At 38.2% G+C, this 57,671-nt stretch carries 59 protein-coding genes (2 of these 59 cut by a window edge); 23 read left to right on the plus strand and 36 right to left on the minus strand.

The features are described 5' to 3' along the window. From EO121_RS00295 to EO121_RS00345, 11 genes are all read left to right on the plus strand, one after another. On the plus strand, positions 1 to 685 hold the 3' portion of the coding sequence (locus EO121_RS00295) for a hypothetical protein (RefSeq protein WP_127068553.1). 173 nt of this gene lie to the left of the window's left edge; the window shows 685 of its 858 coding nt (coding positions 174–858); the start codon falls outside the window, past its left edge; the stop codon is at positions 683 to 685. Position 686: 1 nt separating this feature from the next. After that, on the plus strand, positions 687 to 1,997 hold the full coding sequence (gene miaB, locus EO121_RS00300; protein ID WP_127165213.1) for a tRNA (N6-isopentenyl adenosine(37)-C2)-methylthiotransferase MiaB: 1,311 nt from the start codon (positions 687 to 689) through the stop codon (positions 1,995 to 1,997). A gap of 14 nt (positions 1,998 to 2,011) precedes the next feature. Beyond that, the gene (mutS, locus tag EO121_RS00305; RefSeq protein WP_127165214.1) at positions 2,012 to 4,612 is read left to right on the plus strand and encodes a DNA mismatch repair protein MutS; all 2,601 of its coding nucleotides are present in this window, start codon (positions 2,012 to 2,014) and stop codon (positions 4,610 to 4,612) included. Continuing rightward, the gene (mutL, locus tag EO121_RS00310; protein ID WP_127165215.1) at positions 4,612 to 6,669 is read left to right on the plus strand and encodes a DNA mismatch repair endonuclease MutL; all 2,058 of its coding nucleotides are present in this window, start codon (positions 4,612 to 4,614) and stop codon (positions 6,667 to 6,669) included. The genes mutS and mutL overlap by 1 nt, the downstream gene beginning before the upstream one ends. A 1-nt stretch (position 6,670) precedes the next feature. Further along, positions 6,671 to 7,450 carry a class I SAM-dependent methyltransferase gene (locus EO121_RS00315; RefSeq protein WP_127165216.1) on the plus strand — a complete coding sequence of 260 codons (780 nt, stop codon included), beginning with the start codon at positions 6,671 to 6,673 and terminating at the stop codon, positions 7,448 to 7,450. 1 nt (position 7,451) lies between these two features. After that, on the plus strand, positions 7,452 to 8,393 hold the full coding sequence (gene miaA / locus EO121_RS00320) for a tRNA (adenosine(37)-N6)-dimethylallyltransferase MiaA (protein WP_127165217.1): 942 nt from the start codon (positions 7,452 to 7,454) through the stop codon (positions 8,391 to 8,393). Positions 8,394 to 8,531: 138 nt separating this feature from the next. Next, positions 8,532 to 9,773: a methionine gamma-lyase family protein gene (locus EO121_RS00325; RefSeq protein ID WP_127165219.1), complete on the plus strand. Its 1,242-nt coding sequence runs from the start codon at positions 8,532 to 8,534 to the stop codon at positions 9,771 to 9,773. A gap of 201 nt (positions 9,774 to 9,974) precedes the next feature. Next, the gene (gene mnmA, locus EO121_RS00330) at positions 9,975 to 11,036 is read left to right on the plus strand and encodes a tRNA 2-thiouridine(34) synthase MnmA (protein ID WP_009352791.1); all 1,062 of its coding nucleotides are present in this window, start codon (positions 9,975 to 9,977) and stop codon (positions 11,034 to 11,036) included. Between the two features lie 11 nt (positions 11,037 to 11,047). Next, entirely contained in the window at positions 11,048 to 12,847 is a 1,800-nt protein-coding gene (gene lepA / locus EO121_RS00335; RefSeq protein WP_009352790.1) for a translation elongation factor 4, read from the plus strand. Continuing rightward, a complete protein-coding gene (gene hemW, locus EO121_RS00340) occupies positions 12,847 to 14,007 on the plus strand; it encodes a radical SAM family heme chaperone HemW (protein ID WP_164725809.1) in 1,161 nt (386 codons plus the stop codon). Before lepA ends, hemW begins: the two co-directional genes overlap by 1 nt. A 40-nt stretch (positions 14,008 to 14,047) precedes the next feature. After that, on the plus strand, positions 14,048 to 14,638 hold the full coding sequence (locus EO121_RS00345; RefSeq protein ID WP_127165221.1) for a nitrite reductase: 591 nt from the start codon (positions 14,048 to 14,050) through the stop codon (positions 14,636 to 14,638). A 197-nt stretch (positions 14,639 to 14,835) separates the two neighbouring features. Here the strand turns inward: EO121_RS00345 and EO121_RS00350 are convergent, their stop codons facing one another. Continuing rightward, the gene (locus tag EO121_RS00350; RefSeq protein ID WP_127165223.1) at positions 14,836 to 15,198 is read right to left on the minus strand and encodes a hypothetical protein; all 363 of its coding nucleotides are present in this window, start codon (positions 15,196 to 15,198) and stop codon (positions 14,836 to 14,838) included. Between the two features lie 583 nt (positions 15,199 to 15,781). Here EO121_RS00350 and hrcA point away from each other — a divergent pair. The 10 genes from hrcA to EO121_RS00400 all read left to right on the plus strand — a co-directional run bounded on the left by hrcA (position 15,782) and on the right by EO121_RS00400 (position 26,537). Continuing rightward, positions 15,782 to 16,795 carry a heat-inducible transcriptional repressor HrcA gene (gene hrcA / locus EO121_RS00355; RefSeq protein ID WP_127165225.1) on the plus strand — a complete coding sequence of 338 codons (1,014 nt, stop codon included), beginning with the start codon at positions 15,782 to 15,784 and terminating at the stop codon, positions 16,793 to 16,795. Between the two features lie 11 nt (positions 16,796 to 16,806). Then, positions 16,807 to 17,310 carry a nucleotide exchange factor GrpE gene (grpE, locus tag EO121_RS00360; protein ID WP_127165227.1) on the plus strand — a complete coding sequence of 168 codons (504 nt, stop codon included), beginning with the start codon at positions 16,807 to 16,809 and terminating at the stop codon, positions 17,308 to 17,310. A 50-nt stretch (positions 17,311 to 17,360) separates the two neighbouring features. Further along, entirely contained in the window at positions 17,361 to 19,187 is a 1,827-nt protein-coding gene (dnaK, locus tag EO121_RS00365) for a molecular chaperone DnaK (RefSeq protein ID WP_127165229.1), read from the plus strand. A gap of 18 nt (positions 19,188 to 19,205) precedes the next feature. Continuing rightward, positions 19,206 to 20,393, plus strand: coding sequence for a molecular chaperone DnaJ (dnaJ, locus tag EO121_RS00370; RefSeq protein ID WP_127165231.1), 1,188 nt, complete (start codon positions 19,206 to 19,208; stop codon positions 20,391 to 20,393). A 24-nt stretch (positions 20,394 to 20,417) separates the two neighbouring features. Then, the gene (locus tag EO121_RS00375; protein WP_127165233.1) at positions 20,418 to 21,299 is read left to right on the plus strand and encodes a 50S ribosomal protein L11 methyltransferase; all 882 of its coding nucleotides are present in this window, start codon (positions 20,418 to 20,420) and stop codon (positions 21,297 to 21,299) included. A 12-nt stretch (positions 21,300 to 21,311) separates the two neighbouring features. Further along, on the plus strand, positions 21,312 to 22,052 hold the full coding sequence (locus EO121_RS00380; RefSeq protein ID WP_127165235.1) for a 16S rRNA (uracil(1498)-N(3))-methyltransferase: 741 nt from the start codon (positions 21,312 to 21,314) through the stop codon (positions 22,050 to 22,052). Between the two features lie 7 nt (positions 22,053 to 22,059). Continuing rightward, on the plus strand, positions 22,060 to 23,361 hold the full coding sequence (gene mtaB, locus EO121_RS00385) for a tRNA (N(6)-L-threonylcarbamoyladenosine(37)-C(2))-methylthiotransferase MtaB (RefSeq protein WP_127165236.1): 1,302 nt from the start codon (positions 22,060 to 22,062) through the stop codon (positions 23,359 to 23,361). Positions 23,362 to 23,531: 170 nt separating this feature from the next. Continuing rightward, positions 23,532 to 23,882, plus strand: a complete 351-nt coding sequence (locus EO121_RS00390) for a histidine triad nucleotide-binding protein (RefSeq protein ID WP_127135322.1) — start codon at positions 23,532 to 23,534, stop codon at positions 23,880 to 23,882. 14 nt (positions 23,883 to 23,896) lie between these two features. Next, entirely contained in the window at positions 23,897 to 25,408 is a 1,512-nt protein-coding gene (pepD, locus tag EO121_RS00395; RefSeq protein ID WP_127165238.1) for a beta-Ala-His dipeptidase, read from the plus strand. 133 nt (positions 25,409 to 25,541) lie between these two features. After that, positions 25,542 to 26,537, plus strand: a complete 996-nt coding sequence (locus tag EO121_RS00400; RefSeq protein WP_127162394.1) for a site-specific integrase — start codon at positions 25,542 to 25,544, stop codon at positions 26,535 to 26,537. 237 nt (positions 26,538 to 26,774) lie between these two features. Here the strand turns inward: EO121_RS00400 and EO121_RS00405 are convergent, their stop codons facing one another. Then, positions 26,775 to 27,092 (minus strand): LysM peptidoglycan-binding domain-containing protein, encoded by a 318-nt coding sequence (locus EO121_RS00405; protein ID WP_127165240.1) that lies wholly within the window; start codon positions 27,090 to 27,092, stop codon positions 26,775 to 26,777. 197 nt (positions 27,093 to 27,289) lie between these two features. Between EO121_RS00405 and lexA the strand changes: the two genes are divergently transcribed. Continuing rightward, entirely contained in the window at positions 27,290 to 27,970 is a 681-nt protein-coding gene (gene lexA, locus EO121_RS00410) for a transcriptional repressor LexA (protein WP_062402761.1), read from the plus strand. Positions 27,971 to 28,035: 65 nt separating this feature from the next. Here lexA and dapA read toward each other — a convergent pair whose 3' ends face one another. The 25 genes from dapA to cobU all read right to left on the minus strand — a co-directional run bounded on the left by dapA (position 28,036) and on the right by cobU (position 48,789). After that, on the minus strand, positions 28,036 to 28,920 hold the full coding sequence (dapA, locus tag EO121_RS00415) for a 4-hydroxy-tetrahydrodipicolinate synthase (protein WP_127165242.1): 885 nt from the start codon (positions 28,918 to 28,920) through the stop codon (positions 28,036 to 28,038). Positions 28,921 to 28,944: 24 nt separating this feature from the next. Continuing rightward, on the minus strand, positions 28,945 to 29,976 hold the full coding sequence (locus tag EO121_RS00420) for an aspartate-semialdehyde dehydrogenase (protein ID WP_127060812.1): 1,032 nt from the start codon (positions 29,974 to 29,976) through the stop codon (positions 28,945 to 28,947). Between the two features lie 91 nt (positions 29,977 to 30,067). After that, on the minus strand, positions 30,068 to 30,862 hold the full coding sequence (dapB, locus tag EO121_RS00425; protein ID WP_127165244.1) for a 4-hydroxy-tetrahydrodipicolinate reductase: 795 nt from the start codon (positions 30,860 to 30,862) through the stop codon (positions 30,068 to 30,070). Positions 30,863 to 30,870: 8 nt separating this feature from the next. After that, on the minus strand, positions 30,871 to 32,547 hold the full coding sequence (gene recN / locus EO121_RS00430) for a DNA repair protein RecN (RefSeq protein WP_127165246.1): 1,677 nt from the start codon (positions 32,545 to 32,547) through the stop codon (positions 30,871 to 30,873). 1 nt (position 32,548) lies between these two features. Beyond that, a complete protein-coding gene (gene argR / locus EO121_RS00435) occupies positions 32,549 to 33,004 on the minus strand; it encodes an arginine repressor (RefSeq protein ID WP_127160129.1) in 456 nt (151 codons plus the stop codon). After that, a complete protein-coding gene (locus EO121_RS00440; protein WP_127165248.1) occupies positions 33,004 to 33,579 on the minus strand; it encodes a class I SAM-dependent methyltransferase in 576 nt (191 codons plus the stop codon). Before EO121_RS00440 ends, argR begins: the two co-directional genes overlap by 1 nt. Further along, positions 33,576 to 34,454 (minus strand): NAD(+)/NADH kinase, encoded by an 879-nt coding sequence (locus EO121_RS00445; RefSeq protein ID WP_127165250.1) that lies wholly within the window; start codon positions 34,452 to 34,454, stop codon positions 33,576 to 33,578. The genes EO121_RS00440 and EO121_RS00445 overlap by 4 nt, the downstream gene beginning before the upstream one ends. Positions 34,455 to 34,462: 8 nt before the next feature. Continuing rightward, positions 34,463 to 35,266, minus strand: a complete 804-nt coding sequence (locus EO121_RS00450; RefSeq protein WP_127165252.1) for a TlyA family RNA methyltransferase — start codon at positions 35,264 to 35,266, stop codon at positions 34,463 to 34,465. A 9-nt stretch (positions 35,267 to 35,275) separates the two neighbouring features. Then, on the minus strand, positions 35,276 to 36,154 hold the full coding sequence (locus tag EO121_RS00455) for a polyprenyl synthetase family protein (RefSeq protein ID WP_127165253.1): 879 nt from the start codon (positions 36,152 to 36,154) through the stop codon (positions 35,276 to 35,278). Between the two features lie 83 nt (positions 36,155 to 36,237). Beyond that, positions 36,238 to 36,447 (minus strand): exodeoxyribonuclease VII small subunit, encoded by a 210-nt coding sequence (xseB, locus tag EO121_RS00460; protein WP_062402788.1) that lies wholly within the window; start codon positions 36,445 to 36,447, stop codon positions 36,238 to 36,240. Beyond that, a complete protein-coding gene (xseA, locus tag EO121_RS00465; RefSeq protein WP_127165255.1) occupies positions 36,440 to 37,645 on the minus strand; it encodes an exodeoxyribonuclease VII large subunit in 1,206 nt (401 codons plus the stop codon). Before xseA ends, xseB begins: the two co-directional genes overlap by 8 nt. Before the next feature lies 1 nt (position 37,646). Continuing rightward, on the minus strand, positions 37,647 to 38,639 hold the full coding sequence (locus EO121_RS00470; protein WP_127165257.1) for a metallohydrolase: 993 nt from the start codon (positions 38,637 to 38,639) through the stop codon (positions 37,647 to 37,649). 1 nt (position 38,640) lies between these two features. Next, positions 38,641 to 39,039 carry a transcription antitermination factor NusB gene (gene nusB / locus EO121_RS00475; protein ID WP_127165259.1) on the minus strand — a complete coding sequence of 133 codons (399 nt, stop codon included), beginning with the start codon at positions 39,037 to 39,039 and terminating at the stop codon, positions 38,641 to 38,643. Continuing rightward, positions 39,026 to 39,406, minus strand: a complete 381-nt coding sequence (locus EO121_RS00480; protein WP_127165260.1) for an Asp23/Gls24 family envelope stress response protein — start codon at positions 39,404 to 39,406, stop codon at positions 39,026 to 39,028. Before EO121_RS00480 ends, nusB begins: the two co-directional genes overlap by 14 nt. A gap of 9 nt (positions 39,407 to 39,415) precedes the next feature. Continuing rightward, positions 39,416 to 39,778, minus strand: coding sequence for an Asp23/Gls24 family envelope stress response protein (locus tag EO121_RS00485; protein WP_127165262.1), 363 nt, complete (start codon positions 39,776 to 39,778; stop codon positions 39,416 to 39,418). Positions 39,779 to 39,874: 96 nt separating this feature from the next. Beyond that, positions 39,875 to 40,432 (minus strand): elongation factor P, encoded by a 558-nt coding sequence (gene efp, locus EO121_RS00490; protein WP_126939116.1) that lies wholly within the window; start codon positions 40,430 to 40,432, stop codon positions 39,875 to 39,877. Positions 40,433 to 40,446: 14 nt separating this feature from the next. Continuing rightward, positions 40,447 to 41,517 (minus strand): Xaa-Pro peptidase family protein, encoded by a 1,071-nt coding sequence (locus EO121_RS00495; RefSeq protein ID WP_127165264.1) that lies wholly within the window; start codon positions 41,515 to 41,517, stop codon positions 40,447 to 40,449. Between the two features lie 74 nt (positions 41,518 to 41,591). Further along, positions 41,592 to 42,317, minus strand: a complete 726-nt coding sequence (locus EO121_RS00500; protein WP_127165266.1) for a pseudouridine synthase — start codon at positions 42,315 to 42,317, stop codon at positions 41,592 to 41,594. After that, positions 42,307 to 42,951 (minus strand): histidine phosphatase family protein, encoded by a 645-nt coding sequence (locus tag EO121_RS00505; RefSeq protein WP_127165268.1) that lies wholly within the window; start codon positions 42,949 to 42,951, stop codon positions 42,307 to 42,309. Before EO121_RS00505 ends, EO121_RS00500 begins: the two co-directional genes overlap by 11 nt. 8 nt (positions 42,952 to 42,959) lie before the next feature. Continuing rightward, positions 42,960 to 44,057: a threonine-phosphate decarboxylase CobD gene (gene cobD / locus EO121_RS00510; RefSeq protein ID WP_164725810.1), complete on the minus strand. Its 1,098-nt coding sequence runs from the start codon at positions 44,055 to 44,057 to the stop codon at positions 42,960 to 42,962. An 11-nt stretch (positions 44,058 to 44,068) separates the two neighbouring features. Next, positions 44,069 to 44,947, minus strand: a complete 879-nt coding sequence (locus EO121_RS00515) for a GHMP kinase (RefSeq protein WP_127165272.1) — start codon at positions 44,945 to 44,947, stop codon at positions 44,069 to 44,071. Positions 44,948 to 44,966: 19 nt separating this feature from the next. Next, complete coding sequence (gene cobS, locus EO121_RS00520; RefSeq protein ID WP_127165274.1) at positions 44,967 to 45,704, minus strand: adenosylcobinamide-GDP ribazoletransferase; 738 nt, start codon at positions 45,702 to 45,704, stop codon at positions 44,967 to 44,969. Between the two features lie 7 nt (positions 45,705 to 45,711). Then, positions 45,712 to 46,689, minus strand: a complete 978-nt coding sequence (gene cbiB / locus EO121_RS00525) for an adenosylcobinamide-phosphate synthase CbiB (RefSeq protein WP_127165275.1) — start codon at positions 46,687 to 46,689, stop codon at positions 45,712 to 45,714. Further along, positions 46,689 to 48,209: a cobyric acid synthase gene (locus EO121_RS00530; RefSeq protein ID WP_127165277.1), complete on the minus strand. Its 1,521-nt coding sequence runs from the start codon at positions 48,207 to 48,209 to the stop codon at positions 46,689 to 46,691. Before EO121_RS00530 ends, cbiB begins: the two co-directional genes overlap by 1 nt. Next, positions 48,202 to 48,789, minus strand: coding sequence for a bifunctional adenosylcobinamide kinase/adenosylcobinamide-phosphate guanylyltransferase (gene cobU / locus EO121_RS00535; RefSeq protein ID WP_127165279.1), 588 nt, complete (start codon positions 48,787 to 48,789; stop codon positions 48,202 to 48,204). Before cobU ends, EO121_RS00530 begins: the two co-directional genes overlap by 8 nt. Before the next feature lie 71 nt (positions 48,790 to 48,860). Between cobU and EO121_RS00540 the strand changes: the two genes are divergently transcribed. Continuing rightward, entirely contained in the window at positions 48,861 to 49,211 is a 351-nt protein-coding gene (locus EO121_RS00540; protein ID WP_127165281.1) for a hypothetical protein, read from the plus strand. 114 nt (positions 49,212 to 49,325) lie between these two features. On the opposite strand, the gene EO121_RS00545 is transcribed toward EO121_RS00540, so the two are convergent. From EO121_RS00545 to EO121_RS00585, 9 genes are all read right to left on the minus strand, one after another. Further along, complete coding sequence (locus EO121_RS00545; RefSeq protein ID WP_009353784.1) at positions 49,326 to 49,829, minus strand: cob(I)yrinic acid a,c-diamide adenosyltransferase; 504 nt, start codon at positions 49,827 to 49,829, stop codon at positions 49,326 to 49,328. 64 nt (positions 49,830 to 49,893) lie between these two features. Beyond that, positions 49,894 to 50,757, minus strand: coding sequence for a zinc metalloprotease HtpX (htpX, locus tag EO121_RS00550; protein WP_127165283.1), 864 nt, complete (start codon positions 50,755 to 50,757; stop codon positions 49,894 to 49,896). Positions 50,758 to 50,837: 80 nt separating this feature from the next. After that, entirely contained in the window at positions 50,838 to 51,767 is a 930-nt protein-coding gene (gene thrB / locus EO121_RS00555; RefSeq protein WP_127165284.1) for a homoserine kinase, read from the minus strand. A gap of 10 nt (positions 51,768 to 51,777) precedes the next feature. Next, positions 51,778 to 53,070 carry a homoserine dehydrogenase gene (locus EO121_RS00560; protein ID WP_127165286.1) on the minus strand — a complete coding sequence of 431 codons (1,293 nt, stop codon included), beginning with the start codon at positions 53,068 to 53,070 and terminating at the stop codon, positions 51,778 to 51,780. Between the two features lie 18 nt (positions 53,071 to 53,088). Next, entirely contained in the window at positions 53,089 to 53,541 is a 453-nt protein-coding gene (locus EO121_RS00565; protein ID WP_062402832.1) for an ACT domain-containing protein, read from the minus strand. 2 nt (positions 53,542 to 53,543) lie between these two features. Further along, a complete protein-coding gene (locus tag EO121_RS00570; protein ID WP_127165288.1) occupies positions 53,544 to 54,542 on the minus strand; it encodes a lysylphosphatidylglycerol synthase transmembrane domain-containing protein in 999 nt (332 codons plus the stop codon). Continuing rightward, entirely contained in the window at positions 54,539 to 55,405 is an 867-nt protein-coding gene (locus EO121_RS00575; protein WP_127165289.1) for a ChbG/HpnK family deacetylase, read from the minus strand. Before EO121_RS00575 ends, EO121_RS00570 begins: the two co-directional genes overlap by 4 nt. A gap of 59 nt (positions 55,406 to 55,464) precedes the next feature. Next, entirely contained in the window at positions 55,465 to 56,271 is an 807-nt protein-coding gene (locus EO121_RS00580) for an RNA methyltransferase (RefSeq protein ID WP_127165291.1), read from the minus strand. A 12-nt stretch (positions 56,272 to 56,283) separates the two neighbouring features. After that, a protein-coding gene (locus EO121_RS00585) for an ABC transporter ATP-binding protein (RefSeq protein ID WP_127165293.1) crosses the window boundary here: on the minus strand, positions 56,284 to 57,671 show its 3' portion. 346 nt of this gene lie beyond the right edge of the window; 1,388 of the gene's 1,734 nt are visible here — the last part of the coding sequence; the start codon falls outside the window, past its right edge; its stop codon occupies positions 56,284 to 56,286.

The following is a 57,671-nucleotide window of genomic DNA, read 5'->3' on the forward strand; positions in this document are numbered from 1 at the left end:
TCGTCGTGCTATCTTTCAAGATAAAAAACAGGTGGAAAGTGTGCGAAAAGCACTGGATGAGATTCAACCAGAACGCCTTATGATATTGGGCACATCGGAAAATATGATTGGAAAAATTACGAAGGCCTTGGGAATCCCTGGCCCGTCCTATTATATTCATATTGAAGATGTAGCTAGCCCGAAGGATATTGAAAAAGCACAACATGCCAGATTGAAAGAGGGAAAACATATTATTCCCGTTCCATCCGTGGAGTTAAAACCTCACTTTAAAGGCTTTTTAATTGATCCTATTAAATCATTCTGGCGCAGAACTAGATTGTCTACGAAGCAAGATGAAGGATGGGAAAAATCTGTAATTCGCCCAGCTTTCAGCTATTATGGCAAACTAGTTTTTGAAGATGCAGTGATTCAAGCGCTTATCAAGAATAGCATTGAAAAATCCCCAGGTGTGACAGATGTGCGAAGTATGGATATCAAAAAGAGCAAGGAAGTCACCAATGGGTTAATCTTACAAATTGACGTTACGGTTATGCTCGGATTCGTTGTCAAGGAAATCATGGATACCTTGCAAAAAACGATACGTCAAGAAATCGAATATATTACAGGCATGTCCATCGAGCGACTTGCTATTAAGGTAGGTGGCACCATTGAGCCATCAAAAGTAAAATACAAGCATAAGGAGTAATATGAAGTCATACTATATTTATACATACGGTTGTCAAATGAATGAAAGTGATTCTGAACGATTAGCTCATCAATTAGAGTCTGTTGGATATGTACCTACAGAAGATGTAGATTCTTCGGATTTGATTATTTTAAATACTTGTTGCGTTCGTGAAACGGCGGAAAATAAAATTTATGGTCGCATTGGCGAGTTAAAACATTTGAAAGAAAAGAATAAAAACTTAATCATTGCGATTACGGGCTGTATGGCACAGAAGAACCAAGCAGATATGTTTAAACGAGCTCCTCATATTGATATCGTATTAGGCACGCATAATATCCAACATATCAATGAAATGGTAAAAGAAGTGCAACGTACAAAAAAACGTCAAGTCAATGTAGAAATGGATAACACTGTATTACCAGAACTGGCGGCGAAACCAAATGGTACTTTCTTTGCGTGGGTACCAATTATGAATGGTTGTAATAAGTTTTGTACCTACTGTATCGTACCCCATGTGCGGGGCCGTGAAATTAGCCGTCCTGTAGAATCCATTGTGAAGGATGTGCGTGAACTAGGTGAAAAGGGCTTTAAAGAAATCACTTTGTTGGGACAAAATGTAAACTCCTATGGTTTGGATTTTAAAGATGGTACAGACTTTGGTACTTTAGTAGATGCCTTAGATGGTATTCCAGGTATCGAGCGTATTCGTTATATGACAAGCCATCCCCAAGATATGACGAAAAGCATGGTAGATGCCTTAGGTCGTTCTTCTAATATTGTGACACAATTGCATTTACCAGTGCAGTCTGGATCTGACAATATTTTGAAACGCATGAATCGTCATTATTCTGTGGAACAATATAAAGAGTTGTTGCAATATTGCCGTGAAAAAATTGATGGAGTTACTATCACAACAGATATTATTGTTGGATTCCCTGGAGAAACCGAGGAAGATTTCCAACAAACATTGCAATTATTGAAAGATGTACGGTATGACATGGCGTTTACTTTCATCTATTCCAAACGCTCCGGCACACCAGCGGCGGAATTTGAAGAGCAAGTGCCAGAGGAAGTGAAACGTGTTCGTTTACAAGCCTTGATGGACGTGCAAAATGAGATTTCCTTGGAGCTTAACCAAGCCATGGAAGGAAAAGTGTACGATATCATTGTAGAAGGACCAAGCCGTACTGATGAAAACATGTGGTTTGGACGTACGTCGGGTAATAAAATGGTCCTATTCCCTAAACAAGAGTCTCTAAAAATCGGGGATACTATCGATGTGCGCATCGATAAAGGACAAACTTGGGTATTATACGGCACGGTACTATAGAAAGGAGTTAGCAGATGGGCAAGAAACAAACGCCTATGATGGAGCAGTATTTTAGTATTAAAGCTCGCTATGAAAAGGAACTATTATTTTTTCGGTTAGGTGACTTTTATGAGCTTTTTTACGACGATGCTATCACCGCATCACGAGAATTGAATATAACCTTAACAGGTCGCAATGCTGGTGAAGAAGATAAAGCTCCTATGTGTGGCGTTCCCTTCCATTCTGCGGAATCCTATATTGAAAAACTCATCAGTAAAGGCTACAAGGTAGCCATTTGTGAACAAGTGGAAGATCCTAAAGAAGCAAAAGGCATTGTAAAACGTGATGTCATCCGTGTCATCACACCAGGTACAGTACTCAGTGAAAATGGTACGAAAGATGGAGAAAATAACTTTTTAGCCTTGACCTATGAAACAGGGGGGCAGCGCATTGTGTTGTTCACAGATATCACTACTGGTGAAGTGATTTGGGAACGCATGGATTGCGGTAGTGAAAGTTCTTTATTTGATGCTTTCACCATGTACCAACCAAAAGAGCTTATCCTAGCTGGTAGTAGTGAATTACCTCCTAGTATCCAAGAATTTTTAACACGTCAAATGTCAGGCATAGCCTTGTCTCCGTTCACGCCTGCAGAAACTATGGATAGTATTCGTCTAAAAGGTCGTGAACATTTTTCTGATGCTGGCTTGCTAGAAGAAGATGTATTAGAAGCCTTAGGTTATGTCATTCTCTATTTACAAGATATTATTAAAACAGATACGTCTCACATTAATTATGTGCACCAACTATCTGTTGGAGACCGCATGATATTGGACACATCTTGTTTGCGCCATTTGGAGATTACAAGAAATGTTCGAGATGGATCTAAAAAAGGTACGCTCCTAGATGTACTAGATAAAACATTAACCCCTATGGGGGCTCGCATGTTGAAACAGTGGATTGAACATCCTTTAATGGATATCCATCGCATCGTGCGCCGTCAAATGGGCATAGGTGAATCTATTGATAATCCGACCATGCGCAGTCAACTGCGTTCTTTACTGACTTCTGTCTATGATTTTGAACGCATTCTAAGCCGTGTAGAAACGGGGAGTGTGTCTCCTAGAGATTTTGCCTCCTTACGAGAATCTTTGCGGGTCTTACCGATGATTCAAGAGGTAATACAACATTGTACCTCTAATATTCTTCAAGACTGTCACAGTATCATTCATACTCATGATGACCTATGTGACCTCTTAACACGTGCTATCGTGGATCAGCCGTCGTTGGCGTTGAAAGATGGTCATGTCATCCGTGATGGATACAGTGCAGAATTAGATGAATTACGTTCTTTGGCTACCAATAGTCAAGAGTGGTTACATCGCTTAGAAGAAGAGGCGAAACAAGCTACAGGAATTCGTCTAAAAACAGGATACAATAAAGTATTCGGATACTATTTTGAAGTATCCCAAGGGCAAGTGGGTCTCGTACCAGATTATTTCATTCGTAAGCAAACCTTAACCAATGCAGAGCGCTATATTACGCCAGAGCTCAAAGAATTTGAAATAAAAATGCTCAATGCAAAAGAGCAGATTCAAAAGTTGGAATATTCTTTGTATCAAGACTTGCGCCTTAAGGCAAAAGAAAATATTAAAGAAATCCAAGAGACAGCTCGTGGCATTGCCCAATTAGACGTGATTTTGAGTTTAGGGGAAGTAGCTTTCACCAACAAATATGTATGTCCTACTATCGTGACCAATGGAGCCATTTCCATCAAGGATGGTCGCCATCCAGTGATTGAAACCTTGCTGAAACAAGAATTATTCATTCCTAATGATGTGGTGTTGAACCATTCCGAAGAAGAATTTATCCTCATCACAGGTCCTAACATGGCAGGTAAATCGACATACATGCGTCAAGTGGCTTTGCTCATGATTATGGCGCAGATTGGCTCATTTATTCCTGCAAGAGAAGCTACCATTGCTCCTGTAGATAGAATTTTTACACGAGTCGGTGCCAGTGATGATATTTCCACAGGCCAAAGTACTTTCATGGTGGAAATGAAAGAAGTATCCTATATCTTAGAACACGCAACGTACAACAGTCTAGTCATCCTCGATGAAATCGGACGTGGTACTTCTACCTTTGATGGCCTTAGCATTGCTCGTGCCGTAGTGGAGCACATTTGTGAAACCATCCACTGTAAAAGTTTGTTTGCCACGCATTACCACGAGTTGATTGAACTGGAAGACCAATATAGTAAACTGAAAAACTATACGGTAGCCGTTAAAGATAAAGGCAATGATGTGCTATTTTTGCGCCGCATTGTAAAAGGCGGGGCAGACCGCAGTTATGGTATCCATGTGGCTAAATTGGCAGGTCTTCCTAAGGCTGTCCTAGATCGAGCTAACACAATTCTATCTCATTTGGAGGATGGAAAAGTAGTATCGGAAGCAGCGCCTAAGAAAAAAGAAAAACAAAGTGTTACAGGCCCTCTATTCGGGAGTGGTGATTTATTTACACAACCTGTTCTGGATCAGTTATTAAAGCTAGACATAATGAGTATGACACCCATAGAGGCCATCAGTGAATTATATCGTTTACAGGAAGAGGCGAAACAAGGAGGTGGCAAGTAATGCCAACCATTCATGTCCTAGATGAAACGACTATTAATCAGATAGCAGCTGGCGAAGTGGTAGAACGCCCTGCCTCTGTTATCAAAGAGTTAGTAGAAAATGCTATCGATGCAGGGGCTACTTCCATTGAAGTAGAAATTGCAGAAGGTGGCATTGAATATATGCGTATCACCGACAATGGGTGCGGTATGTCAGAAGTAGATGCACGGTTAGCCGTATTGCGTCATGCTACTAGTAAAATTCGCAGTGCTGACGATTTGTATGATATCGCCTCATTAGGGTTCCGTGGGGAAGCTATTGCTAGCATCGCCTCCGTTTCCAAGTTTACCTTGCGTACACGACAAGAAACAGATGATATGGGTACACAGATTTACATAGAAGGTGGTCATATGGTGGACTGTGATCCATGTGGTACATCGGTGGGTACTTCCATTGAGGTGAAAGATTTATTTTATAACACCCCTGCTCGTAGAAAGTTTTTAAAATCTACACGAACAGAGGCGAATAAAATCCAAGATATGATTGGTAAATTGTCTCTTAGCCATAACCATATAGCCTTTAAATGCATCGTGGATAATCGTGTAACCATCATGACACCAGGAAATGGAAATATGGTGGATACCATCGCTGCTTTATACGGATTTAAAGTCAGTGAAGACGTATTTCCCATTGCTTATGAGGCGGAAGGTATTTATGTGGAAGGTGTGGTCAGCAAACCAACGGTACTAAAAAGTAGTCGTCAATGGCAGACGACCATCGTAAACCAACGTGTCATTTCCGACAAAGCTATCTATAAGGCTATCGATACGGCATACCATGCCCTATTACCGAAAGGTGGCTATCCCTTGGTAGTGTTACAAATCGTAGTACCTCCAGGGACCATAGATATCAATGTACATCCACGAAAAAGCGAAGTGAAATTCTCTGATGATAAGCCGGTTTTTAAAGCAGTGTATAATAGTATTTTACAAGCTTTAGAACATCCGACTCATCACACGACTAGTCAGCAAGAAGAAACTATTGCTACAGCTATCGACTACGATAAAGTATTCACTGGACGTTCCCAAGGATTTACAGTGATGCGTGAAAAAACAGAGGCTCTCGTGGATACGATTCGTCAAAAGGGATATACAGCGCCACAGCGCACAGTGTATGAGCAAGGTAACTTTAACGAAACCCTAGATGTGAATGAAAACTTTGTCCCTAAAAGTTACACTCAGGAAGACAAAGATCGATTCAGAGCAATCCGTGAATCGCGGCCTAATTTAGTGCCAAGTTCTGTAGAACCTTATATGAATCAGCTTGGAAATGAATCCATATCTGTAGATCTAAATGCAGCACAAGGAGTAGCAGGTGATTCCATACCTGGAGGTCTAACTACAGCACAAGGAGTAGCAGGTGATTCTCACAGTGGGGGAGCTATTGGGATAGATGATTCCCATGATACACATCATAGTAATTCATACAATACTAGTAATACAGCAACTAATCATGGACTACTTCCTATGGGACAAGTGGCCTCCTGCTATATTTTGGCGAAAAAAGGTGATGATTTATACATTATCGACCAACATGCAGCGCATGAACGTGTGCGCTATGACAAACTATGCAAATCATCCGAGTCCATTCCTATGCAGGAATTATTGATGCCTATACACATGGATGTTAGCGAGGAAGAATTAACATTGGCGGAAGAACAGCGTGACACTTTGTTAGATTTAGGATTCCAAGTAGACCAAGGGGGCCCCACTTCCTTACGTATTGATGGTCATCCTGTGGATATTATTGAAAGTAAAGTTCCAGAGATTTTACAATACGTATTTTCCTATATGCATGATCATCAAAGTCCAAGTGCGGCGCAATTACGTCATGAAATGTTAGCCTATGCCTCCTGTCGTGGAGCTATTAAAGCAGGACATAATCTAAACTTGGTACAAATTGATGCTTTACTACAAGACCTGTTCAGCACGGAAAAGCCCTATGTGTGCCCTCATGGACGACCTACGATCATTAAATTTACACCAGACGAATTAGGAAAATTATTTTTACGGAGTTAATATGTATCTCATTAGCACAAGTTCAAAGACAAATGCATATCTCATTGAACAGGCTAAGGAGCTAAGTCGACTCCTGCAAATGCCATATGTGCCACGAAAGCATCATTCTGTAGAAGAATTATTAGATGCACATCATTGTGCGGGTGCCTTAGTAGTGACCAAGGAAGGTCCTTCTTTTGTAACAAAAGAGGGAATACCTCATCAATTTCATCTGTCTATGGCACATTTGCGCTTGTTAGAAATCGACCGTGGACATACAGACCATCTTCTGCGAGCTATCGGCTATGAAACGGTCACATCTGTTTTAGATTGTACTGCCGGCTTAGGCTCCGATAGTGCTATTATCAGCTATGGTTGTCCACAGTTAACACGTCATACGGCTATTGAAGGACATCCTATCTTAGGATATATTACAAATTACGGATTTCGACACTTTCAACATAAAAATCCAAGTGTAACAGAGGCGTTGCGCCGTATTCAATTGGTCATTTGTAATTATCAGGATTTTTTAAACCAGACAGAACCTAATCAGTATGACGTTATCTATTTGGACCCTATGTTTGAAAATCCTGTTTATGAAAGTCCTCAGTTTCTGCAGTGGCGTGGTCATTTACTAGAATCTAAAATAAGTTCAAACATTGTAGAACTCGGCTTGGAGAAATCGAAACGTTTGGTTATTAAAGAGCGCAAAGGCAGTCGTCTATTCAAAGACATTCCACCCATAGAAATGGTGGGTGGTAAATATAGTTCCATTGCCTATGGTATCTATGAAAGGAGGTAAGATGAACCAGTTAATTACTATTTTGGGGCCTACCGCAGTAGGCAAAACAGCCCTTACCTTGCGGATGGCGGAAACCTTACAATCTCCTGTATTATCTGGAGATGCTTACCAAATCTATAAAGGGTTGACCATTGGCACTGCCAAGCCTACCCTTGAAGAATTGGACAGAGTGCCTCACTATTTTATTGATACCCATGAGCCTAATGACTCGTATAGTGTGGCAGAGTTCAATGCGCAAGCTAACACTGTTATAGAGGCCGTTAACAAAAACGGTAAGATTCCCATCTTATCTGGTGGTACAGGGCTTTATGTACAATCCTTGCTAGAGGGATATGACTTTTTAGATGTACCTCGCAATGAAAGTTTGCGCCTTGAGTTAGATAATATCTTTGACACCTCTGGATTAGAAGGTTTGCAAGCCTATGCCAATGAATTGGCTGAAAAAGAAGGTCTCACATTACCATTTCAAGATAAACATCGCCTATACCGTGCGATTGAGTGCGTACTAGCTGGTGAGGGATATGCCTTATTAACGCCATCAAAAGAAGGATTAGTCTTTCATGGTCCTGTCATCGGCTTAGAACGGTCCAGAGAAGAACTATACGAACGGATTAACCTTCGAGTAGAGTATATGATTCGAGATGGCTTATTTGAGGAAGTAGAACAGCTGTTAGAAGCTGGCGTACAACCAGATTCACAGGCTTTCAAAGGCATTGGATATAAAGAGATTATTCCTTACTTTCACAGGGAATATTCAAAAGAACGAGCTATTGAATTAGTACAACAACATACGCGACAATTTGCAAAGCGACAAATTACGTGGTATAAACGAATGCCGTATATTCAGTGGATTCATATTACACCGAATCGTAGTGAAGAAAGTATTTATGAGGAAGCTATGGAACTAGTTCAAGCTAGTTTAAAGATAAAACTAAATGACTAGAATAAACTAGCAATGATTGATTGACCATATATTTCCGTTATATAGTTTAGAAAAATTTCAAATATAACATAGATATGTATAGTTAACGTATGAGGCGTATATATCAAAACTAGTTTGCTATACATAGAAAGGAATAGAATGACTGTAGAAGAAATCCGTCAACAGGCTATGGAGTTAGCTGAAAAAGAGTTCAAAAAATTTGAGCCTGTGGCGTTATATAATACAAAAAAAGTACTGGAAGCATTTAAAGAATGCCAGCTTTCAGATTATCATTTTAATGGCACTAGTGGCTATGGTTATAATGATGTGGGTCGTGAGAAATTAGACGAAGTGTTCGCTCACGTGTTTAAAGGAGAGCGTGCCATCGTGCGTCCTCATTTCGTGTCCGGTACTCATGCATTAGCCACAACCTTGCAAGCCATCTTGGGCAATGGATCGAAAGGGAAAGAGTTTGTCTATGCCGTAGGACAACCATACGATACGATGCAATCCGTCATCGGTGCCTCACGTCATGTGCCAGGATCGTTAACAGAGCAAGGTTTCATCTATAAAGAAGTTCCTTTGGTGAATAACACCTACGATTTAGAGGGCATTCGCCAATCTATTACAAAAGATACTCGCGTGGTGGTGATCCAACGTTCTAGAGGGTATAGTACGCGAGAACCTTTATCTGTAGAAGACATTGGTACCATTGTGAAAGCTGTAAAAGAAGTAAATCCTGAAACCATAACCTTTGTGGATAATTGTTATGGTGAATTTACAGAAACTAGAGACCCTTTAGAAGTAGGGGCAGATATTATGGCAGGCTCTCTTATTAAAAATGCTGGAGGCGGTATTGCTCCTACCGGTGGTTACGTGGTAGGTCGAGATGACCTAGTGGAACAAGTAGGCTATCAGTTAACGGCTCCAGGATTGGGTGATCATATGGGATCCTACGCACCGGGATATCGTCTATTCTTCCAAGGATTATTCTTAGCACCTCATGTGGTATTACAAGCCTTGAAAGGAGCTGTCTATACAGCAGCGGTGGGAACCTTATTGGGATATGAAGTATTCCCAAAAGTCGATGCACCACGCTTTGACTTAATCCAAGCTATCAATCTACATGGACCAGAAGAAATGGAATACTTCTGCCGTGGCATGCAAGCCTATAGCCCTGTAGATGCCCATGTTCACCCCATCCCAGGAGATATGCCTGGATATGAAGATAAAATCATCATGGCAGGTGGAACTTTCGTACAGGGATCTTCCATCGAACTAAGCGCAGATGGACCAGTACGACCACCGTATACTATCTTTATGCAAGGCGGGCTTGTGTTTGAACACTCCATGCTAGGAATCTTGGGAGCTGCGGAAGAGATATTAAAACATAGAGATTAAATCTTTAAACCACTTACTTAGGTAGGTGGTTTTTTATTATGAGAAATGGATAATTAAGCCAATTATGGGTTTAAAATATTGTCATTATTACATAAAATACGATATAATATATTGATATGTATAAGTATAATTTTTTGTTCAATTATACATCTTCAGACTTTCAATCTGTTTTGATGTATCAATTTGATGGTAGGAGATAATATGGACAAAGTATATGCAGTAGCTATGAGCGGTGGCGTAGATAGTTCTTTAACCGCTTCAATGTTATTAGAACAAGGGTATAAGGTATTTGGTATTACCTTGCGTTTGTGGGTAAGTGACACGGAGGAAGACGAAATTCCCCAAGCTGTGGTGGATGCGAAGAAGATGTGCGATTTTCTTGGCATTGAACATCATGTGGTAGATGCGAAAGATATTTTCAAAGATAATGTAGTAGATTACTTTATCACGGAATATTCCAATGGTCGTACACCGAATCCATGCGTGTTCTGTAATCGCAATATTAAATTCGATTTGTTATTACAACGTGCCTTATCCTTAGGGGCTACACACATGGTGACAGGTCATTATGCGCAGGTTATGTATAACGAGGCAGCACAGCGGTATGAATTACATAAAGGTGACGATCCAACGAAGGATCAAAGTTATGTATTGTACACATTAACTCAAGATATTTTAAAACATTTAGTCTTTCCTTTGGGGAATCAACCAAAAACGAAAACTCGCGAAATGGCTCATGAAAAAGAATTGCCTGTATGGGATAAACCAGATAGCTTAGATATCTGTTTCTTGCCGAATCACAATTACCAAGGGTTTATCGAAAAAACATCGAAATCGAAACCTAAATCAGGGCGTATTGTCCATGAAAATGGTGAGGTGTTAGGCACGCATAATGGATTATACAATTATACAATTGGACAACGTAAGGGCTTGGGCATTGCCTATGCATATCCTCTCTATGTTGTGAAATTAGATGGCGAAACGAATGAGGTTATCGTAGGTCCTAATGAAAGTTTATTCTCTCGCACGATGTTGTGTAACAACTATAACTTCCTAGACGGAGTTGTACCCACATCATTACAAGCAGAAGGTAAAATTCGGTATGCCGCGAAACCATCACCATGTACTGTTACTTTCACAGAGGACGGTACTATGAAAGTTGAATTTACGGAACCACAACGCGCCATTACACCGGGTCAATCCGTCGTATTCTACGAAGGAAGTCGAGTTCTTGGTGGTGGTGTAATAGATATTGTTTGTTAGAAAGGGAAGTCATGAGTACATCACATATTCGTAATTTTTGTATCATTGCTCATATTGACCATGGTAAGTCCACGCTAGCGGATCGTTTAATCGAAGAAACTGGGTCTTTGACGAAACGAGAAATGCAAGCCCAAGTCTTAGACTCTATGGACCTAGAACGGGAACGGGGCATTACGATTAAAGCTCAATCCGTTCGTTTATTGCACACTGCAATAGATGGACAAGAATACACATTAAATTTAATCGACACACCAGGTCATGTGGACTTCAGCTATGAAGTATCCCGTTCCTTGGCAGCTTGCGAAGGAGCCTTGTTGGTGGTTGATGCTGCACAAGGTGTAGAGGCGCAAACTTTGGCCAATGTCTATTTAGCATTGGAACATGATTTGGAAATCATTCCTGTCATTAATAAAATTGATTTGCCAAGTGCAGATCCTGAACGTGTAAAACGTGAAATCGAAGATGTTATTGGATTAGATGCATCTGATGCTATTTTGGCCAGTGCTAAGTCTGGCATTGGTATTCAGGATATCTTAGAAGCGATTGTAGAGAAAATTCCTGCACCACCAGATCATTCTGATAAACCAGCACGTGCCTTAATTTTTGACTCTCGCTTTGACTCCTACAAAGGTGCCATTGCTTACGTGCGCGTGCAAGAAGGTTCTTTGAAAGTAAAAGATACCATTCGTATGATGCACAGTTCTAAGGATTTTGAGGTCACTGAATTAGGTGTATTTACACCGCATTTATTACCAGTCCAAGAATTACCATGTGGCTCTGTAGGCTGTGTAGCGGCAAGTATTAAAAATGTTCGTGACTGTCGTGTAGGGGATACTATCACAAAAGCAGATAATCCAGCTGAAGAACCATTACCAGGATACCGCAAAGCCGTGTCCATGGTATATTGTGGTCTATACCCAACAGATTCCAAAGATTATGAAAACTTACGGGATGCCTTAGAAAAACTAAATCTAAACGATGCTGCTTTAGAATACGAAGCAGAAACATCCTTGGCACTAGGTTTTGGATTCCGTTGCGGTTTCCTTGGACTATTACACATGGATGTCATCCAAGAACGATTGGAACGGGAGTATAATCTATCCTTGATTACGACTGCTCCAAGCGTAAACTATAAGGTATACAAAACAAATGGGGAAGTCATCGAAGTTGATAACCCTGCTAAATTACCGCCACCAACTGAAATTGACTATGTAGAGGAGCCATATGTAAAGGCAACCACTATCGTCCCTAAAGATTATGTGGGAGCCATTATGGAACTTTCACAAGACAAACGCGGGGAATACATCAGCATGGAATACATTGATGAAAGCCGTGTATCCATCGTATACCACTTGCCGCTAGGGGAAATCATTTACGATTACTTTGATAAATTGAAATCTGCTACGAAAGGCTATGCATCCTTGGACTACGAATTGATTGGCTACCAACAATCTCCAATGGTAAAAATGGATATCTTGCTAAACGGAGATCCTGTCGATGCCTTGAGTATTATCGTTCACAAAGATCGCGCTCAATTACGTGGCCGTGCCCTCGCTGAGAAATTGAAAGAATTGATTCCACGTCAAAACTTTGAAATTCCAATCCAAGCGGCAGTAGGCACAAAAATTGTAGCTCGTGAAACGGTAAAAGCTTGGCGTAAAGACGTATTGGCAAAATGTTACGGCGGTGATATTTCCCGTAAACGTAAATTGCTAGAAAAACAAAAAGAAGGTAAAAAACGGATGAAAGCTGTAGGGTCTGTAGAGATTCCACAAGAGGCATTCATGGCGATTTTGAAAGTAGAAAACTAATGAATACAACTCGTATTCCAGTAGGTCAGAGGGGAATGTACATCCACATTCCCTTTTGCCGTCAAAAGTGTACCTACTGTGATTTCCCTTCGTACCAAGGTTTAGAAGACTATTTTGATGTGTACGCCTATGCGTTGCGACAAGAGATTGAATCTAGTCAATCCCTGTTGGGGACAAAGCCCTTCGATACGATTTACTTCGGCGGTGGAACACCGACTGTGTTGTCCATTAAGGAATTGAATCGTATATTAGAGACAGTGTACAAACAGTACACCATCAACAGCGATGTGGAAATTACTATAGAGGCAAATCCAGGTGAAGTAGACACACAATACTTGCGACATTTATATGAGCTTGGCATCAACCGCATCAGCTTTGGTGTGCAAACGTTCCGTGATGACCATTTACGTGTATTGCACCGAACTCATACGGCAAAGATGGCACAACAAGCTGTCCTAGATGCCCATAAGGTAGGGTTCCGGAATATTAGCATTGATCAGATCTATGGATTACCCGGGCAAACATTGGAAGACATTTCTTATAATCTAGATATCATTCAATCTTTGCCCATAAATCATATCTCTATCTATGGCCTACAAGTGGAACCTAGTACCTTATTGCATCGCCAAGTCATGGACCATTCAATCATATTACCGTCTGAAGATATATGCGAACAGATGTACGGCTACTTTGTAGAAGGGCTAGAAAAACAGATGTTCGATAGATATGAAATTGCTAGTTTTGGTAAAGATGGGGCTTTCAGCCGTCATAATATCAAGTATTGGCATGGCGCTGATTACATCGGCTTTGGTGCAGGTGCCCATTCCTTTGTGGGGAATCGGCGCTTTCAGAATACCCCTTACGTGGTGCCTTACATCCATAAGATTGAAATGGGTGAAAGTCCTTGCATAGAGGAAGAAATTATCACGAGCCCTCGTGACTATGAAGATTTTTGCTTTCTTGCGTTGCGCACGAAGTGGGGTTTAGTACCTAGTTTGTTTGAAAGTCGATTCAATTTAGACTTTCACAATATATATGGATCTGTTGTAACAGATCTAATACGTAAACAATTGCTTGTTTATGAAGATGATGCATATCGTCTCACTAAGGAAGGGGCCAAGCACGGCAATTATGTGTTTAGTCAGTTCCTTACGTCCTAAGTAGGAATGTACGCCCATACAGTTAATTTAGGAGAGTTTTATGAAAACAGCAGTTATTTTACATGCCTTATTCAGTGAGTTCACATATGAACAAATGGAGGCAATTTTTAGCCTAACGAAAGAACATAATGGAAAGTTCCGTATCGTTCCTACCGGCATTCAAATTTATGATATTACAAAGGAACAAAAAGAATCCATCTTGGAACACTTACCAGATGGGGTGGTGCAAGTACAACACAAATCGGTGAACTCCATCGTGGCATGCCGAGGTACAGATGGATGTAGCCATGCCTTTATGGAAACCATTCCGATGGCGACCATGGTAGACCAAAAACACTATGGCAAAGATATGCCGAATAAAATTCGCATCGGCATTAGCGGTTGCCCACGATGCTGCGCAGAGTCTATGATCAAAGACATCGGCCTCGTGGGAAAACCAAATGGCTTTACCTTAGTAGCAGGTGGCACAAGCGGCGCCTTACCTCGAAAAGCAATTACCTTGCTAGAAGGATTATCCCCGGAAGAAGCAGAGCAGAAAATCTCAGAGCTTTTAGAATGGTATAGCACTAATGCGAAGCCAAAAGAGAAGTTCGAGCATGTGTTACAGCGATTGGGGAATCCATTCCAGTAAAACGTCACTTGTGATGCTATGTATCCTGTGGCTAATTAAACTGAATATAACAAAAGGAAGAGCACGGTATACTCCTCACAAACGGTATTTCATAATGTTTGTTAGGAGCACACCGTGCTCTTCTAGTGTTTGTGTAATTTAGTTGGTAAGATTCGCCACGGACTACTACGCTTAACTGCGTTCCTAATGGGAATAGATTAGTACTTAATGGTTTTGTAATACACGCCAGCTTTAGGGTTGGTGATTCTTAGTTTTAATGGTGCATCGTCTTTGATGAGGTATAAGGTATCTTCCTCTAATCCAGTCCACTCAAGTGTAACTGAAGTTTCACCTGTTGTAATACCTAGTTCAGTCAATGGTGGAATGTATAGAAGACGCACTGCATTGGGTAACAGAGTACTGCTTTTTTTTATGAACTGTAATTGCTCTTCGTGTTTTACATAATCCAATATCTGTGCTAATTCGTTATGATATTCTTCGTTTATTAAATCATGAACTTGTGCTTGCTTGACATGAATAAAATTTTCAATGTCATCACGTTGTAATACAATAAATTTCATATACTACCTTTCCTTTATAGAAATCATTAATCTAAAACAAGACTAAGCTAAGGCCTAGCATCTTACAAAGCCTAATATCTTAATAGATGCCAATATATAACTGTAATATCATTATACTATCAATTCTATGACGATACAATTTTAAAAGGGGGGAATACATCGATTAAATCTCACACCGAGTAGATGCGTTAGTGAGCTATGTCTATATAATGCACTATGTAAGAGCTAACTTAGAGGATCACAGCAACGCTCGCCCTCAAACTTCCACCCAATTGGATGTGTTGGTGAGATATGTCAAGTTAATAGTCTAATTGATAACAATCCCAGAAGAGCACGGCATGTTCCGGAGCAAACCTACCGTAGGATCAGTTTGCCGAGGAATGTGCCGTGCTCTTCCCTTTGCCCAAATTAGTACTGACATACCTCATCAAACCAAACAATCAAAAAGTTTGTTTTTTTGACTAATACGGTATTTACTGAACTTTCACCAATTTTTCACTTGACATATGTCATAAATGTGATACTATATATCTTGTAGTTAGCACTCAACCTTAGTGAGTGCTAATAATAACGAGGTGATACTATGGATGAAAGGAAAGAGCGCATTCTGCGTGCTATCATTCAAGATTACATTAAAACAGCGGAACCGGTTGGTTCTCGTACGATCGCAAAGAATTATGATTTAGGTATCAGTCCTGCGACGGTACGAAATGAAATGGCTGATTTAGAAGATCTTGGCTTTCTTGAACAACCTCATACATCAGCGGGTCGTATTCCTTCCGCTAAAGGCTATCAATATTATGTAGATACTTTACAAGGCTTTGAAGACGATGCTGCTGAAGATATTCCTGTAATTCAAGAGTTATGGCAGACTCATCAACAAGAACTTGATGATTTTTTTGTAGAAATAGCAAAACTTATTTCTCGTATTAGTCATAATGTGAGTATGTTTTTAGCTCCCGCCCATGATTCATCTACTATAACCTATATCCATGTTCTTCCTATCGATGAACATAGAGCGGTCATGGTGGTGGTAACAAATACAGGTGCTTTGGATAATGAGCCAATTTATTTTACAGAACCTATTAATAAAGAAGAATTAGCTATGCATGCGCATCGCTTTAATGGTGTACTTCATGATGTATCCATCCAGGATATCACGCAAGAAAACTTAGAGAAAATGCGAGTAACTTTAGACTTACAAGATACAACGTATGTCATGTTCTGCGACACATTATATCGGGCGATAGCAAAGCGCAAATTATTCTACACAATAGGGACCACATCTTTATTAGAACAACCAGAGTTTAACGATATTAAGAGGGCCCAACCACTGTTAGCTTTATTGGAACAACAAGATGAGTTAACCCAATTGTTAGCGCCAAACTCTAGTAGTCCTATCGATGTAAAAATAGGTCACTCCAACGAACTGGTGAAAGATATTAGCGTTATTCAAGCAAGTTTCAATGTTCCTCATCAAGTAGGTACCCTCGCTATTGTAGGGCCTACACGAATGGAATATGGCCGTATTATGGGTATCCTAGCCTATATTAATAAGTGCATGGAAGAATTACAAGAACAGAAAAAGAAGCTGTAAAGAGGTGAAGTATGGAAGAAAATAAACAAGAAGAAACAGTCACTCCTGAAGTGGAAGTTTTGGAAGAAGAAGCTCCTGAAGCAGTAGACCCTACGAAAGAATGGGAGCAACGATACATGCGTTTGCAAGCAGATTTTGAAAACTTCAGACGTCGTACAAACCAAGAAAAAGAACAATTAGGGGTATTTGTTAAATCTCATGTTATTGAAGATTTACTCCCAGTCTTAGATAATTTTGAAAGAGCACTTTCAGCACCTAAAACGCCAGAAACGAAGGCTTTCATGGAAGGATTTGTAATGATTCAACAAAGCTTAATGGCAAGCCTTTCTAAACAAGGTTTAGCAGTCATTGAAGCTGTAGGACAACTATTTGATCCAAATTTCCATCAAGCTATCATGCGTGTTCCAGCTGAAGATATGGAAGATGACACCGTGTGTGAAGTATTACAAACTGGCTATACTGTAGAAGGCCGTGTGGTACGTCCAGCCATGGTGAAAGTAGTCCATAACGGATAATTAATTATTATAATTAACATATTAGAAGAAGTATTAGGAGGTCATGTTAAATGGCAAAAGTAATTGGTATTGACTTAGGTACAACAAATTCTTGTTTCGCAGTGATGGAAGGCGGCGAACCAACTGTTATTACAAACCAAGAGGGAGCTAGAACGACTCCTTCCGTAGTAGGTTTTGCAAAAAATGGCGAACGTTTAGTAGGTCAATTGGCTAAACGTCAAGCAGTTTCCAACCCTGAAAACACAATCATTTCTATTAAACGTCATATGGGTACAGATTACAAAGTGAATGTAGAAGGTAAATCCTATACACCACAAGAAATCTCTGCTATGATTCTACAAAAAATTAAAGCTGATGCAGAAGCTCATTTAGGGGAACCAGTAAAACAAGCAGTTATCACTGTTCCTGCATATTTCACTGACTCTCAACGTCAAGCTACAAAAGACGCTGGTACAGTAGCAGGTTTAGAAGTTCTTCGTATCATCAACGAACCTACAGCAGCTGCGTTAGCATATGGCGTAGACAAAGGTGAAGACGGTAAAATCCTTGTATTCGACCTAGGCGGTGGTACATTCGACGTATCCATCCTTGAATTAGGTGAAGGCGTTTTCGAAGTATTGGCAACATCTGGTAACAATCATTTAGGTGGTGACGACTTTGACCAACGCATTATGGATTATTTAATCAGTGAATTCAAAAAAGAAACTGGAATTGATTTGTCCAACGATAAATTAGCTGATCAACGTTTAAAAGAAGCTGCTGAAAAAGCTAAAATTGAGTTATCTGGCGTAGCAAGCACACAAATCAACTTGCCATTCATCACAGCTGATGCAACAGGTCCTAAACATTTAGACGTAACATTAACTCGCGCTAAATTCGATGAATTGACTCGTGACCTTGTAGAAGCAACTATAGAACCTACTCGTAAAGCTATGAAAGATGCTGGTTTATCTGCATCCGAAATCGATAAAGTATTATTGGTTGGTGGTTCTACTCGTATTCCAGCTGTACAAGAAGCTATCAAACGCGAATTAGGTAAAGAACCAACTAAAAACATCAACCCTGATGAATGTGTAGCTATCGGTGCTGCGATTCAAGGTGGTGTATTAGTAGGTGAAGTAAAAGACGTATTGTTACTTGACGTAACTCCATTGTCTTTAGGTATCGAAACTATGGGCGGCATCTTCACTCGCATTATCGACCGCAACACAACAATCCCTACATCTAAATCTCAAGTATTCTCCACAGCAGCAGATAACCAACCTTCCGTTGATATCCATGTATTGCAAGGGGAACGTGACATGGCAGCAGCTAACAAAACATTGGGTCGTTTCGAATTGTCCGGCATCCCAGCAGCTCCTCGTGGAGTACCTAAAATCGAAGTTACTTTCAACATCGATGCGAATGGTATCGTTAATGTAAAAGCGAAAGATCTTGGTACTGGTAAAGAACAAGCGATTACCATTACATCCTCTTCCGGTTTGAGCGATGAAGAAATCGACCGCATGGTAAAAGAAGCTGAAACACATGCAGCTGAAGATAAAGCGAAAAAAGAAGAAGTAGAAGTGAAAAACAATGCTGACAACTTGGTATACCAAGCTGAAAAAGCAGTGAAAGACTTCGAAGGCAAAGCAGATGCAGCACAATTAGAAGCAGTTAAAAAAGCGACAGAAACGTTAAAAGCATCTATTGAGTCTGGCGATATTGAAAAAATTAAAGCTGATAGCGAAGCATTGACAGCTCCTTTATACGAATTGTCCTCTAAAATGTACGAACAAGCGCAAGCTCAAGGCGAACAAGGTGGACAAGAAGCTCCAAAACAAGATGATAATGTAGTAGACGCTGACTACACAGTAGTTGACGAAGACAAAAAATAATAAGAAGGGACATAGATAATGGCTCGTGATTATTATGACGTCCTTGGCGTCAACAAAAATGCATCCCAAGATGAAATTAAAAAAGCATTTCGTAAGAAAGCACGTCAATACCATCCAGATGTGAATCGAGACAATTCAGAAGAGGCAGAAAAGAACTTTAAAGAAGTGAATGAAGCCTATGAAGTATTGTCTGATGATACGAAAAAAGCACAATATGATCAATATGGTCATGATGCCTTTACTGCTGGCGGAGGTAACTCCGCTGGTGGCTTTGGCGGGGGCTTCGGCGGCGGTGGATTTGGCGGTTTCAGCGGTGGCGGCGGATTTGAAGATATTTTTGGTAATATCTTTGACATGTTCGGCGACGGTGGTGGTCGTGGTCAACGTGGTCCAGAGCGTGGTGCCGATTTACGTCAAGACGTACGTATTTCCTTCCGTGATGCTGTATTTGGCACGACGATGAAAGTCAATGTACAACGTCATGAAGAATGTGACCATTGTCATGGTACAGGCGGTGAACCGGGCTCTAAGGTAGAAACATGTCCAAACTGTCATGGTTCTGGTCAAGAAGCTGTCATCCAAAATACACCATTTGGACGTATGCAAACTGTTCGCACATGTTCTCGATGTGGTGGACAAGGTAAAATTGTTGAAAAACCTTGTAAAGTATGTCGTGGACAAGGACAAGCTATTAAACACCGTGATATTGAAATCAAAATACCTGCTGGTGTCGATGATGGTGCACGCCTTCGTGTATCCGGAGAAGGTGAACCAGGTACTTTAGGTGGGCCTAAAGGCGATTTATATGTGTATATCTCTGTAGCTCGTGACAAAGAGTTTGAACGCAGTGGTAACGATGTTGTGTTACGTCAAACTATTTCCTTCTCCCAGGCCGCTTTAGGGGCTACAATTCAAGTTCCTACTTTAGAAGGTAAAGTGGAGTTAAAAATCCCTGAAGGCACACAAACTGGTACTGCTTTCAGAATCAAAGGACAAGGTGTCCCGTATTTACGTCAACCAAGCCAACGTGGTGATCAACACGTAGTTGTCACTGTGGAAACACCTAAAAAATTGACAGATAAACAACGTCAATTATTAGTTGAGTTTGCTGCAGAAAACAAAGAAGATGTAAATACTTTGAAAGTGAACAAAAGCATATTAGAAAATTTAAGTGATAAGGTGAAACAGTTATTTTGCCAAGATTAAACCTTGGTAAGTAAGGAGTCATCTATGAAATGGATAGAAATATCCATTACTGTAGAAGTGGCAGTCATTGATGAAATGGCTGCCATTTTTAATGATATAGAGAGTAATGGATACATAGAAGAAACAATAGAAAATAACCCCAACTTAAGCCGTATGACCATCTATTTAGGCATAGACAAAGATGAGGAGCAGTGGAAACAGATCATAGAAACAGCATTACAAGTTGCTAATATTTCCTATAGTGATATGGTAAGTAAAACTGTAGACGATGAGCAATGGTATCATAGTTGGCAACAATATATTATGCCTACGAGATTGTTACCAGACTTGGTGATTTGTCCCGCTTGGCAAAGCTATGATGTCTCTACAGATCCACTCGCTACAGAACAAGATGTGGTAATGACCATGGATACAAAGCTTTCTTTTGGCACAGGAGACCATGAAACTACTAGAAACTGCGCCACTTTATTAGGCAAATATATACACCGTATTCCCACAGATTTGAGCCAACAGGTTTGCCTAGATATTGGTACTGGTACAGGTATTTTATTACTAGCAGCCCATCATTTAGGGATACCTAACCTAGTGGGCATCGACCTAGAAGAAGAGGCAGCTATACAGGCCAAGGAAAACTGTGAAAATAATGGTATTGAGGCAACCATCATTCATGGCAATTTAAGCGATGACTTTCACGGTAAAGCTAATCTTATACTAGCGAATTTAACAGTAGATCCTCTAAAAATTTTATTGCCTATGATTAGGGAAAAACTACACGATAATGGTATACTAATAATAAGTGGTATTGTGGACGATCGGTATGATGAAATTATGCCGTATATTACTAACCACTGGACTATTATGGAAGAAATGGTAGAGGGTCCTTGGCATACCTTTGCCTTGGCATAAGATAGGAAGTATATGAAAAAAATATTTATTGATGGCATTATAGATGAAAGTATCCAGTTACCTGCAGATACAGCACATCATCTCTTTCATGTATTGCGCCATTCTAAAGAGGAACCGTTTATTGTGAGCAATCATGAAGGGAATACAGGTGAATTTATGCTAATATCTGAGGAATCAGATATATATATGGCGAAACGATTACGTACCATTGACGTGCCTACATCAGCTACGAAAGTAGTGTTAATTCAATCCTTTTTGAAAGGCGATAAGTTCGAGTTTTTATTGCAAAAGGCTACGGAATTAAACGTTCATCACATCTATGGTGTATCTTCGGTCCATTGTGTAGCTAAATATGATGCTAAAAAATTAAACGCCAAGAAAAATAGATGGGAAAAAATTATCATAGAAGCAAGCCAACAATGTGGTCGCCCTAATGTACCTACATTAACAGTAGAACAGTCACTTTCAGAGGTACTGCAAACCTTACAATCTGATGAGGGAGTTCTCTTGTTAGGTGCCTATGAACGAGAAGATGACAAGACGATCAAAGATATTTTACAAACACAGTTACAAACTCAATCATACCATACTATAGCAATATGTATCGGTCCAGAAGGTGGTTATAGTCCTACTGAAATGGAATTATTAGAAGCGTGTGGAGGCCATAAGGTTAGCCTAGGATCCACTATATTGCGTGCTGAAACAGCAGCCTTAAGTGCTGTGAGTATGATTCAATATGAATTACTAGATTAGGAGTCTCATGAAGACAGTTGCATTTACTACCTTAGGGTGTCGTGTCAATCAATATGATACGGATGCCATGAAAGGTTTATTTATAAAAGCAGGATATACTCCTGTTGGTTTCGATGAAGAAGCCTCTATTTACGTGATTAATACTTGTTCTGTAACCAATATGGGAGAGAAAAAATCACGCCAATTAATCCGACAAGCAAAGCGCCGTAATCCAGAAGCCTTTATTGTAGTCACAGGCTGTTATGCCCAATTGGCGCCAGAAGTAATTTCTGCTATCGATGGGGTTAACCTTGTCATCGGTACGGCAAACCGGAATAAAATCGTGGAATTAGTAGAAAATATTCCATCCACAGAAGAACAGATTTCCATCGTTCGTAATGTGATGGAAGAGTCTACCTTTGAAGAAATGCCTTTATTTGGCAATGAAATCGAAAAATGTCGGGCTTTCATGAAGATACAAGAAGGATGTAATAATTTCTGTTCCTTCTGTATCATTCCATATACACGAGGAAAATTAAAGTCTAGAAAAATTGAAGATATTGTAGAAGAAGCAAAACGCCTAGTTGCCTATGGGTATAAAGAGGTTGTCTTGACAGGTATTCATTTAGGTAACTATGGTATCGAACTACCAGAGAGACCAACTTTAGGCCGTGTTGTGCGTGAATTATTGACCATTGATGGGTTAGAACGCATTCGCTTTGGTTCTATTGAATCTGTAGAAGTATCGGAAGAATTAATCGAGTTAATGGCAACGAACCCTCGTGTATGCCCTAATTTACATCTTCCTTTACAAGCTGGTTCAGATCCTGTGTTGAAAGCTATGAACCGTCACTATAATTTGCAACAATACAAAGACTTAGTGAAGTATTTACGTAGCCGCATTCCAAATCTATCCATTACAACTGATATTATCGCTGGTTTTCCAGGTGAAACAGACGAATTATTTGAGGAAACCATGCGTACAGTGAAAGAAGTTGGCTTTACGCATATCCACGCTTTCCCATATTCGATTCGAGAAGGTACACCAGCTGCTAAGATGGAAGACCAAGTTCCAGAAGCCGTGAAAAAGACACGTGTAGCCTTATTAAATCAACTTGGCAAGGAAGGCTTTAAAGCCTATGCAAACCGTTTCCTTAACCAACCTGTTAAGGTTCTCATCGAACAATGCGATGACTTTTACTATTATGGATTAACCAATGAATATGTACATAGTAAAATACCTAAACAAGACCATACATTTAACGTAGGGGATATAGTAAGCGGTAAAGTGACAGAAGTACATAGTGATGTGGTGTTAGTGGAAATTTAGAACTAATTTGGTACGAGATTTATCATCCAATGGATAGAAATCTTGGAACATATATAAAGGTAAATTGACCATTATTTTAAAAAATAAATAATAGACTATATAGAATATTTTTGATATAGTTAATATCATAGTATGTAAGTATCATACAGTAGATAAGAAAGGGGACTCCCATGAAAGAAGATTGCTTATTTTGTAAAATTATTAATAAAGAAATTCCAGCTAAGGTTGTATTAGAAAATGACAAATTCTTAGCATTCCATGATATTGCTCCCGTAGCACCTGTGCATGTGTTGATCATTCCTAAAAACCATGTGTCTAATATTGCGCATTTAAATGAAAATAATGAAGCCTATGTGGAAGGTATCTTACCCTTTGCTAAATTGGTTGCAAAGGAATTAGGTCTTGCTGCTGATGGATATCGCTTAACATTAAATACAGGTGCGAAAGCAGGTCAAACTGTATTCCATTTACATGCACATTTGATGGGCGGTAAAGAATTAGGTTGGCCAAATATTGACTAATCTAGGAGGAACAAGTGTCAATAGAACAAACTATCATGAATCAATATAATGTGGATAATATTCTGCATTACTTTCAAGAAATCGCTAATATTCCTAGAAAATCTGGGCATGAACAAGCTATTTCTAACTATATAAAGAACTGGGCGCTAAACTTGGGCTTAGATGTATTCCAAGATGAACAGTATAATCTAATCATTAAAAAAGCTGGCACAAAAGGTTATGAGAATCATGAACCAGTGATTTTACAAGGTCATATGGACATGGTGTGCACGAAATTAGAGTCTGTGGAGCATGACTTTATTAACAGCCCTATCGCCTTGCATGTAGAGGATGGTATCTTACATGCCAATGGAACTACGTTAGGGGCAGATGATGGCTTTGCAGTAGCCTATGGCATGGCTATCTTAGCATCTACAATGATTCCACATCCTCCGTTAGAGGTAGTATTCACTGTAGAAGAAGAAACTACTTTCAAAGGTGTAAAAACATTAGATTACAGTCATTTACAAGGCAAATGTCTCATCAATATGGATGGAGAACGTATGAATGAAGTGACCATCGGCAGTGCTGGCGGTCATGGTTCTACCGTAACATTGCCTATTGCACAAGTATCTGTGAATAATGAAATGACCAAGCGTAGAATCACGATAGAAGGATTAAAAGGTGGACATTCTGGTTGTGATATCCATTTAGGGCGGGGTAATGCCATTTATATCCTATCTAAGGTATTAGAACGTATCACAGGGGAACATAACATTCGCATCACTGAAGTAAGCGGTGGCAGTGCGCCTAATGCAATTCCATTACGTGCTTATGCGGATGTGTATCTACATTTACAGGATGTGCCGTATGTACAAGTTCTTTTACAAGAAGAACAAGATAAGTGGAATGCTCACTATGCATCGGCTGGTGAAAGTATGACAATATCTTTATCTGTTGTCCCTAAAATAAATCGTGAAGATTTAGTGGAATTAGATTTAGATGCTATCACCATGGAACGAGCTTTCAGCGGTGACACTGTACAAAAACTATGTGCTCTTATTCAAGGAATTGAACAAGGCGTATTACAACATGCTCCTGATAATCCGGATGAAGTATGGTATTCTAATAATATTGGTGTTTTGGGTATGGCGGATGATGCTGTTTACCTTAAAATGCAAGTACGCAGTACAGATACGAAAAACCTAGAGACTCATTATAAAGGGTTAGCGCAATTGGCAGAAACTCATGGTGCTACGACGTCCCTTGAAAGCCCATATCCAGGCTGGCTACCAACATTTGATAGTCCATTACAACAAGCCTATCAAAAGGCATATGAATCTGTGACAGGTGCTACAGACTTACAGTTCAATGTGATCCATGCAGGTCTTGAAGTTGGCTACATGTTAGATAATTTACAAGGCCCTGTAGATGCTATTAACATTGGGCCAAACATTCATGACTTACATGCACCTACAGAACGTATGGAGTTAGAAAGTTTTGTTACTACTTGGAATGTATTGAAAGAGTTCTTAAAAAGCTTATAAAACAACATATTTGCCATTTATTTTGGCTTATGATATAATTACTTCCGATAACGATATATTATCGGAAGTAATTTTTTAGTTTAAAATAGCTATATAGGTACCAACAGCTCTATATAGTACATTTGAGGTGCTTATGAGTCAATCTAATACACACTTCTATTTACGCAATTATAAAGAGATTATGAACAACTCCAAGCTTAGCGATAAGGCTAAGTCTAGTATTCTATTATCTAAAGCAGAAAATACTGTAGATGCCTACGAATCTGATTGGATGGATTTTGTGGATTGGTGTCAACATAAACAAGAATCTTTTTTTCCAAGCTCACCAGAAATCATTGTCAATTATATCAATGATTTAGCTGATTATGCTAAAGCTAATACTATATCACGTCGCATTAGCGCCTTATCGGAAAACTTTAATGCTTCTGGTATTGAAAGTAACCCTTGTAGCGCTCCTATCGTTAAACAAGCGATGCGAGGTATACGTCGGTCTTTAGGCACTTACCAGCAAGGTAAAACACCTGTACTACTGGATGATCTTATGGATATAATAGACTATATGGAAACTGCCGATATAGCACCTATACAAAAACTACGTGATAAAGCTATATTATTATTAGGTTTTATGGGAGCCTTTCGACGTAGCGAATTATCGGCATTAACCGTAGAATCTTTAAAGTTTTTGCCACAAGGATTAGAAATCTTCGTATCCAGTTCAAAAGCCGACCAAGAAGGGCAAGGTGCTATCGTAGCCATACCATATATCGAAAATGACTCATTATGCGCTGTAAAGGCTGTCAAAGCATGGCTAAGATATGTTCCTATTACTACAGGTCCAGTTTTTAGAGGTTTTACGAAAAGTATGGGGATACGAAAAACTGCTATCAGCGATAAAAGCATTGCTGATATTGTAAAATACTATATGGCAGCTATTGGTGAAGATCCATCCTTATATGGAGCTCACAGTCTACGTCATGGCTTTGCTACTACCGCAGCTCATCATGGCGTGGAAGAACGTAATATTATGAAACAAACTCGACACCATAGTGTCAATATGGTACGGCGATATATTAATGAAGCCAATAAATTTGTAGATAATCCTGTATCTTCTATATTCAAGCCTAAATAACACCATATTAACTACATATTACTTGAGTTAGATGATGTATATTGAATCTCTATATAGGCGTACATAGACTATATAATACAGAAAATAATCAGATACAATTCTGTCTCCAAAACATGAGAAAGAACAGACAAAAAAGACTGCATACCCCTATGAATAATACATAGGATATACAGTCTTTTTATTCTATCATTCAATATATATATTTTAATATTTTACCGAACATACACATGCTATAATTTAATTATTTGCCCAAGCTGTAATAAAACCGAACATAGTTTTTTCTTTCAGTGTAGGAATCATTAAAGTTTCTCCAGCACGTAATGCCTTACCATGTTGTAAATGATTAATTTCTTCGATCGCTACGATATACTCGCGAATATCAATATCTTCAGTTTGTGCCAATGCCTTTTGAGAGATACTCCATAAGGTGTCCCCAGCATCTACTTGTACAGCTTTAATATTTTGAGTATCCATCTCTAATGTTGTAGTATTAATCATACCATTTACTACAAATACCATAGCTACCATCAGTAAAATAGAAAATAATTTATTCATAATATATACCTCTCTCTAATAATATCGAACAAAATAAATAGTACATCTGTTTGTTTATGTTCATATTTTAACACACATACAAATGTTCGGTCAAGCATAATTTTTTAGAACGCATATTTGACAATTTTCGATATTAAATTTATAATAGGTATATATGAATTAAGTTCCATAATACTGTAGAATGAGAGGTTATTCCCTTGAGACGTCCTGCCACTGATATAAATAGCAAACAACAAAGAATATTAGATTTTATTATTGAAAGTTTACAACAGCGCTATCGCTGCCCAAGTGTTCGTGAAATTGGCGATCATATGGGGTTAAGCTCCACTTCTACTGTTCAAAGTCATTTAAATACATTAGAAAAATTTGGCTATATTACTCGTGATGCTAATAAGAATCGCTCTATTACCGTTGTAAATATGCCTGATGTACCTGCTTTAGAAATGGATGAAGAAACTCACGAAGTTACGTCAAGCCCTGAATTTAATTTTTTAGAGGCTGGCCTTCGTCGTGTCCCTTTGATTGGAACTGTACAAGCAGGTCTTCCTGTAACAGCTATTGAAAACCGTGAAGATGAGTTCGTATTACCTACTGCTCTATTAGGTAGCTCTGAATGCTTCTTATTACGTGTTCGTGGCGAATCCATGCGAGATATCGGTATGTATGAAGGTGATTTGCTTATCGTTCGCAATCAATCCACTGCCAACAATGGGGATATCGTAGTTGCTCGAATTGATGATGAAGCCACTGTGAAACGCTTTTATAAAGAGTCTGACCATATTCGTTTAATGCCAGAAAACGAAGAGTTTCAGCCTATCATCACACGTAATTGTGTGATTGAAGGTCGAGTGATTGGGCTCATTCGTGACCATATTTAATCTAATATACTAAAAAAAAAGATAGTAGTCTTTAATAAGACTACTATCTTTTTCTTTTTAAATTTTTATTGTTTATATGATTCTATAGCTGCATCGATGATCTGCGCTTCTTCTACAGATGGATCACATAATGGTAATAGTAATGGCCCTGTTGTAAATCCTAATTGCTTCATCGCATATTTTACAGGAATAGGATTTGTGGTAATAAACATAGCTTTTAAGATAGGTACCAAGGATAGCTCAATAGCTCTTGCTTCTTTTACCTTTCCTTGTCTGAATAATCCTATCATCTCTTGCATTTCATTTCCTACAATATGTGCGGCCACAGAAATAACTCCGGCTCCTCCATTTTGTATCACATCTAATGTTAATGCATCATCACCAGAATAAATCATGAAATCATCACTTGGTAGTAATGCACGAATTTGTTGAGAAATACTAATATCACCTGTAGCTTCTTTAATAGATGTAATATTAGGGCATTCATTAGCTAATCTAGCTACTGTTTGTGGTTCTATACGACCACCTGTTCGACCCGGTACATTATATAGCATAACGGGTAAATCAGTACTGTCTGCAACTGCTTTAAAATGTAAATAACAACCTTCTTGATTGGGTTTGTTATAATATGGTACCACAGCCATCACGCCATGAACACCAGTATGGCTAGCAGCCTTCGTTAAAGCGATCGATTTTTTAGTAGAATTACTACCTGTATTCGCAATAATGGCAGCACGATGACCATACTCTTTAGCGATTAATGTAAATAGCTCAAGTTTATCACGATCATCAATATTTGGGCCTTCACCAGTAGTGCCACATACAATTAAGCCATCAGAACCATTGTCCAACAAGTATCCGGCTAGACGTAGTGCTTCTTGAAAATTTACATGACCATCGTCAGTAAAAGGAGTGATCATTGCTGTTAAGATATTTCCAAATGTTGTCATCTTAGCACCCCCTGAAATATATAATTAGAAAGATTGATGTTCTACCAAGTATTCTGCAATTTGTAATGCATTTAATGCAGCACCCTTACGAATTTGATCTCCTACAATCCAAAAATTCATAGCATGCTCGTTAAATAAATCTTTACGAATGCGGCCGATTTCACAATCATTTTGATTCGATGTATATAAAGGCATTGGATATTCTTGTGCTGCTGGATTATCGTTCACACGTAAACCAGGGAATTTTTCACAAGCAGCTTTGAAATCTTCTACAGATACTGGAGATTCTGTCTTTACTAATACAGATTCAGAATGAGAGCGATATACTGGTACACGTACTGTAGTCGGTACTACAGCAATAGTGTCATCATGGAAAATCTTTTGTGTTTCCAATACCATTTTCATTTCTTCTTTAGAGTATCCATTTTCCATGAATACATCAATTTGCGGAATTAAATTAAAAGCGATTGGATAATGTTTGTCCATAGAGCCTGTAGGTAATAAATTAGCTACCATATCTTCCCCTGCAACATGTTGAGCTACTTGGGAATCTAATTCTTCAATCCCCTCTTTACCAGCGCCAGATACAGCTTGGTATGTGCTGACAACAACACGTTTAATAGGAGATAAGTCATGCAATGGCTTTAATCCTAAAGCCATGATAATAGTGGAACAATTAGGGTTAGCAATAATTCCTTTATGCGTATCAATATCCTCTGGGTTTACTTCTGGTACTACTAATGGAACGTCTGGATCCATACGGAAAGCGCTGGAGTTATCGATAACAATAGCACCACGTTTAGCAGCTTCTGGAGCCAATGTTTTAGAAATAGAACCTCCTGCAAATAAAGCAATATCTACACCTTCAAAAGATTCTGGTTTTGCCTCTTCCACCACATAGTCTTTCCCATCTACTGTCAACACTTTACCCGCAGAACGAGCAGATGCTAACAACTTAATGCTTTCATAAGGAAATTTACGTTCTTCAATTAATGTAATAAACTCTTGTCCTACTGCACCAGTAGCACCTAATATGGCTAAATGAGGTTTTCTCATAGTGACTCCTTAATATTAATAACTTAATGTATAGTTATATGTATTATACTATTTAAGTTTTTCTTTAGCAAGAATTATATAGAATATAGAATTATAAATAATGTTCTAATCCATAAGTTAAGCCTGCAAAATCTTTGATTTTTTTACAAGCTAGTACCACACCAGGCATAAAGGATAAGCGGCTTAATGAATCATGACGAATCACCAATGTTTCATCATATCCACCAAAAATAACTTCTTGATGTGCCACATAACCTGGCAAACGAACACTGTGAATTGTCACATCATCCACCTTAGCACCTCGAGCACCTGGTAGACTCTCACGAGTTAAATCTTCAGCAGCTTTCACATTTGCTTTATGTTTTGCGTCATTGATCAATTTAGCCGTTAATACAGCTGTACCAGAAGGTGCATCATATTTATGATTATGATGTAATTCAATAATCTCCACATCTGGAAAATACGGAGCTAGTTCCGCTGCCGTTTTCATCATCATCACCGCACCTAACGAGAAATTAGGAGCTACCAAACAATTCGCATTATGTGCTCTACCAATGGAATCTAATTCTTGGCGCTGTGCTTCTGTAAGACCAGTTGTACCAATCACAACATGAATTCCTTTTGTTAGCATAAGTTTTGCATTTTCAAAAATAATGGCTGGCGTTGTAAAGTCCACAATCACATCTGGATGTACGGCTTCAATAGCTTCCTCTAATTGACTGTAGATTTTACAGTCTAAAGGACTAGTGCCCATAAATTCACTAACATCTTTACCTCCATGGCTAGGATCTACCCCCCCCACTAAGGTTAACTCTGTATCATTATGAACAGCTTTTAGAACCTCACGGCCCATTTTGCCAGCTGCTCCATTTACTAAAACTTTCATTGTTCCTCCTAGAGTAATTCCTGTTGAAAGTATTGAATCATTTCTTTTGCTGTTTCTAAGGCTGTATCTGAGAAAGATTGGCCTGACATCATACGGGCAATTTGTGCAACATGTTCCTCTTCTGAAAGGATGGTAACTTTAGAAATAGTTCGACCTTCTTCTTCTACCTTGTGTAGATGATAATGTTGTTTTGCCACGCTTGCTGTTTGTGGTAAGTGCGTAATACAGAATACCTGATTACCAGAACTTAACTGTAGAATTTGTTTAGCCACTTGTAAGGCTATATCACCGCTAATACCTACATCAATTTCGTCAAATACTAATGTCTTACGAGTTGCTTTATTAAATACGGATTTAAAAGCTAAGGCGATACGCGCTAATTCACCGCCAGAGGCAACTTTATGTAGTGGTAATAAAGCTTCCCCTGCATTGGCAGAAAACAATAGCTCTATCCGGCTCGCTCCCAAAGGAGATAAAATCTCAGTACCTTCTATGACAAATTCTAACTTTGCCTTTGGCATACCTAATTGAGTTATGTTTTGCTGTAAGGCATCAGTAATCTCTTTATGATGAGCATAACGTATTTTTGTAAGCCTTTCTAAAGCTTGTACCGCTTGTGTTTGTAAGGTTTCCACGCGTTCCACTAACTGCGATTCTTCACTTTCCTCTGATTCTAGTAATTCTAATCGCATTTGTGCCATTTCTTCAAAGGCTAATATTTTTTCAATAGTGTCTCCATATTTACGTTTTAAATTGTAAATAAGTGTATCTCTCTCTTGTAAGTAAAAATAACGCTCTTCGTCATAGCTAATGGAATCACGGTATCTATCTAACGCTTGTGCAGCCTCTTCTAATTGATAATAGGCGGATCGCAATAACTCAGCTATTTCTTCCATGTCTTTATCATATTTTACAAGATCAGTCACTTCATTAGTAACACTATTTAAACCATCAATCAGGGGAGTTCTGCCCCCATAGATACCATCATAACAATTAGAAATTGTAGATTGAAGATGCTCATAGTTATCTAATCTTTCTAATTCTTTCGATACAGCCGTATCTTCATTAGTTTGTAATTGGGCTTCTTCAATTTCATCAATCTGAAACCTCAACATATCTAATTCACGAATTCTTTGTGCCGACTCTTCACGCAATGTTTCTAATTGTCGCTTTGCACTGGCATACTCAGTATAGGCTGTTACGTAATTTTCATAAGCCTTCGTGGCATCATCATTATACGAATCTAAATAGATATGATGTGTTTCCGGTAATAAGAGCTGTTGGTTACTATATTGACCATGAATATCTGCTAAATAGGTGCCGATTTCACGTAATGCCTTCAATGGAATCACTTGGTCATTAGCTAAAATTTGTGATTTACCGTTTCGATTAAAAGTTCTAGATAAAATTAAAGTGTCTTCTTCTACTAAAATATTTTTATTGACTAACAGTTCTTGTAATGAGGTATCTCCAGTAATGTCAAAAACACCTTCAATGAGAAAAGAGTCCTTTTCATGACGAATAAATTCATTACTAGCTCTTTCCCCTAATAAAATGGAAAATGCATCCATCAAAATTGACTTACCTGAACCTGTTTCCCCAGTAAAAATAGTAATACCCTTGGCAAACTCTAACTGCATATGTTCGATGAGGGCAAAATTTTTAATCCCCATACGTACTAGCATATTAATCCCTCATTAAGTCTTGCATACGTTCTAATACCAATTCTACACTTTCTACAGAATTGCAAATTAATAGAATCGTATCATCTCCTGCAATTGTTCCTATTACTTCGGGCCATTTTGCATGGTCAATGGCAAATGCCACAGATTGTGCGGATCCTGGCAAAGTATGTAATACTACTTGATTTAAGACGTGCTCGATACGCAAAATGGAATCTTGGAACAAGCGATTGATGCGAGTTCTAGATAACATGATATTTTCTTCAGGAGATAAGGCATATCGATAGCGTCCATCTCCTGTAGGAACTTTAATTAACATTAATTCCTTAATATCACGTGATACTGTTGCTTGTGTAACAGTAATCCCTTCTTCTACCAAAGCTTGTGCTAACTCTTCTTGTGTTTCAATAGCCTTAGTTTGAATAATTTCTTTTATCTTATTATAACGAAAACGTTTCATTATTTCCTCCGACGAATAATATATAAAATAGGTGGTTGATTCGCTTGATTTAATGGTCGCCACGTACTACAGTGAAACTCTTTTTGATTCATAGACGCTATATATTCTTCTAGGTCTTCTGCTTCTTTACGACCAGCTTCTGTTCCAGGATACGCTACAATGGTACATAAACCATGTACTGAAAGTTTTGCCAATCCCTTTGATACAGCTTTAATTGTTGATGTAGATTGGGTCATAATTTGATGGTCTGCATTCGGTAAATACCCTAAATTAGCTACCATTAAATCGATAGTAGATACAGGAAGTGTTTCCAGAACACTATCATGTGATCCCAATATCAATTCAACTTGCTTCATAGCCTGCGGAAGTTCTTTCAAAAGCTTTTCTTTCGTCCTTGTTAGCGCTACTTCTTGTATATCAATGGCATATACATGAGAATTTTTATGACAATGTGACAATAGATATATCGTGTCATGTCCATTGCCACAAGTAATATCTACAATAGTTCTAGCTGTAACCAGGGCGTCTAACCATAAGTGATGCTGAAATTCTACACTATGGTGTAGAGGAATCATAGAACCTCCTTAGATCGTGCTGTCAACTTTTTAAACAAAGTAGCAAAGAATTTTTGATCTTTAAATCGCACATATTTACAATATTGTGGATGCGCTTCAATATGTAGAGAATCAGTATTACTAAATTCGTAATCAAACGTACCATCTACAGAAATATGCAGATTTTTCTGACGCTCTGGCATCGTAATATCTATCTTTGCACTTTCTTTAAGTACCAAGGATACACCTTGCAATAAATGAGGTGCAATCGGTGTTACGATAAGCGAGCGATTATCTGGCGCCATAATAGGACCCCCTGCAGATAAGTTATACCCTGTAGAACCAGTGGAACACGCTACAATTAAACCATCAGCAGGATACATTTGTGTATGTCCACCATTAATCGATAAATTGATACGAGCCATTTTACCTGGTTCTGAGCGAGATACCACAATATCATTAATAGCAGGACGCAGCACGCGTTCTCCTTCTGGAGTATGCAAAGTTCCCACTAAATGAATGCGCTCTTCCACATAATAATCGCCTTTACTAATTCTTTCAATGGCCATTTCTAAATTATTAAGCTCTATTTGATTTAAAAAACCTAATTCCCCTAAATTAATACCACAAATTGGTACATTATAAGGATAGATTTGACGTGCCAATTGAATAATCGTACCATCACCACCAAAGCTAAATGCCATATCTAAATGTTCAAATACTTCTGGTCTTGGTAATAAGTGAGACTTTTCTATCCCCAATGCACATACATCATGATGTTCTAATTCTTTAGGCATATAAACTTCTATGCCGTATCTATGGCAATAGGTAATTGCTTGTGATAAAATATCTCGAATATTCTCTTTTTTCATATTAGGAAAGAAACCGATTCTCATAGATCCTCCTATAATTGATGAGCCTCCTCTACTGTGGCTGTAATAAGCCCTTCAGTAATATCTAAGGAACCCTCTACTTGTTTTGTAAAATATCCTAAAAATTCAATATTTCCTTCCATTCCTTTAATGGGAGAATAGGTTAGTCCATGTAAATATAACCCACAATCTTTAGCAATGTGTAAGATACGATCTAACACCAATCTATGTGTGGATTTTTCACGTACGATTCCACCTTTACCGACTAGTTCTTTACCAGCCTCAAACTGAGGTTTAATTAAAGCTACTAATGAGCCCGTATCTTTCAATAGGGTCGTCGCTACCGGAAGCACCTTATCTAGAGAGATAAACGCCACATCAATAGAAATAAAATCACTAAGTTCTCCTAATTGTACCGGTGTAACAGTGCGAATATTTTGTTTTTCCATGTTAATGACTCTAGGATCTTGCCGTAATTTCCAGGCTAATTGATTATATCCTACATCAATGGCGAATACTTTGGCAGCCCCATGTTGTAAGGCACAATCTGTAAACCCTCCTGTGGAAGCACCAATATCTACCATAACGGCATTCGTTAGATCGATGGGATATAACTCGATAGCTTTTTCCAACTTTAAGCCACCACGGCTCACATATGGTAAGGTATTACCTTTTACTTCCAAATGTGCATCTACTGAAACTTTAGTGCCAGCTTTATCCAATCGCTGTGTACCTGAAAAAATAAGTCCCGCCATAATAGCTGCCTTGGCTTTTTCTCTACTTTCAAATACACCACGTTGCACAAGTAGTATATCAAGACGTTCTTTTTGACTCATAGGTGTCTCCTACTGTGTGCGGTCCATTAAATATTGGACTAGACCTTCAAGAACAGGTGATGTTTGATTGGAATCGTGCAATGCTGTTAAGGCTAGATGAGCCACCTCTTGGGCTCGTTCTTTGGCGGTATCTAAGCCTAGAATAGATACATAGGTTGCTTTATGTTGACGTTCATCACTGCCAGGTGTTTTCCCTAATTCTTCTTGTGTGCCTACTACATCTAAGATATCATCGGTAATTTGGAATAATAAGCCTAAATGATCTGCATATCGTAGATATGCCTCTCTTACGGATGTAGTGGCCTCCATAATAATCAGGCCAATTTCAACAGCGGCACTAAATAATGCTCCTGTTTTACCTTTGTGTAGAACTATTAATTCATCCAATGGTAGGAATTTTCCTTCTGATTGTAGATCAAAAGCTTGACCACCTACCATTCCGCTAGGCCCTGCACCTTTTGCTAAAACATGAATGATCTGCACTACTTGTTCTGCAGATAATGTTGTATGTTTGCTAACTAATTCAAAGGCATAGGTTAATAATCCATCTCCAGCTAAAATAGCCATACCATCACCATAGACACGATGATTAGTTAGTTTTCCACGACGATAATCATCATTATCCATAGCTGGTAGATCATCATGAATTAAAGAATAGGTATGAATCAATTCAATAGCACATACTACATCTTTATAAGCTTCCCAAGATCCACCTAAAGATTCAATGACAGCTTTTGTAATAATTGGACGAATTCTTTTGCCACCCATCAATAAGCTATATTTCATGCTGTCGTATAAACGAGCATACTCCATATTAGGTGATTCTAATACAGAGGATAAATAACTTTCAATGTCTGCTTTACTTTGTTGCAAGTACTCTTTTAACATAATATCCTCAATTCTTTGAAAGATAATAATTTTTTGTATAAATATTCTAACTCTATTATACCTAAAAAAATGTACTTTGTCTCCTAATTCGTATCTACTTGTACAGTTTCAATTATTTGTTCAACTTCTTCTTCTACAAGCTGCAATAAATCAGAACATTCTTTAACTAGAGTTAATCCTTCCTTGTAAGTTTTTAACAATTCATGCATAGATAAGCTTTCGTCGTCTAGTTTTTTTACTACTTCTTCTAGGGCTGTATATTTCTTTTCGTAATTTTTAATAGATTTAGCCACGTTGTGTTACCTCCTGTACAGTTGCTTTCACAGAACCATCTTGAATATGTATATCCAATGTATCGCCAAGTTGTATATCTTGAATCGTTTGTAATGGAGCACCATTAACATCTACTTTAGCAAAGCCCTTGATGACCTTAGACAATGGATTTTTATTATCTAATTGAGTTGCTAATATGGCTAACTTACGTGATTCATCTTGAGTTTTCTTTTGTATTGCACTATGTAATAGGTGTTCGAAGCGTTGTAATATATTTTTCTGTTGATGCACCAAGTTCATGGCAGGTACAGTAATCTTGCGATTTGTAATAGAAAATAACTGTTGTTTTTCTTTTTGAATACGATACTGTACTGTATTGTGAATAAAGTCTAATTTTTGCTGTACTTCTTCTTGTAGGTCCACCAGTGGATAGATTGCTAGCTCAGCGGCATGACTTGGAGTAGCCCCTCTTACATCTGCGACAAAATCGCATAATGTATAATCTACTTCATGACCCACTGCAGATACAACCGGTGTTGTACAGTGGAATATAGCTTCTATTAAAGCTCTATCGTTAAAGCACCATAAGTCTTCCATAGAACCACCACCACGACCAACAATAATTAGATCTACATCTGGATCAGCATCTGCCATAGCTACACCACGAGCAATAATAGGGCCTGCAGTGGGTCCTTGTACAGGTACATTAAACACTTTAAATGTCACTAATGGATTGCGATGAGATGCTACGTGCAAAATATCATGTATAACTGCTCCCGATGCAGACGTAACAACGCCGATACAACTCGGTACAGGTGGCAAAGGTTGTTTGTGCCGTTCGTCAAAATACCCTAACGCATATAGTTCTTGTTTTAATTTTTCATAGGCAATTTGATAGTCACTTTTGGCACCAATACGAATGTCTTCACAAATAAAACTTAAACGACCAGTTTTTTCGTAAAAACTAATATTTCCTCGTACTTGTACTAACAAACCGTTTTCAAGGGCACCTTCCAAGCCACGTTGTTGCACTTTAGAACGCCACATAGCCATATCAATGGAGCCTGTATCATCAATGAGAGAAAAATAATAATGTCCTGTACTGTGACGTTTTACATTAGAGATAACACCTTCAACAATACAGTTTTTTAAGAGAAATTCTCCCTCTACGGTTTGCTTAATAATTTTATTTAATTCTCCAACGGAGTAAGCATCCATTCTATTCTCCTTCAACAACCTTTGCTCCATAGGCATTACCTGAGGCATTATCTGCACTATATTTAGATGATACACATAATACATCTAGATCATGATGGTGTCCCCAATGAACTAGACGATCTTGTAAGTAAGTATTAGCCATGACACCACCGGCAGTAATTAAGGTTGTAATATTATATTTTGTTAAAATATGAGATAAGGCTTTCTCTAAGGAACTTCCAATACAATGGAACACAGAGGCTGCCAAGATTTGCGCATTTTTTTCTGTACTAAATGATTCCCTATCAGTCCAATCTATAGGCCTATGTTGTAATGATTCCCACCAGCGTTGTCCAGCGCTATATGGCCCACCAAAGCTGATGGTAGATTCTTTTACTGATACAGGGAGTACCGAGTCTACATTGTATTTAATACGCCTTCCCAATGTTTCCATACTTGGGCCCGCTGGAAATTGTAATCCCATTAAAACACCTAGTCGGTCTACTAACTGGCCTCCTGCTATATCATCAGAGCCACCAACAATTTGCACTTTAAAACCACTTTTATAAATGCGTTCACAAAGAACAAATTCCGTGGTTCCTCCTGAAAGGTGCAAACTTAAAAAGGGCCCTTCTGGAATTTCACCAATTTCACGCAAGGCTGCCCATATATGATTCTCTTGATGAGAATATACATGGACAGGAACTTGTAAACAATGTCCCAGTGATTTTGCTGTATTAAGACCTACTAAGAATGCTGGCATATAGGAGTCTTCTTCTCGTCTTGGAAAACCGCTGACACCGATGGCTGAAATGGGCTGATCCAAATGTAAAGACTGAATCAGTTCACCTAAAGCACGAGTATGTTGAAATACCATTTGTGACTGTTGCAACCCTCGTTTCCCTTGCGGTACCTCTAGGAGCTTTCTAACTTCCTGAACTAATCTACCTTCCTCATCAACAAGAGCACAAGATGTAGTATAACAGCTTGTATCTATTCCTAAATAATAGGCCATATTATTGTCTCGATTTAGCTAAATTATGAAGAATAGCATTAATGTACTTATAGGAAGTCTCTCCACCAAACTCTTTTGCTAATAGAACAGCTTCATTGATGACAATTTTAGCTGGTGTATCCTCTTGTGGATGTAATAACTCCCAGGCTGCCATACGCAAAATAGTAAGTTCTACTTTAGGAAACCGCTCCATTTTACGTTTAGGAGAAAATTCTTGTAAAGCTGCATCTAATTGTTCTATTTCACTACGTACACCTACAATTAATTGCTCTGCAAATTGATTGGCTTTCCCTTGCATGTTAGTGGTATCTAACACTGTCTCCTCAACTACTTCCCCTAAAAAGGTATCTGCATAAATTGTTTCAAATGCAAATACTCTTGCTAACCTACGATGATTCATGACTAGATTCCCTTCTTTCTAAACCGTCGATGTGTACATCTACACGAACACGGTATAAGTCTAACATATTTCGTAAATCTTGCCGCACTTGTTGTTGTATTTGTCGTGCCACTTCTAATGGATGAAATCCACAATATAAACGAAGATATAAATTAATTTCTATGAAAGCTTCTCCAAAGCTATCTCGTTTATGTTTTACATTCATTCCAGGCCAACTTTTTTGCCCTAATTTTTGTGAGATACCATCAACAACACCATCAAAAAAACGCTTACTCATAGAGTGGATTTCATCGAAGGATGACAATACTCTTGCAGTGACATCTAAAATAACGGCATCTGTAATTTCTATTTCTAAATGATCTGACATACAAATCCCCTATGATATGGTACTTTCAAAAATAATATCTTGTACATAAATATCAACACTATTCACGGTAGCATCTGCCATAGATACAAGAGCACTTTTCACCCGTTCTTGTAACCGTAATGCTATATCTGGAACACGATATCCATAATACACTGCAATGTGTAGAGATACTTGTAATGAACCATCTTCCAAAACTTGTACTTTTACACCTTCCATGGCATTTTTTCTACCAAATAAGCTACTTACCGTATCTCCAAAGGTTGTGCTCATACCCGCAACACCTTTCGTTTCTAGTGCTGTCATGGTTGCAATCATTTCATAAACAGAATGATCGAACTGTATTAGTCCTTCAAAAAAGCGATTATCTTCCATATATTTACCAAAAAAAGCATTTGTCGTCCTACCACAGGCCAACAAATGCTTTTAATTACAATACTATACTAGTTGTTAAAAGATCAATTCTGTGGTTTAAGCACGTTCAATATATTGTCCAGTACGTGTATCTACACGCAATACATCATCTACTTCGATGAATAAAGGTACTTTTACAACATAACCTGTTTCTAATGTAGCAGGTTTATTACCACCAGTTGCAGTATCGCCACGGATACCAGGGTCAGTTTCAACTACACGTAACTCGACAGCTACAGGTAAGTCAATACCGATAACAATGCCTTGGAAGAACATAATGGATACTTCCATGTTTTCTAATAAGAAGTTTTTTGCGTCCCCTAATTGGTCAATTGTTAACTCAATTTGGTCATATGTTTCATTGTCCATGAATGTATATGCTCCATCGGACTCATATAAGAAAGCCATACGACGACGATCAACATGAGCTTTTGGCACTTTTTCACCAGCATTGAAAGTACGCTCTACTACTGCACCTGTTTGTAGGTTTTTTAATTTAGCACGTACGAAAGCCGCACCTTTACCTGGTTTAACATGTTGAAAGTCAACTACTTGCCATACATTACCGTCAAGTTCGACAGTTACGCCTGGACGAAAATCATTACTGGAAATCATTGTAAATCCCTCCATTACACATCTAGTTCTATTAAATCTTTAGGAGTTTTTGTGAGTATTTCACAGCCCTCCTTAGTAACTATAACTGTATCTTCAATACGCAATCCCATATGTCCTGGTAAATAAATACCTGGTTCCACGGTGACTACCATATTTTCTGTTAATATATCTTTGGATCTAGGTGATGCTATTGGTAACTCATGAATATCTAAACCAACACCATGACCTGTACCATGACCAAAATTAGAGCCATAACCTTGTTCTTTAATATAATTTCTACATACTGCATCCACTTCAGCGCCGGTAACGCCTTCTTTAATGAAAGCAACACCTCGAGTTTGTGCTTCTAGTACGATAGAATATAGTTTCTTTTGTTCATCACTAGCCTTACCTAACACAATGGTTCGTGTCATATCAGAGTGATATCCGCTATACATAGCACCAAAGTCAAAGGTAACAAAATCGCCTCGTTCCATCACTTTATCACTAGCTACCCCATGAGGCATACTAGAACGATAGCCCGATGCTACAATAGTTGTAAACGATGGCTCTCTAGAACCACGTTGTAACATTTCAGTTTCTAAGATGATTCGAGCGTCATTTTCTGTCATCCCCACTTTTAATTGTGGCAACATAGCTACAAATGATTCATCAGCAATGCGAAAGGCTTGACGCAAACATTGTAGTTCATCTTCGCGTTTTACAATACGAAGACTAGCAAAGTCAAAGGATAAAAATTCTGTTTCGTTTAATGTATCACAAACTTCTTGAAATACATCGACACTCATATAATTTCCTTCAAAGCAACATGTGGTTAACGTAATGTTGTATGAAGCTAGTATACTCTTGATAGTATCATACACATCCCCCGTATATTGGATGACCTCATACCCTTCACATTGTTCTTTAGCCTGTTCTGTATAACGACTGTCCGTTATCATATAGGCTTTGTCAGGGGTTACAAATGCCACTCCAGTGGTCCCTGTAAATCCTGCAAAGTAATGTAAGTTGATAGGACTAATGAGGATGGCTCCTCCATATGTTTCTTCTGTTAGGAATGCTTGCAAAGCGACTAATCCATTCATCGTCTCGCCTCCTTAAAAAGCATCAACTAATGATACCATATAATGCATAGTTATGACAAATTGAATAGATTCGATTAAACAATTTCTTTTTCTTCTTCTGTTAAATCTATGAATGTGCCCACTTCTTCAATAGAATCAAGGGCAATTCTATCGATAGCAATGCGTTGTAAGTACGTTACCATCCCACCACAGGCACCGATCATACGTTTCACTTGATGATATTTTCCTTCGTAAATCGTCAACTCACAGGAGTGAATAAGTTCACCCGACTCATTCATCACACTTTCATCGTTGTGTAAAGTTAATTGTGCTGGTTTACATTCTGTCCCATCCCCTAACACCATACCTTCTTGGATGCGACGAATACCTTCCTCGGACAATGTGCCACTATATTCAACATAGTAAGTTTTACCAATATTTTTTTTGCCATGAATAATTTTATGAGCCCAAGGACCATCATTCGTTAATAATAACAACCCTTCTGTATCTTTATCAAGTCGTCCCACAGGAAATACTTTTAAAGTTTGAAACTCTTCAGGAAGTAACTCCATAATAGTAGGATCTGTAGAATCTTCTACAGCTGTTACATATCCAGCTGGTTTATGAAATTTAATATAATATTCTAATTGTGCTTGTACAACTTGATCTTGAACCGTAACCACATCTATATCAGGATTGATATGAATATCCTTCTTCTTAATAATAGTGTTATTTACCTTTACAAGACCCTGTTTGATTAAATCATGTACTTCTTTTCTTGTACCAAAAGCCTTATGGGCTAAAAATTTATCAATCCTCACCGTAACCACCTTCTCTCACATGAGTATGCGATGTATCATTTAATATACAAATACGATTATAAGGAGATTGGTCACCCCAGAAATCCACCACACTAACAGCTGTATTCCCCTGTGCTAACCGCCATAAACAGTTCAATGGAATACCTGTTAATGCACATAATAATATGCGGATGGTTCCTCCGTGACAAACCACCAATAACCGTTCACCATCCTCCATACACGCCAGTTCTTCTAATAAACGAGTATAGGCACGTTCCTGCACCATTTCTACTGTCTCCCCATTAGGAATTGGTTTCTCTGACGGATCTTCATAAATGGCTTCGATTTGGCCAGGCCAGCGTTCATTAATTTCAGAATATGTTAAGCTTTCCCAGTCTCCAAAGTTAATTTCTCGTAATCCTTCTGTAAAAGTGGTAGGAATATATCGACCTTTTAGAATTTCTTCAGCCGTAACCCTAGCTCGTACTAGGTCGGAAACGAGAGCTCTATCAAAATGAACATCTCGTAATGCATCCCCAACATCCACAGCTTGGGCCATCCCTTTTTCATTTAAAGGTATATCGCTGAACCCTTGGTGCTTCCCAAGATGGTTCCAATCCGTTTCACCATGGCGAACAAAGTATATTTGTATCATAGTATCTCCTATTGTAATATAAAATATGCTCGTAAAGCTTGTAATAATTGTTCGTTTTGCTCTCTTGTTTTGACAGCCATACGAAACCAATTGGGGCCTAGCCCAGTATAGTGAGAGCAGTCTCTAATTAATATAGATTGATGATACAAGTGCTGAATCATATCTTCTAAAGAATACTGCTCATGTAGGTGACAAAGAATATAATTCACAGATGGTTCAATACATCGTAACGGTTCTATCTTTGTAAGTTCATGGTATAACCATTCTTTTTCTGTTTTTAGTACTCTACGAGTCTTTTGTACATAATCTATATCTTGTAGAGCCTCTTCGCTGTATATTTGAGCTATATGGTTTACAGACCAAGCAGGAATATGATCTTTGATAAATTGTATAATCATAGGGTTTGCCATCATCGCCCCAATCCGTAAACCAGGAACTGCGTAAAACTTAGTTAAAGAATGTACAACAATCACATTGTCATACTCTTTTACATAGTTTCGCATAGAATAGTCATCCCCTAAAAAATCAACAAATGACTCATCAAATACTAAATAGTGACCATTTTTCTTACAAACTTCAAATAGTTCGCCACTTCGATGTTTCCATAAAGTTCCACAAGGATTATTGGGGTTACCAATAAACACCAAATAATTTTGGGTCTGACTTAAATCATATAGCATTTGTTCCAACGGATACGAAAAAGAGAATACGTCCGCATCAAATTGTAATTCATATTCTATAACGGGTAGGCCACATGAATGAGCACCATGGCTATACTCTGAAAATCCAGGAGCGGGTACATACACAGCTTCTATTTCGGGCAATCGGCATATGGCATAGATTAATTCAGCTGCGCCATTACCAAAAGCAATGCATTCTTTTGGCATATTCCACAATTCGGATGTGATAGCAAAAAGGTTCGTCATATCTGGATCTGGATAATGTATCACATGTTGAAATGCCTCATTCATAGCATCCATCCCCTTGGCACTCATTCCCAAGGGGTTGATATTGGCACTAAAATCCAAAATCTGATCTAAAGAAGTACGTAACTGTCGGCTCGCTTTATGTACATTGCCACCATGTACATTCATTGTTTTCACCATCATAAGCTCCTTTATCGTTCCATGAAAGTAATTCCTTCATTTGTAGTTTCCACTATATCTATGAAGGTAAGATTTGGCAATTCCTGTTTTACTCGTTGCAAGCAGTGTACAATACTTGGTGAGTCCGGGGGAAATAGCAAGCCCAGTACGGTTCCACTATGGGCAATAATCGTTCCTATAGCATTACACTCCACTCCAATTTGATGTAATGCATATAAGTTTGCCTTTTGCAAAATACGTTGATTGCCGAAAGAACTAATGGTAGAGGCTTCACCAATAAGTTTCACATTATGCTTATGTATACCTTCTTTAAATTTTGCTAAAGCTTCTACCATCAACTCTTCTTTTTCATCAATTAAAACATCTAAATTTTGCTGATGGTTAAATTGTACCGTATCAATCGTACCACCTTCATCAAACATGACGATTCGGATGGGGGGACATGTGCCTAATAATTCACAACATGTACCATTTAGATAATCGAACTGAACAATACCAGGGTAAAAGGGAGCATCTGTAGGTTCGATTGATAAGCAGATTGATGCCAATTGCTCCATAGAAAGATCGTAGCCATGACTTTTTGCTGTAGCCACAGCGACTACACTAATATCGGCGCTACTAGAGGCCAATCCTTTGCCTTGTAAAATATCGGAATGTAAGTATACGGGCTTCGCCGTAGATCGATCGATTCCTAATGTATCCAATACCGTGATGTAAGCTTGATAGGCCTTTGACTGTAAAGAAATCGATGAAAGAGGAAGTGGATATTGTACATCACCAATAGCATAGGAATACCGATTAATAGGACAGGTTACTAGAAATCGTTGCCCTTTAATGGAGCCTTGAATAAATTCTCCACAAGTGCCTGGCGTTCTTACATAAAATGCCAACTCTACTTCCTCCTTTCATTTATATAACACTTACAATAATTGCGCCTAAAATGATAAAAATTTCTGATAATTCACATACAAATCCATATGTGTCCCCTGTAGTCCCTCCTAAATGTTTTGTCACATAGGAGTTAATGATAAGATTCACTGTTAAAGCAATGATATATAGATACGCATACAACCATTCATAGAAGAACAATGGTAATAATGCCAATACCGTTGCTACCGATGTGGCATACTTAGGGGCATTAGCAGCAAAAAATTTACCGATTCCTTCTGGTCTTGCATAGGGAAACTTTTGAATACTAATGACCATCGTATAGCGACTCAATATGGGCATACTTATCAGAACTATAGGTACCACTACAGTCGGTAGATTCACTAGTAATTGCCACTTTAAGAGTGTTAGAAATACAAAACCTACTACCCCATTACTCCCTACTCGGCTATCTTTCATAATCTCTAATTTACGTTCTCGATCGCGCCCTGAAAATAAGCCATCGCAGGTATCCATAAATCCATCTGCATGAAGTCCACCAGTAAATAGAAATTCAAAGATTACTAAGATGAGCATCAACAGTGACACAGGAAGATAGGGATTTGCCAAGGCGTACAAAGCCCACATAAAGGCGCCAATGACAAGTCCTACTAAAGGAAAATAGGTAACGGATGCGCCAAAGTCTTCTACTTTCCACTCTGTTTGGTTTACAATTTTTAAGCGTGTTAAAAATTGAAGTCCAACAAAAAATCCTTTCATGTTCCACCTACCATTGATTAATTACATATGTACTGACCATTGTTAACGCAACACCCAAGATAGAAACAGTATACATCAAATATATAGTTTGATAAATGTGTTTCCCTACCATAGATGTTATAGGGTCTCCCATATAGGCCCGAAAGGTGACTTTGTCATGATACACATTTTGTCCACCTAACCGAATATGTAAAGCCCCTGCTACGGGAGCCTCTGCATAGCCCCCATTAGGACTAGGATGTTTATGCGCATCACGAGTGGCTATACGGATGGCATGTTTCCAATCTTTGCCACAGAGAAAAGAAGCTATCACAAATAAAACACAAGTAATACGTGCAGGAATATAATTAACTACATCATCTAAGCGGGCTGCAAAACGACCAAAGTATAAATAGCGCTCATTTTTATAGCCTAACATGGAGTCCATCGTATTAATAGCTCGGTATCCAATAGCTCCCCATGGACCTAATAAGACAAACCAAAATAGAGGGGAAATAATGCCATCTACTGTATTTTCCGCTACTGTTTCAATAGTAGCTCGAGTAATTTCACTTTCATCAAGTTCACTAGTTTTACGACCTACAATCCATCCCACTTTACGGCGTGCTTCAGATATATCTTGTTTTCTTAACAAATTAGCAATTTCTATGCCTGCCTCTGCCAAACAGCGAGGGCTAATGGCAATATATAGGCACAATAAAGATACTATGAAATAGCCGATTGGATGTATGGTCCCTCCTATAAATAGGAGCCCTGTAACAATGAGCATCACAGTCATTAAGACTAGTAATACAGTAGATATCCCTAATAGTATTTGATTCTTTGCGATAGTATTCTTTTTATACAATAGATGTTCATAGAAAGAAATACAATTACCAATTAAAACAACAGGATGGTATTTACTTCTAGGGTCACCCACTAAAGTATCTAACAAAAGTGCCCCTAAAGGAATAAAATACTGAAGATGGTGTATAAACCATTCCATTAGTCTTGCTCCCATAATGATTGAATATATTCCATATCTAAATGTTCTTCTACAATCTTAGCTAATCGATTATAGGCAGATTCTTTATGTTCAAAGTAGCGGAATACAATATCTAATGGCTCTAATCCTTTTTTTGTACGCAATGCATTCAAGATTGAGCGACGTAATCCATCATTATCTAAAATGCCGTGAATATATGTGCCCATCACTTGACCATTTCTAGTGACAAAACCATCGATCACATCTACCTTATTATCACTACGCTTTTGAATATGGAAACAACGTTTTCCCGGTCCTACTGGCTGTGTATCTCCCATATGGATTTCATAGCCTACAAGATTTTCACCACTATAATTAGTACCTAAGAAAGATAAATCCTTTACATCAAAACAAACTTGATGTGTTAATTTTTCAGTTTTCATAGTAGTAGCTGTTGGAAGCAAACCTAAGCCTTTTAATTCAGGAATATCCCCTTCAATCCCTTCTGGATCATAAAGCATTTCTCCCAGCATTTGATTACCACCGCAGATCCCCAATACAGGTACCCCAGCATTTGCTAAGTCATAGATATCTTTATCATAGCCATGCTCCTGCAAGTACGATAAGTCAGCTAATGTATTTTTAGAGCCTGGTAAAATTACCATATCTGGATGGCCAATTGGCTCCCCTTGTTTCACAAAACGAACAGATACATCTGGTTCATAGGCAAGAGCATCAAAGTCTGTAAAGTTAGAAATTTTAGGAGTTTGCATGACCGCAATCGTAATCTCCTTAGATACACCTCTATATTTACTTTCTAATGCTACAGAATCTTCTTCATCAATATCAAGGTTTTCTATCGCCGGTACTACACCTACTACTTTTTTACCTGTTTTTTCTTCAATAAAATCCAATGCAGGTTGTAATAATGTGACATCACCTCTGAATTTATTAATGATAATACCTTTTACTAGATCTCTTTCATCTGGTTCTAATAATTCTAAAGTACCTATTACAGATGCGATAGCACCACCACGATCAATATCTGCAATAAGCATTACAGGAGCCTTTGCTAACTTGGCAACACGCATGTTTACAATATCATTAGCTTTTAAATTGACTTCCGCAGGGCTACCGGCACCTTCAATGACAATCATATCAAAATTTTCATCAAGATATTGTAAACTTTCTTTTACTTTATCTAAGGCTGTTAAGGAGTATTTTGTATGATATTCTCTAGCGCTATACACACCTACCGGTTTGCCCATTAACACAACTTGAGAGGACTGATTGCCTGTAGGTTTTAATAAGACGGGATTCATTTGTACAATAGGCTCTAGACCTGCCGCTTCCGCTTGCGCTACTTGGGCTCGCCCAATTTCATCCCCTGCTTTGGTAACATAGGAATTTAACGCCATATTTTGTGCTTTAAAAGGTACTGTTTTATATCCCTTATTATGTAAAATGCGACACATTGCTGTAGCTAAAATACTTTTACCTACATTAGAACTGGTACCTTGAAACATAATTTTTTTAGCCATGGTTGCTTACCTCCAATGCTTTTATATCTATCGTCATACCACTGATTGTCATATATGATTCATCAGCCTCTGCTGCTACCATTCGATTGACACGTCCCATAATATCTCTAAAAATACGAGCTAATTTATTTTCTGGAACAATACCTAAGCCAATTTCATTGGTCACAAAAATAACCGTCTTTTCATTGTTTCCCTTGTAGGATCGAATCACATCAAGTACAGCTTGTACTTCTGAAAGTATAGCTCTTTCACGACAATTTATATCTTCCTGAGATGTAAATTCACCATTTTCTAATAATAGATTAGTAGTCCACATCGTTAAGCAATCTACTAATACCACAGAACATTCATCTAATATGTTTTGAATCTCTTTACTTATGGCACAAGGAATTTCATAATTGTTCCAAATCATTTTCCGTCGTTCTTGATGTAAATGAATACGATACTTCATCTCTTCGTCATAAGCTTGCCCTGTAGCAATATATCCTTTTTGTCCTTCTTTAGATAAAGCTAGTGTTTCTGCAAACTCACTTTTGCCACTACGGGCACCACCTGTACAAAATATGATACGATTTTTCATAGTATACCTATACAAAGTTGCCCTTTATCAGTTATCATATGTACTATACGTTCATTATAAAGGAGACAACTATGGAATTATTAAATTTAGACATCCAATTAATGGCCACTCTATGGGAAAATACCTATCGTGCAGCCATAAAAGATCAAAATGGAATTTATGTAGCCTCTGTACGCATTATCGTAAATGTTCCACTTTCACCAGATCGTTTACCACCTAATGCACCAAAAGCAGATCCACAGTTATTTGTATTAGTAGAAGACGCTGTGATGGAATCGGAAGATATTATTCAGTTTGAAACTTTATTATCCGTTCACATCCGAGAAAAATTTAAAAATGAAATCGATCAGATATATTTCTTCTATCCAAGCCCTGAAGATGTGCTAAACAAAACTGTAGATGTACAAGAAGTACAACATTAATCACAGTAACTACATACATAGTATTATAGCACATCCAAGAAGATTTGATAGAAATAATCTAAGAGATACTAAAAGGAGGTACCCAACATGGAGTACCTCCTTTTATATCGTATACTATTTCACTTCATCTTCTACGCGCGCTAAGATAAATAGCAAGTCGGATAAACGATTTAAATAACGAAGATTCGACATATGAATCTCTTCTGTTTCTCCTAACTTCCATAGGTCTCGTTCTGCACGGCGAACGATAGTACGACCTAAGTGCAAGAAACTAGATGTTTTGCTATCACCAGGTAAAATAAATTTAGATAGGGGCTCTAATTGTTCATCAAATTTGTCGATGATCTGTTCTAAATTAGTCACGTGCTCATCTGTAATAGTAGCTTCTTGTCCCAAACTAGAGATATCAGCCATAATCATCCATAGTTCTTTCTCAAGCTGCAATAATGTGTCTTGTACTACCTTTTTGTCAGAGTACGCTCGAGCTACTCCAAGAAAGGCTTGTGCCTCGTCAATTGTTCCATACGTACAAACACGTTGAGATGCTTTACTTACACGTTCACCAGTATATAAACCAGTAGAACCTGCATCGCCTGTTTTCGTGTACACTTTCGCCATAGTATACCTCCTTAACAACTAGAAACCTTACGATCTCTGTAACATAAGATATGCATTGCTCCCTTTATATGCGACTCGCTATCTCACGCAAACGTTGAATACGACTTTCTGTAGATGGATGCGTGCTAAATAATTGAGTCATAGTAGAAGAAATTCCACTTAAAGGATTAATGATAAACATGTGTGCTGTAGATGATACGCGGCTTTCGCTTTGACCAGGAAGCACACCAAATTTAGCATAATGCTCAATTTTGGCTAATGCGGATGCTAAGGATAATGGCTTTCGACTCATCATCGCCCCTTCTTCATCTGCTAAATATTCACGAGAACGTGAAATAGCCATTTGAATTAAGCTAGCTGCCAATGGGGCTAAAATAATAGTGCCAAGTAATGCTAAAGGATTAGAATTCTCCTCATCATCACGGCCTCCAAAAATAGCTGCCCATTGTAACATATTCGCCACCATAGCAATAAATCCTGCCATACTGGCTGCAATAGTACTAATTAATGTATCTCTATGTTTCACATGAGAGAGTTCATGAGCTAGTACACCTTCAATTTCATCATCTGTTAATAAGTTCATAATACCTGTTGTCACAGCCACTGCTGCATGTTCTGGGTTGCGACCTGTAGCAAATGCATTAGGTACTTCCGATTCAATAATATACACCTTTGGCATCGGTAACCCTGCATTATGAACTAGTTTTTTTACAATATTAAAGATGGTAGGATTGTTTTGCTCGTTAATTTCTTTTGCATCATACGCACGTAGTACCATAGATGCACTATTCCAATAGGTATAGAAGTTGATACCTAAGGAAATAATAAACATCAGTATCATTCCTGAGTGACCTCCGACCATTTGACCGATCACCATCAATAATCCTGATAATAATGCCAACAAGGCTGCTGTTTTTATATTGTTCATGTATTCCTCCTACTTAGATATATTATAGAATATATATACTTAATTATATCATATACAGTTTAAAAGAATCATGAAGTGTTCTACTCATATTTAATTTTCACAACTTTAGCACCTTCACGGTCTGCATGAAGCACAAAGCGACGACAATCAATGTCGTGATTCATAAAGACAGAACTCATAGCATCTGCCACTGTCACTGCATGTTCTGGAGAGCAATAGGCAATTAAGGTAGAACCTGAACCACTAATAGTAGACCCATAGGCCCCATGATTCTTAGCTGCAGTAAATACATCATCACAATAAGGAATCAAGGTTTTACGATACGGTACATGTAGATAATCCTGTAATGCTACAGATAAATTATCCATCCTATTTTGTATCATGGATCCTACAAATAATGTGGCAAATCCTACATTGGCAACAGCTTCTTTATAGCTTAACTCCGTTGGCAATACGCTTCGCGCATACGATGTTTCTACAATCACTTCTGGTACCACTACAGCAAAGGTTAAATTACTTGGTACATCGATATGGGAATGGAATACTGTATCATTCCCACCAACAGCACAGACTAAATTTCCCATAATAGCCGGCGCTACATTATCAGGATGCCCTTCCATATCATTGGCAATGAGCAATAATTGATCTTTATTTAAAGGTTCTTGTAAATAGGCATTGGCTAATAGCAACCCTCCCACAATGGCAGTAGAACTACTGCCAAGACCTCTTGATGGTGGAATTTGTGTATTAGAATGAATACGTCCGTATATAGGTGTAGTATTCACCTCTTTAAATACTCGCTCCATAGCAATACCCACTAGATTTTGGCTATGATCCTCTTTTTCCAATAAATCAGCACCAAAACCTTCAAAAGTATATGTATTAGATGTAGCTTCTTTATCAGGTTCAAAAGTAAATACATTATATAAATTTAATGCTACTCCTAGACAATCAAATCCTGGACCGCAATTGGCACTCGTAGCCGGTACTTGTACCGTAATAGATTTCATGAAAACTCCTTTATTCAACCATGATGCGGATCACACTACCCACTTCTCTAACGACCCGTAAGTGGTTGAAAGAATCAATTAGATTTTGAATATACGCATGAGGACATTTAGACGTAATAATGGCTAATGTGGCAGTATCGTTATCTGCTTTGCGCTGGATCACAGAATGAGCCGAAATGCGTTGCTCCGCTAGCTTTGTGGCTACTTTCGCCAATACACCTGTAGAGTTATCCACTGTCATACGAATGTAGTAAGCAGATTCAATTTTGCTAGAACTATACATTGTTTTTTGCGGATAATAGAACTGCTTCATTTCCCCTGTTTTGCCTTGCACAACATTACGAGCTACTTCCATGACGTCACTCACGATAGAACTGCCTGTTGGTAAACTACCAGCTCCACGCCCGTAGAACATAGCCTCATCAAAACCGTTGCCACGTAAGAACACAGCATTAAAAGAACCCCGTACAGAGGCTAATGGATGTGTATTGGCAATAAAGGCAGGATGTACATTTAAAGACAAACCTTTTTTCGTTTCTCTTGCAATGCCTAATAACTTAATAGTATAGCCAAACTCTTTACCAAATTGGATATCACTAGCATCAATTTGCGTAATCCCTTCACAACTTACATCTTCAAAGAAGATACGTTTATTAAAGGCGATAGACCCTAAGATAGCTAATTTACGTGCAGCATCATAGCCTTCTACATCCGATGTTGGATCTGCTTCTGCATAGCCAAGGTCTTGTGCTTCTTTTAGGACTTCTTCATAGCCTAATCCATCTTCACTCATCTTAGATAAAATAAAGTTAGTAGTACCATTTAAAATACCCATAATTTCTGTAATTTGATTACTGCCAAAGGAATCATATAAGGCGCGGATGATTGGAATCGCTCCTGCCACACTCGCTTCGAAGCGTAAGTCCACATGATGCTTTGTAGCTAGCTCCATTAAATAGGGACCAGCTTCCGCTAATAAATCTTTATTAGCAGTCACCACATGTTTTCCAGCAATAATGGCTTCTTCAATACAAGTGCGGGCAAAGGTAGTACCACCCATTACTTCGACTACAATATCTATAGATGAATCCTGTAAAATTTCTTTATAGTCTGTTACAAACGTAGCTGTTGCAGGTAGTGCAACATGACTATATTTATCTGGATTTCTCACATAAATTTTATCTACTATTACTGGTACACTAATACGATTTTGTATGACATCTAAATTTTTAGTCAATAGTTCAACTGTACCCTGTCCAACAGTACCAAAACCCAAGAGGGCAATCTTTACGCCTTGCTTCATTCTAAATCTCCTTAGGCACTAGGCTTGACCAATTAGTTCCACCTTAATAACACCCTCTAATTGTCGTACTTCGTGCAAAACATCTTCTACTGGTAATGTCAATTCCTTCGTTTCAAAGGAAATATTCACATGTGCTACACCTTGTAGCGGTAAATTCTGATTAATTGTTAACACACTGCCATTATAATCTGCAATAATCCGTAAGATATTAGATAACATACCAGACTCATTAGAGATCAGTGCGTTAATTGACACAATTTTACCTTGTGAAAGTTCATAAAATGGAAATACATAATCTTTGTATTTATAATAGGCAGAACGACTTAAGTCCATTTTTTCAACAGCTTCATTAATTGTTTTAGCCTCTCCTAGTTGTAAAATAGATTTTACTTTAATTGTTTTTTTAATCGCTTCTGGTAAGATTACTTCATTCACTAAATAAAATTTGTCTTTTTTGCCTTTCACAGCCATAACTACACCTCTTCACTACTAGTGGAAACGGAACTTGCCATGTGTTGTCCATATAGAGTAAATACGGAATACATGCCGATAAAAAATGGAACATATTCTGCAACAATCCGCCACGCCACTGCAACTAGCCCCACCGTTCCAATTGGTACAAAGGAGGCGAATAAATACACAAATAATCCTTCAGCAACTCCTGCTCCACCTGGTGTGGGTGCAAAATATAAAATTAAATTTAATAAAATCATACGATTTAAAATTTCAACAATGCTAATATCTGAAGTAAACGCATACATCAAAGCTGGCGCTATCGCATATAAGAATAATAAGCTCAATGCAGACTCAATAAAAACGATAAAAGATTGCATAGGGTTTGCATATAATAAACTAAGTCCCCTATTAAATTCATCCAACTTAATGAGCCAACCTTTCGGGTTTCCTTTCTTCATCATCTTACATATCCAAGTTACCAAGCGTTTCATGAGTCGCGTTTGTAGTAAATACATTCCCATAAATGTTGAAATCACAACAAAAATCGATATACCTAATAATTGTGTATTAGTTATATATGGTACTTCGATTGGTTCCGTTACCAATATAATCGGTAACATAACAATTAGAAATAATATGGAAAATACGGTTCGCACTAATACGATCGGAGCGGCAGTGCCAATAGGTACATGATAGGACCGTAAAATTAAAGCCTGTGCCACCGCACCACCACTAGCACCAGGTGTGAGCATGGCCATAAAATAATTACCAAAAATAACTCGTAGAATGGCAATCAAGGATAAATTATATCCACCCATATGTACTAATCGTTGCAGGCGCAATCCATCAAAGTACATACCTAAAGCAAGTGCTACTATGGCCAACAATAAAGATGTAAGATTAAATGTACCTAGCGTAGCCAATGAATCTAAATCAATTGTAAAATAAATTGTTATCCCTGACACAAACAAGAGCAACAATCCAATGAAGATTCCTCGCTTTACCATGGTGCTCATGAATGGGCTCCTTCAGTCCATTGTCCATAATGGATGAGGCTAATATCATGAGTAGCGATATATTCTTTTACTCTAGCCGATGTCATAGCCGCTCGTTCCTCATCCCAATGATATCCCCAATCATACAAGGATTGCAGTGTATGATTATCTTTACCAGGATGTGTCATAATTTCATGGACCCCTTGTTTCTTAGCAACTTTTTTTAAAATTGCTAACAAAGATTCTTCCCTCAATTGACCACCATTCATCATACCCCAAAAATATAGGGGCGATGAAAATCCAAAATCACGAGATGTAGTGTAGGCTTGTTGTGTGATAACCGTTAGTCCTACTTTACCAATCCAACGACCTAGTGAAGACACACCATTCATTAAAAATGGAGTTTCATCGGGCATTCGAATCTTAGTTAAACCATAGCGCTTCATTTGTTCTGCCACTATAGACAACACTTGTGGTAGTACATGCATATGTTGATGTCCATCTACATGTGTTATAGGTAATCCTGTAGACATTACTTTTTGAAATTGTGCTTCAATTTCTTTTCGCAATTCAGAACCTTTTACTTGTCCTTTAAAAAGGCGTTTTATAAATTCCGTGTGTGTCATAGGAAATTTACCATCTATCAACAGACTTGGAATTTCTTTAGGATCACAAACAGGTGAAAGACCACCGACCAAGCAAATATGCAATCCCACGCCTAGTGTGGGCGTTGTCTTAGCTAATGATAAGGCATCCTCAAAATAGTCTCCAGATGCCAATAAAGACGTACTTGTTACTATTCCTTGTTGATGACTTTCTAGGATTCCTTCATTAATAAGAGGATGTAAACCAAAGTCATCTGCATTCACAATTAGACGTTTCATAGTTACCTTCCTGTACGCACTAAATGGATAATTGTATTCTTATTCTACCAAAATTATTGCTATTTGGATAGACAAAGTTTTCTTTCTTGTACTTTATACATGCACAAAGCTCCAGCTATGGCAACATTCAGAGATTCCATAGGACCATACATAGGGATAGAAATTCGCTGTGTAACCAACTGTAATATATCCTCTGAAATACCATTTGCCTCATTTCCTAGAGCAATCATAGTGGCCCCTTCATAGCTTGGTTCTCCATAGTTAACACTATCTTCTAAAACAGTTCCATACAATTTGATTCCTTGCTGTTCTATAAGCTTTACTACACTATCTTGTGTGACATTTGTATAAATCGGTAATTTACACAATCCGCTCATAGTACTACGCACTGTTTTTTCATTGTATATATCTACCGTATTAGATGTTAAAAACATAGCTCTTACACCAGCACCAACAGCAGTTCGTATTAAAGTTCCTAAATTGCCTGGATCTTGTACTCCATCAATGAGTACATATAGACCATTCTCTTTTACACGAAAATCTTCTAGTCGATGTACTTTTTGACATACTACAGCAATTATCCCTTGTCCATGAACTGTTGTTTCAATCCCTTTCCATAGGTTATCTGAAATGGAAAATACCTGGACGTCATAGATGTCACATAAGGATAGCAATGGCTCTAACTGTTCCTGTTTTATGGATTCTATGTTGACAATGACATACCGTACTGTACCAGTAGGCAGCATATCCATTACAGTACGATATCCTTCAGCTACAAATTCCTGATGCGTAGTACGATATTTTCGTTTATATAATTGTACAATGTGCTTAATTTTTTTATTATCTCGTGAAATAATATCTTCCATATTACCCTTTCTTTATGCATTCCATAATTGATAAAACAAACCTTTTTGGCCTAGCACTTCCTCTAAGGTACCTTGTTCTACAATTTCACCATCCGATATGACAATAATTTTTGTAGCATCACGTAACGTTGACAAACGATGTGCTATGGCAATCATCGTTTTATCACCTTTCATATCTGCAATCGATTGTTGCAATAATTCTTCTGTGTGACTATCTATATTGGAAGTAGCTTCATCGAATACTAATAATGATTTATTCTGTACCAAGGTTCTAGCTAAGGACAATAATTGACGTTGCCCCTGTGAAAGTAAGGAACCTAAATACCCCACAGGTGTTTGATATCCCTCTTCCAATCGCTGTACGGAACTATCCAAATGAGCCCGTTTAGCAGCATCTTTTACCATGTCTTCTGTAATAGAACTATCAAATAAGGAAATATTCTCTTCAATAGACCCTTTAAACAAATGGGAGTCTTGGAATACATAGCCCATAGATTGACGTATGATTCTTGGATCCAACGTGCTTAAATCATGTCCATTTATACGAATACACCCTTTGGTAGGCTGCTCAAAACCAAGTAATAATTGCATCATTGTAGACTTACCGCCACCGGATGGACCTGCTATTCCTAAGAATCCCCCCTCCTGTAAGGACCAATTAATATCTTTCAATACGTAATTTTCTGTTCCATCATAAGAAAAATAGACATGATCAAACTCGATAGAATGAATCGCAGAAAATTCTTTTGGTATCACAATATTCTTTTGTACCTGCTTAGTTTCACTTTCCAACATAGGTAAAATACGTTCGGCTCCTGCTAAGGCAGACTGTAAGTTACCATATTTTTCAGCAATTTCTTTAATAGGTTCAAAAATTCGATTAATATATTGTAAAAATGCAAATACAGTGCCTGCCTCTGTAATAGAATCAAAATATCCAGTCACAGTAAAAATAGCAATTAGAGCCACAAAGAATAATCCATCTACGATAGGTCTAAATATAGCAAATGTTTTTACCTCAAATAAGCCTGCCTCTAGAAACTCTCGACTTACCTTATCGTAGCTTTTTTCCATGATAATTTCACCTACATAGGTTTTAATCATCAAAATAGCATTTAACATTTCTTGTACGGATGCATTGGATGCAGCCACTTTACTACGAACACCTCTGAAAGCTTTTCTAGCATACTTACGATAGATAAAGATAACGCCTGTAAATACAGGCACTAATAGTAACACTATGGTAGCCAATGTAGTATCTATAAGAAACATAAACACTAAAATGCCAATAATCTGAAGGATACTACTACTTATTTTTACTAGTACCTCTGTATATAAGGTGCGAATCGATTCTGTATCGTTGGTAACTCGTGTCACTAAATTTCCTACAGGATATGCCG

Source organism: Veillonella sp. CHU732 (assembly GCF_003992085.1).
In the GTDB taxonomy this organism is placed as follows: domain Bacteria; phylum Bacillota; class Negativicutes; order Veillonellales; family Veillonellaceae; genus F0422.

Bases quoted from the DNA above. Each gene is read 5' to 3' on its own strand.
- EO121_RS00390 (WP_127135322.1), top strand. From the start codon at position 23,532: ATGAAAGAAGATTGCTTATTTTGTAAAATTATTAATAAAGAAATTCCA.
- cobS (WP_127165274.1), bottom strand. From the start codon at position 45,704: ATGAAAGGATTTTTTGTTGGACTTCAATTTTTAACACGCTTAAAAATT.
- EO121_RS00480 (WP_127165260.1), bottom strand. From the start codon at position 39,406: ATGTCAGATCATTTAGAAATAGAAATTACAGATGCCGTTATTTTAGAT.
- EO121_RS00455 (WP_127165253.1), bottom strand. From the start codon at position 36,154: ATGTTAAAAGAGTACTTGCAACAAAGTAAAGCAGACATTGAAAGTTAT.
- efp (WP_126939116.1), bottom strand. From the start codon at position 40,432: ATGATTTCCAGTAATGATTTTCGTCCAGGCGTAACTGTCGAACTTGAC.
- hemW (WP_164725809.1), top strand. From the start codon at position 12,847: ATGAATACAACTCGTATTCCAGTAGGTCAGAGGGGAATGTACATCCAC.
- EO121_RS00560 (WP_127165286.1), bottom strand. From the start codon at position 53,070: ATGAAGCAAGGCGTAAAGATTGCCCTCTTGGGTTTTGGTACTGTTGGA.
- EO121_RS00485 (WP_127165262.1), bottom strand. From the start codon at position 39,778: ATGGAAGATAATCGCTTTTTTGAAGGACTAATACAGTTCGATCATTCT.
- argR (WP_127160129.1), bottom strand. From the start codon at position 33,004: ATGAAACGTTTTCGTTATAATAAGATAAAAGAAATTATTCAAACTAAG.
- htpX (WP_127165283.1), bottom strand. From the start codon at position 50,757: ATGAACAATATAAAAACAGCAGCCTTGTTGGCATTATTATCAGGATTA.
- EO121_RS00380 (WP_127165235.1), top strand. From the start codon at position 21,312: ATGAAAAAAATATTTATTGATGGCATTATAGATGAAAGTATCCAGTTA.
- nusB (WP_127165259.1), bottom strand. From the start codon at position 39,039: ATGAATCATCGTAGGTTAGCAAGAGTATTTGCATTTGAAACAATTTAT.
- xseA (WP_127165255.1), bottom strand. From the start codon at position 37,645: ATGGATGCTTACTCCGTTGGAGAATTAAATAAAATTATTAAGCAAACC.
- grpE (WP_127165227.1), top strand. From the start codon at position 16,807: ATGGAAGAAAATAAACAAGAAGAAACAGTCACTCCTGAAGTGGAAGTT.
- EO121_RS00405 (WP_127165240.1), bottom strand. From the start codon at position 27,092: ATGAATAAATTATTTTCTATTTTACTGATGGTAGCTATGGTATTTGTA.
- EO121_RS00505 (WP_127165268.1), bottom strand. From the start codon at position 42,951: ATGATACAAATATACTTTGTTCGCCATGGTGAAACGGATTGGAACCAT.
- EO121_RS00530 (WP_127165277.1), bottom strand. From the start codon at position 48,209: ATGGCTAAAAAAATTATGTTTCAAGGTACCAGTTCTAATGTAGGTAAA.
- dapB (WP_127165244.1), bottom strand. From the start codon at position 30,862: ATGAAAGTTTTAGTAAATGGAGCAGCTGGCAAAATGGGCCGTGAGGTT.
- miaB (WP_127165213.1), top strand. From the start codon at position 687: ATGAAGTCATACTATATTTATACATACGGTTGTCAAATGAATGAAAGT.
- EO121_RS00400 (WP_127162394.1), top strand. From the start codon at position 25,542: ATGAGTCAATCTAATACACACTTCTATTTACGCAATTATAAAGAGATT.
- mutL (WP_127165215.1), top strand. From the start codon at position 4,612: ATGCCAACCATTCATGTCCTAGATGAAACGACTATTAATCAGATAGCA.
- cbiB (WP_127165275.1), bottom strand. From the start codon at position 46,689: ATGGAATGGTTTATACACCATCTTCAGTATTTTATTCCTTTAGGGGCA.
- EO121_RS00545 (WP_009353784.1), bottom strand. From the start codon at position 49,829: ATGGCGAAAGTGTACACGAAAACAGGCGATGCAGGTTCTACTGGTTTA.
- EO121_RS00450 (WP_127165252.1), bottom strand. From the start codon at position 35,266: ATGAGTCAAAAAGAACGTCTTGATATACTACTTGTGCAACGTGGTGTA.
- mnmA (WP_009352791.1), top strand. From the start codon at position 9,975: ATGGACAAAGTATATGCAGTAGCTATGAGCGGTGGCGTAGATAGTTCT.
- EO121_RS00445 (WP_127165250.1), bottom strand. From the start codon at position 34,454: ATGAGAATCGGTTTCTTTCCTAATATGAAAAAAGAGAATATTCGAGAT.
- hrcA (WP_127165225.1), top strand. From the start codon at position 15,782: ATGGATGAAAGGAAAGAGCGCATTCTGCGTGCTATCATTCAAGATTAC.
- EO121_RS00570 (WP_127165288.1), bottom strand. From the start codon at position 54,542: ATGAGCACCATGGTAAAGCGAGGAATCTTCATTGGATTGTTGCTCTTG.
- EO121_RS00325 (WP_127165219.1), top strand. From the start codon at position 8,532: ATGACTGTAGAAGAAATCCGTCAACAGGCTATGGAGTTAGCTGAAAAA.
- EO121_RS00440 (WP_127165248.1), bottom strand. From the start codon at position 33,579: ATGATTCCTCTACACCATAGTGTAGAATTTCAGCATCACTTATGGTTA.
- EO121_RS00420 (WP_127060812.1), bottom strand. From the start codon at position 29,976: ATGAGAAAACCTCATTTAGCCATATTAGGTGCTACTGGTGCAGTAGGA.
- dnaJ (WP_127165231.1), top strand. From the start codon at position 19,206: ATGGCTCGTGATTATTATGACGTCCTTGGCGTCAACAAAAATGCATCC.
- EO121_RS00345 (WP_127165221.1), top strand. From the start codon at position 14,048: ATGAAAACAGCAGTTATTTTACATGCCTTATTCAGTGAGTTCACATAT.
- EO121_RS00375 (WP_127165233.1), top strand. From the start codon at position 20,418: ATGAAATGGATAGAAATATCCATTACTGTAGAAGTGGCAGTCATTGAT.
- thrB (WP_127165284.1), bottom strand. From the start codon at position 51,767: ATGAAATCTATTACGGTACAAGTACCGGCTACGAGTGCCAATTGCGGT.
- cobD (WP_164725810.1), bottom strand. From the start codon at position 44,057: ATGGTGAAAACAATGAATGTACATGGTGGCAATGTACATAAAGCGAGC.
- mutS (WP_127165214.1), top strand. From the start codon at position 2,012: ATGGGCAAGAAACAAACGCCTATGATGGAGCAGTATTTTAGTATTAAA.
- EO121_RS00540 (WP_127165281.1), top strand. From the start codon at position 48,861: ATGGAATTATTAAATTTAGACATCCAATTAATGGCCACTCTATGGGAA.
- EO121_RS00495 (WP_127165264.1), bottom strand. From the start codon at position 41,517: ATGAATGGATTAGTCGCTTTGCAAGCATTCCTAACAGAAGAAACATAT.
- EO121_RS00315 (WP_127165216.1), top strand. From the start codon at position 6,671: ATGTATCTCATTAGCACAAGTTCAAAGACAAATGCATATCTCATTGAA.
- EO121_RS00470 (WP_127165257.1), bottom strand. From the start codon at position 38,639: ATGGCCTATTATTTAGGAATAGATACAAGCTGTTATACTACATCTTGT.
- lepA (WP_009352790.1), top strand. From the start codon at position 11,048: ATGAGTACATCACATATTCGTAATTTTTGTATCATTGCTCATATTGAC.
- EO121_RS00575 (WP_127165289.1), bottom strand. From the start codon at position 55,405: ATGAAACGTCTAATTGTGAATGCAGATGACTTTGGTTTACATCCTCTT.
- recN (WP_127165246.1), bottom strand. From the start codon at position 32,547: ATGCTAGTACGTATGGGGATTAAAAATTTTGCCCTCATCGAACATATG.
- dnaK (WP_127165229.1), top strand. From the start codon at position 17,361: ATGGCAAAAGTAATTGGTATTGACTTAGGTACAACAAATTCTTGTTTC.
- EO121_RS00350 (WP_127165223.1), bottom strand. From the start codon at position 15,198: ATGAAATTTATTGTATTACAACGTGATGACATTGAAAATTTTATTCAT.
- EO121_RS00565 (WP_062402832.1), bottom strand. From the start codon at position 53,541: ATGGCTGTGAAAGGCAAAAAAGACAAATTTTATTTAGTGAATGAAGTA.
- cobU (WP_127165279.1), bottom strand. From the start codon at position 48,789: ATGAAAAATCGTATCATATTTTGTACAGGTGGTGCCCGTAGTGGCAAA.
- dapA (WP_127165242.1), bottom strand. From the start codon at position 28,920: ATGACAACATTTGGAAATATCTTAACAGCAATGATCACTCCTTTTACT.
- mtaB (WP_127165236.1), top strand. From the start codon at position 22,060: ATGAAGACAGTTGCATTTACTACCTTAGGGTGTCGTGTCAATCAATAT.
- miaA (WP_127165217.1), top strand. From the start codon at position 7,452: ATGAACCAGTTAATTACTATTTTGGGGCCTACCGCAGTAGGCAAAACA.
- EO121_RS00580 (WP_127165291.1), bottom strand. From the start codon at position 56,271: ATGGAAGATATTATTTCACGAGATAATAAAAAAATTAAGCACATTGTA.